The sequence below is a fragment of the Candidatus Dactylopiibacterium carminicum genome (assembly GCF_014736495.1).
GTDB classification, from domain to species: Bacteria; Pseudomonadota; Gammaproteobacteria; order Burkholderiales; family Rhodocyclaceae; genus Uliginosibacterium; species Uliginosibacterium carminicum.
Genome location: NZ_MDUX01000021.1, coordinates 1 through 56,574 on the forward strand (window position 1 = coordinate 1; position 56,574 = coordinate 56,574).

A 56,574-nucleotide genomic window follows, 5' to 3' on the forward strand; every position below is an offset into this window, starting at 1 on the left:
TGAAAAACAGTATTTCATGAAGCTCGGGGCTGTCTAGGAAACCCGGGGCGATTCATTGCGCCTGGATGCCCACGCTCTTGAAGCTGAAGTTGCGCTTCTTGCCGGCGTCGTAGATGGACTGGGCGTCGTCGTAGAGCACCAGCAGGGAATTGGTGCGCGGATCGACCATCTGTGTGACGAGCTTGAGCCATTCCGGGCGGAAGTCGTGGCCTTCGTCGATGAGCACGGCTTCGTATTGCCCGCCGGGAATCTGGCCGCGCGTGGTAGCGTCGATCACTGCCTGCACCTGCGCGGCGTAGTAGGCGTCGGCGTCCTCACCCTTGACCGGCATGTCGACGTGGTAGGCCTTGAGCTGGGCGTAGCACCAACTGTGGAAGGAGCTCACATTGACCTTTTCCGCCACGCCGCGCGCCTTCATCCAGGCTTTGAGCCGGGCCGCCAGTGAGCGGTTGTAGCAGAGCACGAGGATGGGCTTGGTGGCGGCGTGGGCGAGGTGCTCGGCGCGGTAGCCGAGGATCAGGGTCTTGCCGGAGCCGGCCACACCGTGGATCACGCGGTGGCCGTCGCCCAGGCTGCGCGCGAGCTGCTCCTGCTGCAGGTCCATGACTTTCATGATGTCCGGCAGCTGGACGGGGTCGGCTTCGATCTCGTTCTCGAACAATCCGCCTTGCGTACCGGTTGCGATGCGCACTTCGGGAAAGAGCTGCCAGCGGATGCGGTCGATCTGCGGCAGGCTGAGGATGCACTGGAAGCGCACGCGGAACATCTGCCACAGGCGCTCCTGGAAGGCTTCGGCGTCGACCGATTCGAGCATCTCGTCCTGGCAGATGACGAGGTTTTCCGGGATCACCTCGCCAAGCTGGCCCTCGATGAACTGCTTGCGCGTCATGTGGCTGAACACCACGCCGTATGCCCAGGGTAGCCGCAGCTTGCCTTGCTCACGACCACTGGTGAATACGAGCTGCGGATCTCGCTCCAGTACCCGGGCGACGGCCTGCGCATAGTGGCGGGCTTGCTCCTTGAGGTTCGGGACGTGTTTGACGCCAGTGTCGGTCAGGATGGTGGCGTCGGTCTTCGTCATGGCCTGCAGGGTGCCGGGCTTCCAGTCTTTCACCTCAAGGATGAGGATGCCGCGTCGCGGATGCAGGATGATGAAATCGGGGTGATCGTTGCGGTGATTGCCCAGTGGTACGTCGTACCAGCAGAGGTAATCGTCTTCGAGCTTGGCTTCGAGGCGTTGGGCAACGCGTCGCTCGCCCGGCTGCATGCGGCCGGTGCAGGTGCTGTAGGCTGGGATGAGCGTTGCCATGCGGTTGTGCTTCTCCAGGAGTGGGTACTGCGCTGGGAGTGCTGCTCACGTCATATCGCTACGGGATTGTAAGGGGATGAAAGGTGGTTATGGCGGGATGCGCGTTGGATTTGGATCAAGGATGAGGGGATTTGCGGGACAGGTTTGTCCCGCAGGCGTCGAGGTTCGAAGGGGGTGTGCGGCGCATGCGATGAATCCGCGCCGCGTTTGCCGGGAGCCGCCTTGCACGGCCCCGGCCTGTGGGGCGGGCAGGTTCAGTCTTCGCCGAACACCTGTTGCCACAGTGCGCGCACGGGAATGCGCCAGGCGTCCAGGCTGTCGTCGGGAACACGGCTTTTTTGTTGGTTGAGGCGCAGGCCGTGCTGGGCGTGGCGCAGGGCGCGGTAGCTGTCGGCGCTCTGCTTGGCGAGGTCTGCGGGGATCAGCCCGGCCTGGGCGGCCATCCCGAGCAATGCGATGTTGCCTTTGTTGGCGCACAGCTCGGGATGTTGCCGGGCGTGGGCGAGCACGAGGTATTGCACGATGAATTCGACGTCGATGAGGCCGCCGGCATCGTGCTTGAGTTCGAACCCCGGGCCTTTGTTGGCGAAGGCGTCCCGCATCTTGTGGCGCATGGCGAGCACGTCGGCGCGCAGTTTGTTCGGGTCGCGCGGCAGACGCAGGAGCTGATCGCGCAGGGCTTCGAACTTTTCGCCGACTTCTCTGTTGCCGGCGCAGAAGCGGGCGCGGGTGAGCGCCTGGTGTTCCCAGACCCAGGCATTTTCGCGCTGGTACTGTTCGAAGGCTGCGAGCGAGGTGACCATCAGGCCGGATTCGCCGTTGGGGCGTAGCCGCGTGTCGGTCTCGAAGAGGTGGCCGGCGGCGGTGTGGCTGTCGAGCCAGCTGTTGATGCGTGCGCCGAGGCGGGCATATACGGTCTGGCATTCGGGATCGGGGTCGTCGTGGATGAAGACGAGATCGAGGTCCGAGGCGTAGCCCAGTTCTTTGCCGCCGAGCTTGCCGTAGCCCAGGATGGCGAAGCGGTGCTCGGGGGCGTGGCGGCGTGCGCGCTGCCAGTTGAGCCTGAGCGTTTCTTCCAGGATCACGTCGGCCAGCGCGGAGAGGTGATCGGAGAGGTGCTCGACGGTGAGCAGGCCGGCCAGATCCTGGTTGAGCAGGCGGAAAACCTGGGCGTGATGCTGTTCGCGCATCACGTCCATCTGCCGTTCCACGTCGCCGTTGAGGCCATCCATGGTGGCGGCGAGTTCGCGGGCGAAGGCGGGCCAGTCGTGTTCGGTGGCGAGCAGGCGGTTGTCGAGCAGTTCGTCGAGCAGCAGCGGGTGGCGCGTGAGGTAGGTGGCGGCCCAGCTGGAGGCAGAGAGCAGCTCGATCACGCGTGCCAGCGATTTCGGGTACTCCATGAGCAGCGCGAGGTAGGCCGGGCGGCGGCCGATGCCTTCGATCAGCGCGATCATGCGTGCCAGCGTGTCGTCCGGATTGGGGCGTGCGGCGGCGTGTTCGAGCACCTGCGGCATGATGGTGTCCAGCCGTTGCCGCGTCTGTGTGCCCATGCTGCGCAGCCGCGCGCCCTGGGTGAAGGCGGTGAGCCGGGTGCAGCTTTCCTCGGCATCGCGATAGCCCAGTTCGGCGAGGCTGGCTGGCTCAAGGCGCTGCTCACTGGCGGCGCGCCAGAGCGGCTCCAGCGGATGGTCGTCGTTCGCGTGTTCGCCGAAGACTTCCGAGAAGTGCTTGCTGACGAGCTGGCGATGCGTGGCGAGGTCGACGGCCAGCGCGGCGTAGTCCGCATAGCCCATGGCGTGGGCGAGCGCTTCGCGGTCGGCCGGGTTTTCAGGAATGTCGTGCGTCTGCGCGTCGTCGAGGTACTGGATGCGATGTTCGAGGCGGCGCAGGAAATCGTAGGCCGCATTGAGCAGGTCGACGGTATCCGGTGATATCTGGCCGCGCTCGGCCAGCGCCTTGAGCACGACCAGCGTGGGGCGCAGTTGCAGGCCGCGATCGCCGCCGCCCCGGATGAGCTGGAACACCTGGGCGATGAATTCGATCTCGCGGATGCCGCCGGGGCCGAGCTTGACGTTGTCGGCCATGTCGCGCCGCGCCACCTCGCGGCGGATCTGCGCGTGCAGGCTGCGCATGGCGTCGATGGCGCCGAAGTCGAGATATTTGCGGAAGATGAAGGGCCGGGCGATGTTCTTCAGTTCGGCGTGCTTCTCGCCCGTGAGCGGGCGGGCCTTGATCCAGGCGTAGCGTTCCCATTCGCGGCCCTGGGTGACGAAGTAGTTCTCCAGCATGTCGAAGCTCGCCACCAGCGGGCCGGAGTCGCCATTCGGGCGCAGGCGCATGTCGACGCGGAAGACGTAGCCCTCGGCGGTGTGCTCTGAGATCGCGCCGATGAGCTGGCGGCCCAGGCGCGTGAAAAAGTCGAAATTGCTGATGCTGCGTGCGCCATCGGTGTCGCCGTCTTCGGGGTAAGCGAAGATCAGATCGATGTCGGAAGAGACGTTGAGCTCGCCACCGCCAAGCTTGCCCATGCCGAGCACGATGAGTGCTTGGGCCGTGCCGTCGGCACCACGCGGCTGGCCGTAACGTGTTGCAAGCTGGGTGTGCAGCAGGGCCTGCGCGGTACGGATGGCTTCCTCTGCGATCAGCGTCATGGTGGTGGTGACTTCTCCCAGCGGGGCCAGCCCGGCCAGATCGCGCACCATGGCGTGAGAGGCGGCCCAGCTCTTCAACTGGCGCAGGCGCGGGCCGAGTGTCTGCTCGTCCAGTGCTGTCTCGGCGAGGAAAGCCTGCAGATCCTCGCGCGTGAGGGCGCGATCGAGTGTGGGGGCAAGGCGTTCGGCGAGCCAGGGGCGGGCCTGGCAGAGGCGGTTGAAATGGCGGCTGTAGGCGGCGGCTTGGGCGATCAGGTCGGCTGCGGTCATGGCGGCTTTCGGGCGCGGTGGTGTGCGGGATCTGTAAGAGACTGCTCATAGTCTTACTGCGAGGCTGTGATCCGGGCTCATGCGCTGCTCGGCTGCCCACGGCTGGCTACGGCGGCGCGCAGCTGTGCTTTTTGCTGCCTACGCCCCCATTGACGGTTTCTCGCGACAGACTTTGAATAGTTTCTAACGGCCCGGGGATTGTCCACGCTCGTTGAGCATCTGGAAAGTCTTGTGCCCACGGGACGGCCGGAAACCATGCTTTCCGGCAGGCGGGGTAGAATCCCGCGCGTGTTCCTGCGCTGTGCATCTTTCTGGATTGCACGGCGGTTCCGGCTCTGCCGGATCGGGATTTCGAGACTGTTATCGTCCTTGCCTGTTTCTGTCGCTTCGCATTGCCCCGGATGCCCGCTTTCCTTTCTTCCTGCCGCCTGGCTTTGCGCTTCTGCTCCCGCCTGCCTCTGCATCTGACGGTGCTAAGCTGGCGCTTGCTGCTGCTGTCCTTCTTCCTTGGCGCATTGGCTTTGCTGGCGGCGCGCTATGTGCTGGCGCCGCAGGTCGCCGCGCAGCGCGAGCGCATCGAGCAGGTGCTCAGCACCGAGCTCGGCCGGCCTGTGCGCATCGCCGCGCTGCAGGCGAGCTGGCGCGGGGTGCGTCCGGAGTTGCGCATCCACGGCGTGCGGGTGCTGGATGAGGAGCAGCGCACGGCGCTCGAGTTGCCCGAGGTGGATGCGGCGATCGCGTGGTCTTCACTGTGGCGCTGGCGTCCGGTGCTGGCACGGCTGGAGCTGGTGCGGCCGGAACTGGAGGTCCGCCGCGAGGCCGATGGCCGCATATTCGTCGCCGGCTTGTCGTTGAGCGATGAGGGGGAGGGAGACGGTTCTGCGGTCACGGATTTCGTGCTGGAGCAGAAACGCATCGTGATCCGTGATGCGCGCGTGAGCTGGCACGATGCCTTGCGCAATGCACCCGCGCTGACGCTGGAGAAGCTCAATTTCCGGCTCGAAAACAATGGCGACCGACACCGCTTCGCGCTGCTGGCGAGCCCACCGGCTGCGTATTCGGCCAATCTGGACCTGCGTGGCGATCTCTACGGCCGGCATCTGGCGGATTGGGCACAGTGGTCCGGCCAGTTCTATCTGTCGCTTGATGAGGCGGATCTGGCTGTCTGGCAGCAATGGGTGGATTACCCGCTGGCTTTGCCGCGTGGGCGCGGTGGTCTGCGTGCGTGGCTGGAGTTCGATGGTGCACGTGTGGCCAAGGCGGATGTCGATGTGGCGCTGGCTGGTGTGGCCCTGCGCCTTACGCCGGACCTGCCGATGCTGGAGCTGGCAAGTCTGCAGGGGCGCCTGAGTGCTGCACGCAGTGGCGACGAGTTCGACTTCTCGGCCAGCCGGCTGTCGCTGGCTACCCGCGAAGGGCTGCGCCTGGGGCCTACGGATGTGCGCCTGCGGTATGCCGAGGCCAGCGATACCCAGGCGGCACACGGGGAGTTTTCGTCGGATGCGCTGGATGTGCGTGTGCTGGCGCAGCTCGCCGGGTATCTGCCCTTGCCCGAGGATGCCGCGCGCCGGCTGACGGAGGCCGAGCCTGGTGGCGTGGTCGATTCGCTGGCATTGACCTGGGAAGGCGCGGCGGGGCGTCCGGCGCATTTCACGCTGGAGGCACGCTTTCGCGATCTCCGTCTGTCGCCCTCAGGCAGCCTGCCCGGATTTTCGGGGCTTTCGGGGCTTGTCACCGGCAACGAGCGTGAAGGGGAATTCCGTGTGGAGGGGCGCAAGGCGGCATTGCATGCACCGCATGCCTTGCACGAGGCGGATCTCCCGCTTGACAGCCTGAACCTGCAAGGCGGCTGGGGCCATGAGACGGCCAAGGTCGGTGAAGGAGAGCGGCTGACCGTGCGGGTCGATAGTTTCGAGTTCACCAACCCGGATCTGGGCGGGGATTTTTCCGGGCTGTGGCAGGCGGGCGCTGGCGATCCAGGTTATCTGGAGGTCTCCGGCGAGGCACGGAACGCTCAACTGGCCAGTGCCTGGCGCTACATTCCGGCGTCGTCGCCACACGATGTGGTCGCCTGGCTGCGCGACAACCTGCGTGGCGGGCAAGCGCAACGCATGACGCTGGCGATCAAGGGGGCGCCGGCGGATTTCCCCTTCCACAACAAGCCGGGCGTGTTCCGGCTGAAGGCCGATTTCGCCAACGGCGTGATCGTGAACTTCGCGCCTGGCTGGCCTGGTATGGAGGCACTGCAGGGCAGCTTCGAGATCGATCGCCAACGCATGACCATCCTTGCGCATCGGGGCCGTTACCTGGGAGCACAGGCGGCTGACGTCAAGGTGGAGATCCCGGATCTGATGGCCGACGGTGAGCAGGTGCTGACCGTGGACGGGGCTGCAGCAGGGCCGACGCAGGACTTTCTGCGTTATTTCAGCGCCAGCACTCTGGCCGAGCATATCGGTGATTTCACGCGCAATGCGCGTGCCCAAGGGGAGGGCCGGCTGTCGTTGCATCTCACGGTGCCGCTGCACGACTCGCACCACACCCGGGTCAAGGGGGATTACCGCTTTACCGGCAACAATCTGCGCCTGGTGTCCTCGTTGCCTGATTTCGCCAATGCGGGCGGTACGCTGGCATTCGATGAACATGGCATTTCTCTGCCTGGCGTGCAGGCACAGTTCCTCGGGCGCCGGGTGAGCGTGACCGGCCTTACCGAAGCCAATGGCACCGTGGCCTTGCAGGCCGAGGGCGGTGCCACCATCGCGGCATTGCGCCAATTGTTGCCATCCCCGCTGTGGGACAGGCTGGCTGGCGAAGCTGCGGCTACGGCTCAACTGCGTATTGGTGGCGAACGTATCGGGCTGCAGGTGCGCTCCCGCCTGGTGGGCGTGCGCAGCGACCTGCCGACGCCGCTGGCCAAGGGCGTGACGGAGGAGTGGCCGTTTGCGCTGGATTGGGAGGAAAGCGGCGCGAAGGGTGAAAACCAGCGCTGGCAGCTGAGCCTGGGCGAACGTTTGAACATGGATTGGCAGGAGCGCTGCGCCACCGGTGGCTGCCAGATTCTGCGCGGCGCGCTGGCCAGTGGCACGTCCCTGAAGATGCCTGAGCGCGGCTGGAGCCTGAACGGCAGCTTTGGCATGCTGGATACGGACGTCTGGCGTCCGGTGGTGGAAGATCTGCAGTCCAGCTTCTCCGGCTCTGGAGGTGGAGATGGCGGGCTCCTGCAAGTGGGCCTGCGCGCGCAGACGTTGCAATCCGGAGGCCATCGTTTCGAGCGCGTCGATCTGAGCGGGCAGCGGCAGGCGGGCGTATGGCAACTGCAGTTGCAGGGGCCGGATCTGGCCGGGCGCATGGCATGGTATGAGGCCGGCGCAGGTCGGCTGGAGGCGCGTCTCTCGCGTCTGTCCCTGCAGCCTCTGCCCAAGGGATTCGTTCCGCTGGCCGACCAGAATTCGCAGGCCCGCGAGGAATTGCCGGCGCTGGACGTGCAGGCTGACAGCTTCCGTCTGCACAGCATGGAGCTGGGGCGCCTGTCCTTGCGTGCGGAAAGTGTGCGGGGTGGCTGGGCCTTGCGTGAGCTGCGTGTGCAGGCGCCGGACATGCTGCTCGCCGGTAGTGGCACCTGGCAGCGCTGGGGCACGGACCCGGGTACCAGTCTGGCTTTCGAACTGAACAGCGAGGATGCCGGTTCGATGCTGGCACGCCTGGGATTCCCCGACACGGTACGCGGCGGCCGCCTGCGTTTTACCGGCAGGGTCGGCTGGCGTGGTTTGCCCAGCGAACTGGATTACGCCACGCTGGATGGCGAGACTCACCTGGAGGCAAGCCAGGGCCAGTTCCTGCAGATGCAGCCGGGCACCACCGGGCGACTGCTGGGCATCATGAGCCTGCAATCGCTGCCGCGTCGGTTGACGCTGGATTTCCGCGATATCTTTTCGGAAGGGTTTGCCTTCGACAGCATCCGGGGCGATACGAGCCTGGATGACGGCGTTCTGTCCACCAAGAATCTTGAGATCAGAGGCCCGGCCGCCCGGGTGTTCCTCTCGGGCAAGACGGATCTCGGACACGAACAGCACGATCTGCTGGTCCGGGTGCAGCCGACCCTGTCAGAATCCGTGGCAGTGGGTGTGCTGGTCGGTCAGGCCGCGCTGGGCGTCTTCAACCCGGCCATCGGCGCCGCTGCCTATTTTGCACAGAAGATCCTGCAGGATCCTGTCGAGAAGATTTTCAGTTACGACTACACCGTCAGCGGCAGCTGGGCCGATCCCCACGTGGAGCGGAAGATGCCGGCCAATGTGCAGGCAGACCCGGCCGCCAAACAAGAGGAGGTTCATCCGTGACAAACACCATTCGCGTTGCGGCCATCCAGTTGATTGCCGGCCCGGACGTGGAGACCAATCTTGCTCATGCCGGCGGCCTGATTGCCGAGGCTGCGGAGCAGGGGGCACAGCTGGTGCTGTTGCCCGAGTATTTCGCATTGATCCATATCGACGAGCGCGCCAAGCTCGGTATCCGTGAGCCCTTCGGGCATGGCACGCTGCAGCAGTTCCTTTCCACGCATGCAGCGCGTCACAGGATCTGGCTGATTGGTGGCACGGTGCCCCTGGAAGCTTCGGACGACAGCCATGTACGCAACAGCACGCTGGTATATGACCCGGAGGGTCGATGCGTGGCACGCTACGACAAGATCCACCTGTTCAGCTTCCAGCGCGGCGAGGAAAGTTATGACGAATCCCGGGTGATCGAGCCTGGAGGGGAGATTGTCTGCTTCGATGGCCCCTGTGGACGTGTGGGGCTTTCGGTCTGCTATGACCTGCGTTTCCCCGAACTTTTCCGTCGCATGGGGCCCGTAGACCTGATCGTGCTGCCCGCGGCCTTCACCGAAACCACCGGTCGGGCTCACTGGGAAGTGCTGCTGCGTGCCCGTGCCATCGAAAACCAATGCTATGTGCTGGCTTGCGGCCAGGGGGGCGAACATCCCTCGGGGCGCCGAACCTGGGGGCACAGCATGCTCATCGACCCCTGGGGTGAAGTGGTCGGTCGTCTCGGTACCGGCCCTGGCCTGGTGTTGGGTGAGATCGATCCGGCCCGCATCGCCGCCGTGCGTGAAAGCCTGCCTGCACTGCAACACCGCATCCTGACCTGAATCTTCCGGAATTTCCTGATGAACACTGTTTCCAGCCCCGCCGCACTCGATCTCGCCCGCCAGCTGCTGCTCGCGCCCTACGATCTTTCCGAGACACACCTTGCACGCAATCTTGGCCGAATTCTCAAGCATGACATCGACTACGCCGACCTCTACTTCCAGTACCAGCGTGCCGAGAGCTGGAGCCTGGAAGAAGGCATCGTCAAGGCCGGCAGTTTCAACATCGAGCAGGGCGTGGGTGTGCGTGCCGTGTCAGGCGAGAAGACGGCTTTCGCCTATTCCGATGCCATCAGCCAGAACGCACTGAAAGAAACTGCGCGCACGGTACGCGCGATTGCCGCCCAGGGCCAGCGCCGCCGTGTGGGGGTGCAGGCCGCGCCCGCGCGCACGCCTTTGTATGCCGTGCAGGATCCCTTGCCCTCGTTGGGCGATGCGGCCAAGGTGGCGCTGTTGGAACGCCTGGAACAGTTCGCACGCGAGGAAGACCCATGCGTGGTACAGGCCATGGCGCATCTGGCCGCAACCTGGGATGTGGTGCTGGTGGCACGCAGCGACGGCCATCTGGCTGCGGACGTGCGCCCGCTGGTGCGCGTTTCGCTGACCGTGATCCTGGAAGAGAATGGCCGCCGCGAACAGGGCAGCTCGGGCGGTGGTGGCCGCAGCGACTACGCCATGTTCGACGACAGTCTGCTGCGGGAATACCCACGCCGTGTCGTTTCACAGGCCCGCACGAACCTTGCCGCGCAACCGGCGCCGGCTGGCACCATGACCGTGGTGATCGGCAGTGGCTGGCCTGGCATCCTGCTGCATGAGGCTATCGGCCATGGACTGGAAGGTGATTTCAACCGCAAGGGCAGCTCCGCATTCTCCGGGCGCATCGGCCAGCGCGTGGCCGCGCCTGGCGTCACGGTGGTCGATGACGGCACCCTGCCGGGCCGGCGCGGCTCACTGACCATCGACGACGAAGGCAACCCCGGTGCCCGTACGCCACTGATCGAGGATGGCATCCTCGTTGGCTACATGCAGGACATGCTCAATGCCAGGCTGATGGGCGTGGCGCCCACGGGCAATGGTCGCCGCGAGTCCTATGCGCATCTGCCGATGCCGCGCATGACCAACACCGTGATGCAGGCTGGCGACAAGGATCCGCAGGAGATCATTGCTTCGGTGAAGAAGGGGCTGTACGCCAGCAACTTCGGCGGCGGGCAGGTCGACATCACCAGTGGCAAATTCGTGTTCTCGGCAGCCGAGGCCTGGCTGATCGAGAATGGCAAGCTCACGCACCCGGTGAAGGGCGCCACGCTGATTGGTAACGGGCCGGATGTACTGACCCGTGTGGCCATGATAGGCAACGATCTGGCACTGGATCCCGGTGTGGGCACCTGTGGCAAGGAAGGGCAGAGCGTACCGGTGGGGGTAGGGCAGCCCACGCTGCGCCTCGACGGGCTGACGGTGGGCAGCACGCGCGGCTGATCTCCTGTTGTGTCTGCCCCTTCGGGCAGGTTCGGAGGGCACGGGCGGGATGTGCTTGGCGCTGCGTTCAAGCGGCGCCAGAATCGCGCCTCCATTACAAAACCGAGGGGAATTCCATGCAGCTCAACCAGGGCGTGAATCCGTATGCCGTCCCGACTGCCACCGTGCGGGACGAGGCCGGTAGCGACGAACGGGATACTGAATTCAGGCTGCGGCTTTTTTCGTCCGAGGGGCGGATCGGACGGGTACGTTATCTGGGGTATTCAATCGGCCTGAGCCTGTTGCTCTACGCTGTCGGCGCAGCCTTGGCCGCAGCAGCGCTGGGCGTGCTTGGCACGAGTGCCGGGATGATCCTGGCAGGGGTTCTGGTCGCTGTGGCCTACATTCTGTTGTTTGTCATACAGATCATGCTCACCATCAAGCGCTCGCATGATTTCAACAGCAGTGGCTGGCTGTCATTGTTGCTGTTCGTGCCCGTGGCGAATCTGATCTTCCTGTTCATCCCGGGAACCAAGGGAATCAACCAGTTCGGCCCGCGTACCGCGCCGAATGGCAAATTGGCAATCATCCTGGCCTGCCTGCTGCCATTGGTTTTCGTGATCGGTATCCTGGCTGCCGTGGCGATTCCGGCCTATCAGCAATACACCCTGCGTGCGCAGGCTGCGGGTTACGAGCAGGTGGACTGACTTTTCTGAAGCAGCTTTTCAGAATGGAAGCCGGCGTTTCGACGCCGGCTTCTGCTTTTCAGGCGACGCCTTCGGTCCGGGATCGGCCTTGACCGGTTTGCGTGGCAGATTCAGCTCGGGGTTGGCGAAGCGGACCTTGCCTTCCAGCACACAGCCGCGCATACCCGGTGCGCAGCGGGCACCGCGTACGTGCTGACAGATGCCTTCGACATCATGTGAACAGCTCCAGGCGCCACTCACGGCAACTCCTCGCTCTTTCGCGGCAGGCGCAGAATGCGTTCGCCAAAACCGAGCAGATACTCGCCATCGGCGCCGGCAAGCAGGAACTTCAGCGGGCGCAGGCTACCGGTGGGGCGTTTCTGCCAGCTGTGTCCGCCATCGCTGGAAATCAGCAGCAACCCGTTGCGGGTTGGTACGTAGAGTGCGTCATCGATCTGCAAGGGGGCCCGCAGGTTCTGATCGGTACCACTGGTTACGGCTTGCCAGTTTTCACCCGCATCTTCGCTGCGCAGGATGATGCCACCGCCGCCGAATACCAGCAGTGCGTTGCCTTGCGGGCTGGATATGAAATGCCGCAGGGCCTGCGCGCTGCCGGTGGCGTGGCTCTGCCAGCTTGCGCCGAGGTTGTCCGAATGGAGCAGGATGCCGCGCTCCCCGCTGGCCCACAGACGTTTGCGCGGGCTGTCGTAATACAGGCCGTACAAGCTCACCGGCGATGGAACGGATGATGGGATGGATACGCGCTGCCAGTGCTGTCCGCCATCCGTCGAGCGCAGGATGACGCCACCGCCACCCACGGCGACGAAGTGCTTCTGCGGCAGTGCAACGAGTTCGAACAGATGCAGGCTGGCCTCCACACCAGTGTCATGCCAGCTCACGCCGTCATCGGTCGACCGCCAGAGGCCGCCGGGGGCTCCCACGGCAAGCAATACACCGTCCGCACTGATGACTTTCTGGAAATTGCCGCGCTCGGCGTTGCCCAGCGCCAGGGCGCGTTGCCAGTGCAGGCCGTCATCCGTGCTGCGCAGGATGTTGCCGGGCGGGCCGACGGCAATCAGCGTGCCGGCTGCCGTGCGGGTGAGATCTAGCAGATATTCGTGACGCTGCAGCCCGGCGTCCACGGCCTGCCAGTGCTCACCGCCATCTTCCGAGCGCATGATCCAGCCCTCGGCGCCCACACCGACAAATGTACGCGCGTCATTCATTGCTACTGTCGCATGCACATAGGGCATGAGTGCCGGGCTGAGTGTTTCCCAGTTTGCTGCGCCGGGGCTCCCCAGTCGCAGCAGGCCACCCCCTCCGTATTGCAGTACACGGCCATCACGACACGCGATGAGCCCTTCGATCTGGGCCACACCTGGCGAAGGCAGGGCTTGCCAACGCTGTCCGCCATCCTGGCTGGCATGCAGGCTACCTGCGTTGTCGGCGAGCAGCCATTGCCCGTTTCCAAGTGCCGTGCCGGCGACGAGGTAGGGGCGAGCCGACCCGGGAAGACGTGCGCTCTGCCAGCGGGCACCGCGATCAGTGGAGCGCAGGAGGGTGCCGCGCGCTCCCCAGGCGAGCAGCACGCTTTGGTCTGCGTTGGTCGCCAGCCCGGTGAGGTATTCGCCAGCGGGGTGCTGGCTGCGGCGCCAGTGGCGGCCGCCATCGCTGCTGCGCAGGATCTTGCCGTCGGCGTCGAGGGCGAAAACGATGCGGCCACCCGGCAGGGCCTGGAGCCGGATGATGTTGGCCTGTGTGGGAACGGGCAGGGGCTGCCAGTCATCGGCATTGCGCGCGCTGCGCAGCAACAGGCCACTTTCGCCGGCCGCAAGTACGCTGCCATCGGGAAGGGCAAGCAGGCTGCCAAGCGCGGCGCGGGTCGGCAGGGCTACGCCGGTCCAGTGTTGCGCATCGGCTTCTGCGCGCAGCAGTGCGCCTTGCTCGCCGGCAGCCAGCCAGCTGCGGCTGCGGGATTCGAAGGCCACGGCCCGCAATGCGTGCGGTTGGCCGGAGGGGAGACTCTGCCAGTGCGCGCCGCCATCGTTGGAGTAAAGCAGCGATGCTTGCTGACCGGCAGCCAATAGCAAGCTCTCATTGGCGTTCGCGGCGAAGCTGGTGGCAGCGAAGCCCGCTGTGGCTTCATCCAACGGCAGCCGGGCGGCTCGCCAGGCGTGGCAGTCCGCTTCAGCGCGCAGGATCGTGCTGTCGGAGCCACCGATGAACTGCCCGCTGCGGCCGCTCCAGCTGGCGAGCAGATTGGGGTTGAGGATAGGCTGGGCCTGCGCGGCCAGGAGCGCGGGGCACAGCAGCAGCGCCATCAGGCCCGTTCGCAGGGAGAGGCGCGCGCTTGCCCTCATCACATTTATTGCCGGCCGACCTCAGGCATCACGATGTTAACCTCGAGCACTTCGTAATTGCCTTTTTTCTCGAGCTGCACCTTGATGTCGTCGGTATTGACCTTGACGTACTTGGAGATGACGTCGATCAGCTCCTTCTGCAGCGCCGGCAGGAAGTCCGGCGCTGGTTGGTTGTCGGAGCGCTGGTGAGCGATCACCAGGGTCAGGCGTTCCTTGGCCAGCTGGGCCGACTTGGGCTGGTTGCTGCCGAAGATCTTCTCAAGCCAGGACATGGTCAGGCCCCCCCGAAGATACGCTTGAGGATGCCGGGCTTCTCGTAGGAGACGAAGCGCATTTCGCGCGTTTCGCCGAGGAAGCGGGCCACCAGGTCCTCATAGGCTTCGGCGGCATCGGATTCCTTGTTGTGGATCACCGGGCTGCCGGCGTTGGAGGCCTGCAGCACGGTTTCGGATTCGGGGATCACGCCCAGCAGCGGCACGCGCAACAGCTCCTGCACGTCCTTGTAGGAAAGCATTTCACCTTCGTCGACGCGCTTGGCGGAGTAGCGGGTGATCACCAGGTGTTCCTTGACGGCTTCCTGGCCCTCCTTGGCACGGCGGCTCTTGCTTTGCAGGATGCCGAGGATGCGGTCCGAGTCACGGATCGAGGAGACTTCGGGGTTGGTGACGATCAGTGCTTCGTCGGCGAAGGTCAACGCCATCACGGCGCCACGTTCGATGCCGGCGGGCGAATCGCAGACGACGTAATCGAAGCCCATCTGCTTGAGATCGTTGAGGACCTTCTCGACCCCTTCTTCCGTCAGTGCATCCTTGTCGCGCGTCTGCGAGGCGGGCAGCACGAAGAGGTTCTCGCAGTGCTTGTCCTTGATCAGCGCCTGATGGAGATTGGCTTCGCCCTGGATGACGTTGACCAGGTCATACACCACGCGGCGCTCGCAGCCCATGATGAGGTCCAGGTTGCGCAGGCCGACGTCGAAGTCGATCACTGCGGTCTTGAAGCCGCGCAGCGCGAGGCCGCTGGCAAAACTCGCGCTGGAAGTGGTCTTGCCCACGCCTCCCTTGCCGGAGGTGACGACGACGATACGGGTCACGGTATGTTTCTCCTGTTGGATTCTGTTTGTGTCAATCGGTTATCAGCGTTTCGAGCAGTAGCGAGGCCTGTTCGCCTTCGCCCTGCAGTCGGGCCTGGACGGCACGCCCGGCGAGTGCCTGCGGGATGCCTTGTTCGAAAGTACGGTATACGCCGGCCACGGCGATCAATTCGGGGCCGAAATTGCTGCTGAAGATGCGCGCGCTGCGTTCGCCGCTGGCGCCTGCCAGCGCACGGCCGCGCAGCGGGCCATAACAATGGACGTTGCCATCTGCAATGACCTCGGCGCCATTGCTGACCGCGCCCAGCACGATGAGGTCCGAGCCGCGGGCATAGATCTGCTGACCAGAGCGGATGGTGCGGTCGATCACCATCGGGCTGCCGCGGGAAGGCGCCGGCGCTGCCACCGGCTCGGGGGCGGGAGGCGTTTCTGTGGCCGGCGTGACGGGTAGCTGCGGTTCCTTGTCCAGTCCGTCCAGGATCGCCAGTCCGGCCTTGCGGGCGCCTGCGTGCAGCGCCTCGGGAGCGCCGCGCAGGGCTACGGGCTGCAGGCCGTAGCGGCGCAGCAGGCTTTGCAGACCGGGCCAGTCGATACGCGTCGGGAATTGCGTGACCTGGGTGACGTCGATCACCGCGGGTTCGCCCGCGAAGAATTCCCCTATGCCGCCCAGCATCACCTGCAGGGCGTCGGCCAGGCGGACATTGTCGATCTCGCGCAGCACGGCGCTCATGGCATGCAGGCTGCCAGCCTTGAATTCGATGGGTTTGGCCATGGACAGGCGAAAGGAGAGGCGGGTTTGATAAAGGGGCCGAGTCTACTTTTTGGGGCGCGCCGGAGCAAGCCGCCTGCGCTCACGGACGGCCCAATTGATGCAGAAAGATGCCTACATGCTCGAAGCCTTGCTCGACGAGCGATTCGAGCACGGGTGCGAGGTTCTGCAACAACAGGATCAGCACGATGAAGCCCACCGTGGAAGTGATGGGGAATCCAACCGCAAAAATGTTGAGTTGCGGCGCGCTGCGGGTGAGCACAGCCAGCGCGATATTGGTGATCAGCAGGGCGGCCACCACCGGCAGCGCGATCATTACCCCGCTGGCGAAGGCCACACTGACCATTCGCACCAGCACCAGCCAGGCATCGGCATGCATGGGCGACGCGCCGATGGGGATGAATTCGAAGCTGCGGACCACCACCTCGATGAGCATCAGGTGGCCGTTGAGGGCGAGAAAGAAGAGGGAGGCGATCAGCGTGAGAATTTCCGAGAGCACGGCGGTCTGCCCGGAGTTGTTCGGATCGAAGAATACCGCGAAGGAGAGACCCATCTGCAGGCCGATCATTTCACCGGCGGTATCCACGGCTGCCATTACCACACGGATGGCCAGGCCCATGGAGAGCCCGATCAATACCTGTTGGCCCATGATCAGCAATGCCTGCCAGGAGCCGGCGGGAATCGCGGGCGGAGGAGGGAGGGACGCCGCCACGGCCACGCCGATGATCACGCCCATGCCGATGCGGATGTTGCGGGGGATGGCGCGGTTGTTGAAGATCGGTGCGCTGCCGATCAGCCCCAGCACCCGCATCATCGGGAACAGCCAGGCGGTGATGAAGGCATCGAGCTGGGTGCTGGTGATCTGCAGCATCAGCCGATCAGCGTCGGAATGGCTTCGTAGAGCCGGCGGATGTAGTCGGTCATGGTGGTGATCATCCAGGGGCCGGCGAACAGCAGCATCACGAACATTGCCAGCAGCTTGGGCACGAACGAAAGCGTCATTTCGTTGATCTGCGTGGCAGCCTGCAGGATGCTTACGATCAGGCCGGTGACCAGCGCCGCTATCAGCATGGGCGCGGCCACGAACAGGCCGGCCTCCAGGGCGCCGCGGCCGATCTCGAGTACGGTGGTGGGAGTCATGCGGATTCTCCGGGAAACAGGGCTAGCCGAAACTCATCACCAGCGAGGAGATGAGCAGGTTCCAGCCGTCGACGAGCACAAAAAGCATCAGCTTGAAGGGTAGCGAGACGATCACTGGCGACATCATCATCATGCCCATGGACATCAGTACCGAGGCGACGACCATGTCGATCACCAGGAAGGGGATGTAGATGATGAAGCCAATCTGGAAAGCGGTTTTCAACTCGCTGGTGACGAAGGCGGGCACGATTACGCGCATGGGCAGATCTTCGGCGCGATCCACCGGCTCGGTCTTCGACAGGCGGGTGAACATGCTCAGATCCGGCTCGCGCACCTGCTTGAGCATGAAGGCCTTGAGCGGCACGCTGGCACGGGTGATGGCCTCATCGAACTGGATTTGGTCCTGCTGCAGCGGTACCCAGGCTTCGCGATAGACCTGGTCCAGCACCGGGGACATGATGAAGAAGCTCAGGAACAGTGCCATGCCTACCAGTACCTGGGCAGGCGGCGAGGTCTGCGTGCCCAGCGCATGGCGCAGCAGGGAGAAGACGATGATGATGCGCGTGAAGCTCGTCATCATCAGCACCACGGCTGGAATGAAGCTGAGTGCCGTGAGCATCAGCAGGGTCTGCACCGACAGGCTGTAGGTGGTGCCCCCACCTGTGGTTGGCGTGGCGGTCAGCGCGGGAACTGCCTGCGCCAGGGCAAGGCCCGGCATCAGCAGCAGGGCGATCAGGACGAAGAGCCTGAAGCGGCGATCATTGATCACGGCGGCGCTCCATCAGCTGGCGCAGCTTTGCGGCGAAATCCGGCGTGGCAGGCGTGCCTTCTGGAACGGAGGGCAAGGCAGACAGAGGCAGACGATGCAGCGGCGAGATACGTCCCGGGGCCACGCCCAGTACCAGTACCTCCTCGCCGACAGCGACCAGCACCACACGCTCGCGTGGCCCGACCGGCGTCGCGCTCAGCACACGCAGCGCGCCAGCCTTGGCGGCCTGCGCGCCCTGCAATCGGCGCAGCAGATGGAGAGCACCGAACAACAGTGCCAGCGTGACGCCCAACCCCAACAGCATCTGGCCGATGCCGGCCACGGCTGAGGGCGGCCCTTCGCTGGCCAGCGCGGCGCTTTGGAACAGACAGGCTGACAGGAGGACGAGGATTCTCACGGCAAGCTCACAGGACAGGGGATGATGTGAGCTTAGGCGCGACAGCCCGGAAAGCAGGCGCGGAAAAGCGCAACAAAAAGGCGGCAAATCCTGCCGCCCCTGGATATGGCCTGCAGTTGCGGTATCAGACGTGGTACTGGGCGACCGCCTTGCGCATGCGCTCGACGTTGTCCAGCAGCTTGTGCGAAGCCGACTCGGTGCCATGCGCGGCGGACAGGTTGTCGTCGGTAAGGTGGGCGAGCTGTTCCACGCTGCGCGACATCAGCAGCATGGCTTCATTCTGTTCGCCGGCGGCGTGCGAGATGTCCGCGACCTGCTGCGCCGTGGTCGTCATCTGTTCACGGATGGCGAGCAAGGCTTCGTGGGAGCGATGGACGAGATCGACACTGGCGTTGACCTGCCCGGCGCTGTCACGCATGCCGGAAACGGCATTGTGGGTATCGATCTGGATGTGCATGATCATCTGATCGATTTCCTGCGTGGCCTTGGCGGTGCGCTCGGCGAGCTTGCGTACCTCGTCGGCCACCACGGCGAAGCCGCGACCTTGCTCGCCGGCACGGGCGGCTTCGATGGCGGCGTTCAGCGCAAGCAGGTTGGTCTGGTCCGCGATTTCCTTGATGGTGGCTGCAACCTGGCCGATTTCGTCGGTACGGCTGCCCAGCTGCTCGACGGTTTCGGCCGAACGGCCGACGCTGCTCGCCAGCGTCTGAATCGATTCGGTGGCTTTTTCCGACAGGCTCGCGCCTTCCCGGGCCTGATCCCCCGCGTGCTGGGCCAGATCATGCGTGGCATCGGCATGCTGGGCGACTTCCCCGATGGAAACCGTCATCTCCTCCACGCCCGCCGCAGCCGACGCCGTGGCGTTGCTTTGGGTGTCAGCCGCAGAAACCAGCGTTTCCACGCTGTGATTGAGGCTGCTGGTGGCGTCGGATACTTCGCGCGTGGCGTCCTGCACGATCTGCAGCGTGGCACGCATGGCCGAGAGCAGGGTGTCGACACGTGTGGAGATCGAGCCGACCAGATCGGCCCGGGCATTGTTCAGATCACCACAAAGATCGCCACTGCTGAGGGCGTGTTCGGCGAAGTCGCGGATAGCACGCAGACGCGCATTGTTGCGCGGCAGGTGCCAGAAGAGGACGTAGAGACCCAGCGGCAGAAGCAACAGCGTGCCCAGCTGCAGCACTTGCCCCGGCCAGCTGGTGGCCAGTGGGGTGGAGATCAGGGTGATCAGGCTGATGAGCAGTGTCAGCACAACAAAGACGGCCAGGGCTGTCTGGAAGGAGAACAGGGTTTCGAACCAGGCGGAATGATTGGGCATGATGCGCCCATCCTGCACGCGGATGCGCTTGTCACCGGCGCGCAGCCTTGCGTAGGCCTGTTCGGCGGCTTTTACCTGCTGACGTGTGGGAGGCGTGCGCACCGACTGGTAGCCGACGATCTTGCCTTCTTCGCGCACGGGAGACGCATTGGCAATGACCCAGTAGAAGCCACCATCCTTGCGGCGGTTCTTGACCAATCCCTTCCAGGGACGCCCGGCCTTCAGGTTGACCCACATGTCCGCGAAAGCTGCCGGTGGCATGTCCGGGTGGCGGATCAGGTTGTGTGGTTCGCCGACCATTTCTTCGGGAGCGAAGCCGCTGATGTCTGCGAAGGCCTTGTTGGCGTGGGTGATGCGTCCCTTGAGGTCGGTGCGGGAATAGATGAAGGTGTCCGCAGGGACGAGGGTTTCGCGCTGGGTGACTGGCTGATTGATGCGCATGGTTTGGGCTGTACGGCAGGAAGGGAAAGAGCGATTCCTTTTGGGTGCTTACGACTTGCTGCGCCGCAACTTTATGCCGGGAGGGAAATAAAGCCGGGCAATGCGTAAAACCGTGACTTTGGTCACATTTTTACGACTTAAGTACTAAAACCTTGTTGACGAGCAGGGCGTCAGACCATGCCGGAGTGCCCACTCCGGCATGGCTTCTGCTGTTTCAGAGCCCGGAATAGGACGTCAGAAAAGACTGGGCGCGCGGGTGTTGCGGGCCGCTGAAGAAGGTCCTGGGGTCGTCACTTTCTTCAACGATGTTGCCGTGGTCGAAGAAGATCACGCGATCGGCCACGTCGCGGGCGAAACCCATTTCGTGCGTGACGATCAGCATGGTCATGCCGCTTTTGGCCAGATCCCGCATCACCTGCAGTACTTCGTTGACCATTTCCGGATCCAGGGCGGAAGTGGGTTCGTCGAACAGCATGATCTTGGGCTGCATCGCCAGCGCGCGTGCAATGGCCACGCGCTGCTGCTGGCCGCCTGAAAGCTGGGCCGGGTACTTGTGTGCATGAGCCGCCAGACCGACGCGCTGCAGAAGCTCCAGCGCCACCTGCTCGGCCTTCTCGCGATTCCAGTGGCGCACGCGGCGCGGCGCGAGCGTGATGTTGTCGAGCACAGTCTTGTGCGCGAACAGGTTGAAGCTCTGGAACACCATGCCGACTTCGGCGCGGACGGCGTCGATGCTCTTGAGGTCGTCATCCAGTGTGATGCCGTCGACAATGATGTGGCCGGAGTCCTGCCGTTCAAGGCGGTTGATGGTGCGCAGCAGGGTGGATTTGCCCGAGCCGGAGGGGCCGATGATGCAGACGACCTCGCCTTCGCGGAAGGTGACCGAGACACCGTTCAGCGCGGTGAAACTGCCCCAGGCCTTGCGGACATTTTCGATGCGGATGATCTGTTTGCCGGTGCGTGTGCTCATGCTTTTCCCCGCGAAAGTTTGCGTTCCAGGGCCGCGGCAAACTGGGTGAAGGTGGTGGTGAGAATCAGGTAGATGACAGCCACGGTGATGAACACCGGTACAGGCTAAAAGCTTTCGGCCTGCACCCGGCTGCTGACCATGGAGAGTTCCACGACGCCGATGGCGTAGGCCAGAGAGGAGTCCTTGAGCAGTGCGACCATGTTGTTGGCCAGTGGCGGCAGTGAGATACGCACGGCCTGGGGCAACACCACATCCCAGAAGGTGAAGAGTGGATTCAGGCCCAGCGAGCGGGCTGCCTCGATCTGACCGTGTGGCACGGCGTTGATGCCGGCGCGGATCACCTCCGCGTTGTAGGCGCCGACGTTGAGCGAGAGCGCGATCACGGCAGTCCAGAATTCCGAGATCTGCAGCGGGATGTTGAGATCCTGAAGCAGTGCGGGAACGGCGAGAAAGAAGAACAGGATCTGCAGCAGCAGCGGTGTGCCGCGGATCACCCAGACGTAGAAGTCTGCCAGCCAGCGCAGCGGCGCCACGTGCGAGCGCTTGCCCATGGCGGTGACCACACCGAGCACCAGACCGATGACTGCGGAGACCAGCGTGAGCTTGATGGTGGTCAGTGCGCCATCGGAGAACTGTTCGGCGGCGGGGCCGATCGGGGCTGGCAGCATGGCCAGCGGCATGGACATCAGACCGAGAATCAGTGCCAGGCCGAGCATGGCGCCGATGAGCGTCAGCGAGTCGCGGTCTTGGAGAATATTTTTCATTGTATTCAAGAACGGAAAAGGCACACCTCATGCGAGATGTGCCCCGGTGGATGGAGGCGTTGCCGCTGGATCAATTCAGGCAGGTCACGTCTTCCTTGAAATACTTCTCCGAGATGCGTTTGAGCGTGCCGTCAGAGTTCAGATCCTTGAGGGTCTGGTTCAGCTGGCCCAGCAGCTCGGGATTGCCCTTGCGCAGGATCATGGCCACGCGTTCGACGAACAGCAATTCCCCGGACTTAAGCTTGTTGCCGGATTTTTGTACGGCGGTCTGGGCCACGAAGCGGTCGGTGACCCAGGCGTCGATACGGCCACCGAGCAGTGCCTGCTGGGCGTCGGTATCCTTCGGATAGGTCTTCACTTCCTTGGCGCCGCTGACCTTGCGCGCGGCATCGGCGTAGGTGGTGGCCAGCTGCACACCCAGTGTCTTGCCTTGCAGTTCGGCAGCCTTCAGCGGGCCTCCAGGCTTGGCGACGATCTGACCACCTGAGCAATAGTGCGGCAGGGTGAAGTCCACGGATTTCTGGCGCTCTTCGGTGATGCCGTGGCTGGCGATGGCGACATCGAAGCGATCCTGAGCGATGGCTGCAACCTGGGCATCGAAGCCCAGCGTGCGCCAGTCGAGCTTGAGATTGAGCTTCTTGGCGATGGCTTCCATGACGTCAACTTCATAGCCAGTGAGCTTGCCACCCTGGAAATAGTTGAACGGAGGATAGGCGCCTTCGGTGGCGGCGATCAGCGTGCCGGTCTGCTTGATGGTCGCCCAGTCACGGGCTTGCAAGGTGGGTGCTGCACAGACCAGGCCAAGGGCCAGGGCAATGGCAGAAATGGAGCGCATGGAGCGGTTTCTCCTGAATGAACGGTTTTGCCCCTCTGGGCGAGGGGTGTAATGGTAGCCGGGAGTGGCCAGTGTTTGAACAGCTGTTTTTACGCGAGCACCCCGTCAGCGATGCATCCGTGGCGGGAGAGGCCCGTGCCAGCTGCCATAAGCAAGCCAGGTGCCAGCAGCATGCAGGCACTGAATCCGGGCTGGCAGCGCGGTTTTCGGCATTCGGACGGCATTGTCTGGTGCCGTCAGGCACCAATTTGGGGAGCCTTTGGGCGCTTTCCTGCGCCACGATCTGGTGCGGGAACCCCGCTGTATCGGGGGATGCGTCGGCGACTTTCGATCAGGAACGCAGTTTGCGGACGCGTTCCGAGGGGGTGATGATGTCGGTGAGGCGGATACCGAACTTGTCGTTGACCACCACGACTTCGCCTTGCGCGATCAGGGTGCCGTTGACCAGTACGTCCATCGGTTCGCCGGCGAGTGCATCCAGTTCCACGACGGAGCCATGGGCCAGCTGCAGCAGATTGCGGATCGAGATGCGCGTACGTCCCAGCTCCACCGTGAGCTGCACGGGGATGTCGAGGATCAGCTCGTAATCATTCATGCTGCTGGGCTTGGCGCCCGTGCCATCGAAGCTGGGAAACAGATCGGTGGCGGGTTGGGCCTCGGCAGCCATCGCGGCATCGGCGGCGGCCTGTTCCTGCATCGCGGCCGCCCAGTCGTCGCCAACGTCTTCCTGGGATTCTTCGTTGGGCAGATCGGTGTCAGTCATGGTCCTCTCCTTTGACGCCGAGTTTGCTGGCGATCAGGTTGATTTCGGTATCCTCGGGATGGATGAACTGCTCCACGCGCAGGGCATAGCGTCCGCCCTGTATGCCGTATTTGCATTCGAGGATGTTGACGCCATCGATGTGGGCGTTGATGTTTTCCGGGATGTCCAGCGGAATGATGTCGCCGACCTTAAGATTGGCAACCTGGCGCAGCGAGACCCGGGTGGAGCCCAGATCGGCCGTGAGCTTGACATCCACACCGCTGAGCTGACGCTACATGAGACTGACCCAGCGCTTGTCCTGGGTGATGTGGTCTGACTGCATCGAACTGTAGAGGATGTCGCGGATCGGCTCCACCATCGAGTAGGGGAAGCAGATGTGCATCTCGGCCTGCGCACCGCCGAATTCGAGTGTGAATGAGGTGGCCACGACGATTTCGCTGGGCGTGGCGATGTTGGCAAACTGCGAGTTCATCTCGCTGCGGATGTACTCGAACTGGATCTGGAACACAGGTGACCAGGCTCGCTCGTATTCGGCGAACACCACACGCAGCAGCCCCTGGATGATGCGTTGTTCGGTGGCCGTGAAGTCGCGCCCTTCGACACGGGTGTGGAAGCGCCCGTCGCCACCGAACATGTTGTCGACGACGAGAAACACCAGATTCGGATCGAAGACGATTAGGCCGGTGCCACGCAGGGGTTTGGCCAGGACCAGGTTGAGGTTGGTAGGAACGACGAGGTTACGCACGAACTCGCTGTACTTCTGTACTCGGATCGGGCCGACCGATACCTCGGCATTGCGGTGCATGTAGTTGAAGAGGCCGATGCGCAGATAGCGCGCGTAACGCTCGTGGATCAGCTCCAGCGTGGGCATGCGCCCGCGCACGATGCGTTCCTGCGTGGCGATGTTGTACGGGCGGATGCCCGAACCGTCGTCAGCATTCTGCTCAGGTTCGTCCAGTTCGCCGGTCACGCCTTTGAGCAGCGCGTCGACTTCTTCCTGGGAGAGAAAATCCTGTGCCATGTCAGCCTCTTTTGCTCAGCCTTGCCTCACTGCACGATGAACTGGGTGAAGAACACCGAAATCACCGGCGCAGCGGTTGCCGTGGGCGTCACGCGTTTGCTGTCGGCAGGCGGTGCATAGCCGAGGATCTCATTGATGATGTCACGCAAGTCCTCGGAAAGCGCATGGCGCCCATCTGGCGTGGTGATTTCGGAAGCCTTCTTGGATGCCAGGTAGGCCAGTACTTCGTGGCGCACCTGGGGCATCAGCAGCTTGATCGTGTCGCCCGTCTTGATGTCGGATACACGCAAGGTGGCCACGATCTGCAGGTATTGCTCGACGCCTTCCGGTTGCAGGTTCACCGTAAATGGCTCCAGGGGCACGAAGACGGGTGGGCTCTTCGGATCGAACGTGACCTGTGCGGGAAGCGGTGCCGAGGCGGCTACCGGTTCTGCAGCTTCGCCCTTGTTCTGGTTGTGCCGGGTCAGCAGCAGCAACGCCCCCACGCCCACCACGGCAAGCAGGAGCAGGATGATGGCGATCAGGATGAAGAGCTTGAGCCGGCTCTTGGGTGGCGCGGCTGGGGCTTCGGCGGCAGGTTTTGGAGCTTCCTTGGTGGCCATGTTGAATAGTCCTGTGGGCTTTTCTGTTCGATTGTCCTGCTTTAGAGCAGGCTCCCAAGTTTCGATTAACGGCGCTTGGGCGGCCCAAATGAAGGCTTAGGCGAAGATATCGATCATGCCACGCCCGCTGCGCACCGCGCTCTGGCTCAGCAGGGAAGCAGGGACGGACATGTCGCCATCACCGCCGCGTCCGCCACCTGCGTTGCCGCGCTGGGTGTTTTCGCTGCCGCCGGCGTGTTCGCTCTGGCCTGAGCCCACGTTTGCTTGCCCGAGCTGGATGCCTGCCTGGGCCAGGATTTCACGCAGCCTTGGCATGGCGTCCTGCAGGGTTTCACGGGCCAGGGCGTTGGCTGCCACGAAACTGGCCTGAGCCTGATCTCCCTGCAGATTGATGGATACCTGAATCTTGCCAAGCTGTGGCGGGGTCAGCGTCAGCTCGGCCAGTCCGTTGTCGTGGCTGGCGGACCATACCACTTTCTGACCGAGCTCTTCAGTCCAGCCTCGGCTGCCCACGGGGGTCTGCACCACGTGCTGCGTGGGGGTCTCGCGGGCGGCCTCCGCGGCTTTGTTCTGGACACCATGTTGCGCCATTGCTTGGCTGAGGTTCTCGGCAAAACTGTCTGCGCCGTTCACTGCAGTTTTGGCAACGTCGGCGCCCGCGGTTTCGATCTCGCCGGTGGCAGCCTGTACCTGGGGTGTGGTCTGCGTGGCGGCCTGGCCGCGGCTGCTGCGCAGCCCCGTGTCGGTCAGGGCCAGCTCTTCACCTTCGGCGCCCTCCGTGTTCTCGGTGATTCCGGCGGCCAGTTCCGGTCGCGGTGCGGCGGCAGGGATTGCCGGCGTGCTGGCGAGCGTTGCCGTCTGCTGATTGCCGCCGTCGGTCAGTAGATTGATCGTATCGATCTCGGCTTCGGTCTCCGTGGTGTCCTGCTCCGCACGAGGTTTGGTCTCGCTGGTGGGCTGGGCCTGCTCCGCGTTGTTCGCCGGGGCCTTGGCTGAAGCCTTGTCCTGCTTGCTCTGACTGGCCTGATTGCCGGTGGTCGCAGGTTTGCGGGCCTCCAGTGCCTTGACGAAGGCATCACCTTCGGTGTCGCCTGCATTGGCGGGCCGGGCCGACAGAGCTGCCTGGATCTGGGAGACGGGATTGACGTTGGCGCTGGCCATGACTGCTTACCTCGGAGGGATGACTCTGGGCAGCATTCAGCAAAGGCTGTGCCAGCACCTTGCCGATGCATTCGCAAGTACGCCTTACTGCCGCGCCAGGCGGGTTTTGGCGATAATTGCGGCCACCATGATCGATATCGTCCTGCATCAACCTGAGATTCCGCCCAACACGGGCAACATCATCCGTTTGTGCGCCAATACGCGCGCACGTCTGCACCTGGTCGAACCCTTGGGGTTCGAGCTGACGGACAAGACACTGGCACGCGCCGGCATGGATTACGCCGAACTGGCAATCGTGACGCGCTATCCGGATTGGGCCAGCTGCAAAGCTGCGCTGGCAGGGCGGCGCTTCTTCGCGCTGACCACCAAGGGCAGCGTGCGCTACGACAGCGTGACCTTCCAGCCTGGCGATGTGGTGGTTTTCGGTGCTGAGTCCTGTGGATTGCCACCTGCCGTGCTCGCAGAATTCCCGGATTCCGTACGCCTGCGTCTGCCCATGCCGCCCGGCGTGCGCAGCGTAAATCTGTCCAACACCGTGGCGGTGGTGGCCTATGAAGCTTGGCGCCAGATGGGTTTCCCCGGCGGGGTGTGATGATGGATTGTTTTGGCTGGCACAATGGCAGCCCCCGTTTCTGATTGATCAAAGTCATCGGCGACGGGATCGCCGGGGAATCGTCGGGTCGGGCTGCGGTCAACTTGATTAGAATTTCACCGGGGTCCGCGCAGGTGGCGCGAGAGCCTCCCTCTACTAGCTGACAAACACAAGGAACCATGGAAAAGAAATGTCGGATCGCCCTTTTCGGCGAATGCATGATCGAGTTGCGTGGAGAGATGTTCGGCACCATGCAGCAGACCTTCGGGGGCGATACCCTGAACACGGCGGTCTATCTGGCGCGTCTGGGCGCGGATAGCGGCATCCAGGTGTCCTACGCGACCCAGTTGGGTACCGACGCGTTCAGCGAACGCATGGTTTCCGCCTGGGAAAAGGAGGGCATCGATACCTGCATGGTGCGTCGAGTCGAAGGCAAGATGCCCGGTCTCTACACCATCCAGGTCGATGACACCGGCGAGCGCACCTTCTATTACTGGCGCGACATGAGTGCCGCCAAGGACTTCTTTGTCGGTCAGGACAACAGCAGTCTGCTCGAGCAGCATATCGACGAACTGGATGTGCTCTATTTCAGCGGTATCAGCTTGGCCGTGCTGCCGGACTCCGGGCGTGAAACGCTGTTCCGTCTGGCGGAACGCCTGCGTGCGCGGGGCGGCAAGGTGTTTTTCGACAACAACTACCGTCCGCGCGTATGGCGGGGAGACTCACGTACCCAGGAATGGTACGACCGTGCCTTCGCCTGCGCCGATCTGACCCTGATCACCCTGGAAGACAACGCTGCGCTCTACGGCCTCGACGAGGAGTCCGCGCTGGCGCACGCCTACTCGTTGCCCTGCGAAGAAGTGGTGATCAAGCGTGGCGCCGATCCCACGATCATCCGCCTGCGTGGTCAGGAACCGCTGCTTGTGCCGACCTTCCGTGTCGACAAGGTGGTGGATACTACCGGGGCAGGGGATTCCTTTGCCGGGGGCTATCTGGCTGCCCGCCTGGCGGGTCGTCCACCTGAGGTGGCCGGTCGTTATGGCAACAAGCTTGCCTCCATCGTGGTGCAGTATCCGGGAGCCATCATTCCCATGACGGCGATGCCCGTTTTCTTCTTCGGTTGAGCATCATCAGGCTGGCAGGCGCTGCCTGTCAGCCTGCCTGACTTAGGGTTTACATAGGCTTAAGTTGTCAGGCAACTAGGCCTAATCTGTCGCAGATTCTTCGAATTTGTCAGGCGTATTGACCCTCGGTCGAGTGGCCATCGCCCGACTTCCATGACCCAGGAAGGAGCAAGAACGTGGCTGCACTCAACCGTACTACCCTCGCCGGCATCACTCCGAATGCGGAATACCAGCCCGATGCCTCCGCTGGCAAGCCGCCGGTACGCATCCTGCAGATCGGCGATGGTAATTTCCTGCGTGCCTTCGTCGACTGGCTGGTCGATGTCACCAATGGCGCCGGTCTGTTCAACGGTCGCGTGACCATCGCCCAACCGCTCGCGCGCGGCATCGCGGATCTGCTCAACGCTCAAGACGGCCTCTACACCGTGATCCTGCGTGGCGTGCAGGGTGGCAAGACGGTGGAAAGCCGCCGCATCGTCAGCTGCATCGAAAACAGCCTGAATCCGTATTCCCAATGGCAGGAAATGCTGGCCCTGGCCGCAAATCCCAGCCTGCGCTTCGTGGTTTCCAACACCACCGAAGCCGGTATTGCCGACGTGGCCGAAGCGCAGGGTGACCAATGCCCCGATAGCTTCCCTGCCAAGGTCGTGGCCCTGCTGTGGGCGCGTTACCAGGCGCTGGGCGGTACGGCTGCCTCCGGTCTGGTGTTCCTGCCCTGTGAGCTGATCGAAGCCAACGGCAGCAAGCTGCGCAGCATCGTGCTGCAGTACGCCAAGCGCTGGAACCTGCCGGAAGCTTTCGCGGCCTGGGTCGAAGCCCACAACCATTTCTGCAATACACTGGTCGACCGTATCGTGCCGGGCTATCCCGCCGCCGAAGCGGAAAAGCTGTGTGCCGACCTGGGCTATACCGACAAGCTGCTGGTCACCGCCGAGCCTTTCCTGCTCTGGGTGATCGAAGGCCCGGCCCATCTAGCCGAAGAGTTCCCGCTGCACAAGGCTGGTCTGGACGTGGTGTGGACAGACGATCTGCAGCCCTACCGTACGCGCAAGGTGCGCATCCTCAACGGCGCGCATACCGCTTCCTCGCTGGCTTCCTATTGTGCCGGCCTGGATACTGTGCAGCAGATGACTGAGGATCCGGTGGTGTCCACCTACCTCAAGCGCGTGATGTTCGAAGAGATCGTGCCTTTCGTGCCGCTGCCCGATGCAGAGCGTCGTGCCTATGCCGATTCCATCATGGAGCGTTTCGCCAATCCGCACATCCGCCACGAATTGATCTCCATCGCGCTGAACTCCGTGTCCAAGTGGCAGGTGCGTGTGTTGCCGACCGTGAAGGATTACGTGGCCAAGCATGGCAAAGCGCCTGCCGGGTTGGCGTTCTCGCTGGCTGCGCTGCTGAATTTCTATCACGGCCAGTTCGGCGCCGATGGCGAGTACACCGGTCAGCGCGAAGCTGGCAGCTACCCGATTCGTGACAACCCCGAGGTGCTGGCGGCGCTGAGCGAAGCCTGGCGTGGCTGGCAGGAAGGTGATGATCTGGCCGCACGCGTGCGTGGCATCCTGGCCGATGCCCGTCTGTGGGGCGAGGATCTCAACCTGGTGGCCGGGCTGGCTGATCAGGTCGTGCGTGCCCTGGCAGGCATCAAGGCGCAAGGCGTGAAGGCCACAATGGCCGCGCTCTGATCTCTCAAGACAGTCGCCGAGCCGCTCCGGGATCTTCAGCCCCCACGGGGCGGCTTGAGCCGAACAGGCCAAGCGGGGGCTCGTTCACCACCCAGCCAGACTTCAAGCAAGGAATCATCATGGACGCCTCCATTGCCATCCGCCTGCATACCAACGACGATGTGGTCATTGCCACGCGCCAGTTGATGCCAGGCAACACCATTCCCGGTGAAACCTGCACCGTGCGCGATCTCATCCCCCCCGGCCACAAGGTGGCAGCACATGACATCGCGGCCGGTGCGCCGGTACGCCGCTACAACCAGATCATCGGTTTTGCCAAGGAAGCTATCGCGGCCGGCGCGCATGTGCACGTGAAGAACCTCACCGTGGGTGAGTTCGAGCGGGACTATGCGATCGGCACGGCCAAGTACGAGCCCGCAAAGGTGGCGGAGCCTGCAAGCTTCATGGGCTACAAGCGCCCGAACGGCAAGGTGGGAACCCGCAACTACATCGGCGTGGTGGCATCGGTGAACTGTTCGGCCACGGTGGTGCGCGCAATCGCCAACCATTTCAACCGCGAAAGATTGGCAGCCTTCCCGCACGTGGATGGCGTCGTGCCGATGCCCCACCCGCTGGGTTGCGGCATGAACAGTGCAGGCGAGGGCATGCTGGCCCTCAGGCGCACCATGGTGGGCTATGCCCAGCATCCGAACTTCGCAGGCATCCTCTTCGTCGGCCTGTGTTGCGAGATGAACCAGGTCCAGCCGCTGATCGAAGAAATCGGCGCCTACGAACCTGGCATGCTGGACAGCGTCAACATCCAGGATCTCGGTGGGACTTCCAAGGCCATCGCGAAGGGGATCGAACTGGTGGAAGCGATGCTGCCCAAGGCCAATTCCTACGTGCGTTCGCCCGCCCCGATCAGTCATCTGATCGTCGGCCTGAACTGTGGTGGCTCGGATGGTTACTCCGGCATCACGGCCAATCCGGCACTGGGTGGCGCGGTCGACCTGCTGGTGGCGCATGGTGCAACCGCCGTGCTGGCCGAGACACCGGAAATCTATGGTGCCGAGCACCTGCTCACGCGCCGTGCGGCAACTCCTGAAATTGCCGAGAAGCTCATCGGCCGCATCGCCTGGTGGAAGCATTACACCAGCGTGAATGGTGGCGAGATGGACAACAACCCCTCCGTGGGTAACAAGGCTGGTGGCCTGACCACCATCCTCGAGAAATCACTCGGCGCGGTCGCCAAGGGCGGTACCACCACCCTCAATGGCGTATTCGAATATGCCGAGCTGATCACGGCGAAGGGCTTCGTGTACATGGACACGCCCGGATATGACCCAGTCTCCGTGACCGGACTGGCCGCGGGCGGTGCGCAGATCGTCTGTTTCACCACCGGACGTGGTTCGGCCTTTGGCTGTGCCGGCGTGCCCACGCTCAAGCTGGCGACCAACAACGCTCTGTGGGAACGTCAGCGCGAGGATATGGACATCAACTGCGGTGATCTGCTCGATGGCGTGTCGATGCAGGAGATCAGCCGGCGCATCTTCGATTCCATCATCCTTCACGCCTCTGGCGAGAAATGCCGCAGTGAGGTCGCCGGCTACGGCAACGACGAATTCCTGCCCTGGCAGATCGGCGCGGTGATGTAAGCATTCTCTCCTCTGTGTCTTGAAGGCCGGTCAGCAATGACCGGCCCTTTTTTTGCCGCCGGGCCGCCCCAAGGCAAGTACCCCTTCGGGGCAGCACCGCCGCGTTAGCGGCAAGCGCGGGGGCCTTTTTTGGCTACGGCTCCATGGTCCGAATAAGGCCGCCCATGCGAGCCTGCGTGCCCACCGGCACGAGCAGACTCAATTGTCGAAGAGCGCGTCGATATCCGCCTGTAATTCATCGTTGCTGACGACGGCAAGCGGTGCCGTGATCAGGCCGGCGGCGAGCAGGTCTTCGTAGCGTTTCACCAGGTTGCGCCCGTTGGCCTTGCAGTAGTACAGCGCTTCGTCCGCGCGGCTGAGAATTTCTGCGGGCGTCAGGCTGGGGTCGATCTGTACGTAGCCCACCGAGCAGGTCACCTGGCCGACTTGCGGGAAATCATGGGTTTCGACGGCCAGCCTGAAGCGCTCGAACACCGCGGCGGCACTGCACTTGCTGACGAAGCGCAGCATCACCACGAACTCCTCACCGCCAAACCGGAACAGGCGGTCGCTGGTGCGGAAATTCCGCTTGAGCAGATCGGCCACCCGGATCAGCACTTCATCGCCGAAGAGATGGCCGAAGTTGTCGTTGATGCGCTTGAAACGATCGATGTCCACAACGCCAAGCCAGCAACTGGGGATCTTGTCCGGATCCGTCTCGAATTCCTCTTCCTCGCGCTGCTGCGCGGCTTCGGCCATCGAGATGAAACGGTCGAAGTTTTCGTCGAAGGTCTTGCGGTTGTGCAGACGTGTAAGCGTATCCAGTTCGGCATAGTCCAGCAGGCCGATGTGTTCCGCATAGATCCCGAGCAGTTCGTGCACGCAATCGTTCAGCCCGTCGCTGGGCAGAGCATCGCAATGCACTTCGGCAATCGCCACCGGCATGCCCTGCGGCCCCACGGCGAAGGCGAGGATGTAGCCGGCGCCCTCTACATCCCGCATCGCCACGCCACCTTCCGCGTGTGCGGCCTCTTCCAGCAAGGGGGCCGCGGTCAGCAGCGTTTCGTCCAGATCGAAATGGTCCAGGTTCGTGGTGGCGGATTCCCCGCCTGCCACGGCCCATGCCAATGGCGTGGCGACGTAGTTGTCCTGGGTGGCACGGAAACCATGCAACAGGGCAAAACGTGCATCCAGGATTTCCAGGCAGGTCACCACCAATGATTCGGCAATGATCAGGCGATCCCGCGAAGCTTCGAGAGACTGGAGTTTTTTTGAGCAGGCGCAGCAAGGCGACTTCAGTTTTCATGGCGGGCAGCGGGCAGCTACATCCAGTTCGGTTGTCCCTGTAACGGAGTCGGGGCAGCTTTCTTGAGATTGGCTACCCGCGCGAATCACTTTGCGAAGAATGCCGTAGCAAGGCGTCGCGCGGGCAGCGATCAGGCGCGCATCTGACGATGCTCAGAACTCTTCGTGTTCACCGAGGTAGCGCCATTGACCCACAGGCAGCTTGCTCAGCGGAATACGCCCGATGCGGATGCGCTTGAGGCCCACCACCTTCAGGCCGACCAGCTCGCACATGCGACGGATCTGGCGCTTGCGGCCTTCGTGCAGCACGAAGCGCAGCTGATCCTCGTTCTGCCAGCTGACCTTGGCCGGCAGCAGCTCCATGCCATCCAGTTCCAGGCCGTGATTCAGCAGCTTCAGGCCGTCCGGGCGCATCTGACCTTCCACGCGCACAAGGTATTCCTTTTCCACCTCGCTGTATTCGCCGATCAGTTGCTTGGCGATGCGTCCGTCCTGGGTCAGCACCAGCAGGCCCGTGGAGTCGATGTCCAGCCGTCCTGCCGGCGCCAGCTTGCGCACGATGCGCCCCTCGAAACGGCGGTGGGTCGGATCCTCGCTCCAGTGGTTGTCTGGCGTGATCAACACGGCAGCAGGCTCGTGGCCGTCCTCGGCCTGGCCCGAAACGTAGCCGATGGGTTTGTTGATCAGGATGGTGACGCGACGCATCTGCATTTCCTCGGCCACCACGTCCAGCGCAATTTTCTGATCCGTTGTGACCTTGGTGCCCAGTTCGCACACCACTTCGCCATCCACCTTCACCCAGCCACGCTCGATGTATTCATCGGCTTCGCGGCGCGAGCAAAGGCCCAGTTCGGACATACGCTTGGAGAGGCGCATCGAGCCGGGCGCATCCTCATGCACCACAGGCTCGGCTCTGTGTGCAGGCGGCGCCGGCTGACGCAGACCTGGCTTGGCACGGCTGAAGGACTTGCCGCGCGGCGCCGCTGCATCATCAGCAAAGCGCGGACGATCCGTGAAATCACGAGCAGGGCGTCCGTCTCCCGATCGCGGCGCCGGTCGGCGATCCTCGCGGAAGCCACGCTCCTCGTCGCGGCGGAAATTAGTCCGCTCGCGTTGTGCGTAGGGCTGGCGGCGTTCTCCGTCGCGGCGATCCGCTGCCGGGCGTGCATCATCCCGATAGGGAGGACGCTCACCGGGAGCACGGCGCGGCGCGCGTTCGCCTTCTGCGCGGGGTTTGAAACCGCGGGTGTCGTCACGATCACGGGCAGGGCGTTCGCCGAAGCCACGTCTTTCCTCGCCTTCGCGACGTGGACAACGCTCTTCGCCAAAGCCCCGCGCTTCGCGTTCGCGCGGCGGACGCTCGCCAAAACTGCGGTTCTCGCGCGGCGGGCGCTCACCCCGGGAGCCGCGATCTCCGCGGGCATCGTCCTCACGGCGGAAGGCGGGGCGTTCGCCACGTTCCGGGCGCCCCTCGAAATCGCGGCGTGGGCGTTCGCTGCGTTCTCCGGCATTCCAGCCACCCTCCCGGCGACCTTCCCGCCGGCCGTCAGCCGGGCGGGCCTCGCGCTCGCGAGGCGGGCGATCACCGAAGCTGCGGCCCTCGCGCGGCGGGCGTTCGCCGCGGAAACCACGGTCACCACGGCCGTCATCTTCGCGGCGGAAGGCTGGGCGTTCGTCACGTGCTGGGCGTCCCTCGAAATCGCGGCGTGGGCGTTCGCTGCGTTCTCCGGCGTTCCAGCCTTCGCGGCGGCCTTCTCGTTGGCCATCTTCCCGCCGCGCATCGAAACGCGGACGGCGCGTATCCGGTGCGCCATCCGGACGCGGGGCTGCGCGGCCGAAACCGCGCTTGCGATCATCGCCTTCGCCATCGCGACGGAAACCCGAGCGCTCTCCATCCCTGCCACGGCCTTCTCCGGCGCGCGCGCGCGAAGGTTCGGCAGGCGGCTGCGGACGAGCGGGCGGACGCGATTTGTTGGCTCCACGCAGCGGCGGGCGGCGGCGCTCACTGTTGGCGGGCGTGCTGTCGCTCTTGGTGGGAAGGGAGAGTTTGGGGCGCTTGGTCTCGGCCATGATGGAATTCTTCTTTGAAAACGATGGGTGCATTCAGCGTAGCCCGGATGAGGGGCTTTGACCGGAATGCGGAAACCTAGTTGCCGGATTTCTCCGGGCCGGGGATCTGGTGGGGGTCAGGGTTGATAACCCAGCAGGGCCAGGTGTTTCGGGCGCAGATAGCACCAGTCGGTAGGTTCCAGCTCTGGCAGGGAGCCGTCCTCCAGCGAGAGCTGGCCCACGGCAAAGCGGTGCAGTCGTTCCACATGGTTGCCGGCGGCGGCGATCATGCGTTTGACGAGGTGGTACTTGCCGTGATCGATCACCAGTTCCAGTTCCCGTTCGCCGGTCTTCCTGGCGGACAGCGCGGCGATGGGTTCGGGTTCGTCGATCAGCTGGACGCCTGCGAGCAGGGCTTCGATCTGGGCGTCTTCCACAGGCTGCGCGGTGATGGCGCGGTAGCCCTTGGTGACCTGCTTCTTGGCGTGTGCGATGGCGTGGATGAACTGGCCATCATCGGAGAACAGCAGCAGCCCGGTGGTATCCACGTCCAGCCGGCCCACGCTTTGCACGCCGCGCGCCACCAGCGGCTCGGGCAGCAGGTGATAGACACTCTCGTGATGCTTGGGCTTCTGCGAGCATTCGTAGCCTTCCGGCTTGCACAGTGCCACGTAGACCTTCTCGGTGTATTCCCACTCCCATTCGCCGATCTCGAATACCAGCCCATTTTCGTCGAGTTCGATGAACGGATCGGTGACGACTTCACCCTTGATCTTCACTTCGCCGTCGCGCACGAGTTTGCGGCATTCCTTGTGCGAGCCGAAGCCCTGGGACTGGAGGATTTTGTCGAGTTGCATGGCGGCGTTCAGCGATGGCCGGAGGCGGGGTCGCGATGATCCCCGAAAACGGGCCGCTTGGGGAGGACCTTGGTCAAACCGGGCGGGATTGGGTGCCCAGCGCCTGATTGATCAGGGCGGTGTAGCGCTGAAGCGAGACCGGATTGTAGAAATGCGGCCGTTCGCGCATGCCACTGGCCAGTTCGGTGGGCGAGAGGTCAGCGAGCCTGCGCAGCTCGTGTACGAAGTGCGAATGATCGAAGAAGCCCGCATCCAGGGCGCTGAGTGCGGTGCTGCTGGCCGGATCCAGCGCCAGCTTGCGCGCCACGCGCTGCAGGCGGGCGACGCGGGCGAAGTACTTCGGCGCAACACCATAGGTGCCCGTGAAGCGGCGTTCGAACTGGCGCAGGCTCAGGCCGGCGTCCTGCGCGAGATCCGAAATGCGGCGTTCAGGGCCGAGGTAGAGCAGATCCATGAGCAGGTCGAAATCGGCCGAGCGCGTTTTCTGCAGGCGGCGCTCCAGGAACCCGGCGAGTGCGACGATGGCGGATCCTGGATCGCTGGCCTCCGCAAGCCGTTCGCCTAGGCTGGCGCTGCAGGAGCCCCAGAGCGCCCGAGAAGGCGTGATGCGATCCTGCAGATCTGCAAAGCAGGTATCGCCGAAGTGGCGCAATCGCCCGGGGCGGAAACTCACCACGAAAAGGCGGGAGGGCTCGCTGGCGGAAAGATCGAGTACCTGGTGGCGGTTGCACAGGATGGCAGGCTCGTCGAGCAGATGCTGCTGGCCACTGTGGATCTCGGTGAGCTGCAGCGTTCCGCCGCAGGGGATCAGCGCCAATGCGCCATTGCCGGGCAGGATGCGCGGCAGCAGCCCGGCATGCGGGATGTGCAGGTACTGGAAATTGTCGACATGCGTGGCGAGGCTGGCCGGCGGCAGGCTGCGCCGCAGGACCAGATGGGCGTCATGATGCGTGTCGATCAGATGCATGGGTTCAGTTTAGCGTAGCGCCCCGCACGGCAAGTGGCTTTTTGCATACGTGCGGGCGCGGGCCGCCCGGGCTCAGAAGCTGTTTATGATCTTACTGCGAGGCCGTGACCGGGGCTCATGCGCTGCTCGGCAGCCCACGGCTGGCCTTGCACAGCCAGCCGGCTGCGGCAGCGCAGAGCTGCGCTCTGCTTTTTGCTCCCTACGCCCCCGCTGACGACCTCTTGCTACAGATTCTAAACCGCTTCTCAGCCGGGCAGGTCGACCAGATACATCGCGGGTTCGCCCTCGAAGTCCGAGGTGAACAGCACCTGGGTTTCGTCCGGTGTGAAGCCTGGGTGCGGATGCGTGACCTAGCGGTTGGCGCGGTATTCGCGCCAGGACGAGTTGTGCGCGCACAGCGGCCGGCTGGTGCGTGCCTTCAGGTCGAAGAGGTGGATGAAGGGGTCGCGCGCGCGTTCGAAGCCGCGGGTGTCCGCCATGTCCTGCGGTGTGCCCGAGCCGTCGGCCACGGCCAGCGTGCCCTTGACGTTGCTCATGATGTGCGAGCAGGCAGGCATGGGCATGATCACTTCGTTCTCCATCGTCACCGGATCGGCGCTACAGATCCAGCGGTCGTGGCCGTCGCGGTTGAGGTAGGAGACGTACATCAGCTTCGAGCCATCCGGCACCCAGAACTCGTGCGTGCAGCGTTCGCCGGGCTCCTGGCGCTTGACCGGGCGGATGTTGCTGCCATCCTCGTTCATCAGCCACATGCGCGTTTCCACGAGGTCCAGCGGGCCCTCGTGGCAGAAGGCCACGGTATGGTCGTCGAAGGGGCGGTAGATCGGATGCCCGGTCCAGAGCGCCTGTTGCAGCAGTACGTCGCCCTGGCCGCTTTCGATGTCGATGCGCACCAGTGCGCAGAAGGGATTGCGCAGATACTGCTCGCGGAATTCCTGCCAGGTCGCCAGTGCCATCAGTTCGTTGCTGGCCACTTCGATGCCGACGAGCTTGGTGCAGTCGGAATTGGCCGTCCAGGTGCCGTAGCCGGTGTAGCCGTCGGCGACGCGGTAGACGCTTTCCTCGGCAAGCGTGTCCAGGCGCAGGCGACGTAGTTCACGGCCGCCCTTCACGTAGTAGAGATATTGATCGTCGGGGGAGAGGAAGCAGCCGAAGGTGTTGTCACCCGCGCCTTCCGTCAACTGGGTGGCCAGGCCGGTCTGGCGGTCGAGCAGGTAGCAGTTCCAGTCGTTGTCAAACCAGCCGCCGAAAAGCAGATGGCGACCATCGTTGGTGAAGCACTTCTGGTAGAAGTAGTTGCGGTGACAGGTCACGTCCGGCGGGGTGAGCCGGGTGACGCGCGCGCCGGTGTCCGGATCGGCGAAGGTGTGAAATTGCAGTTGCTGTGTGCTGCCTTTGGCCACGGTGGTTTCCTTTGATACGGTTTCGCCTTCAAACGTATAACTGCGTTGGATCGCTTTGCCGTGCGACAGCACTGTCTGCAGCGCTCCGCCTTGTTCTACGCTTGAATGCAAAACCGTCTGAAACGGTTGATGCGGGTGGGGCGGCGGTGTGCGCCGCCCCGGTGATGCAGATGATTACTTCGCGTAGAACCACTGCTGCGGCAGCGAGGGGCCGGGGGTGGGCCAGGTCCAGCCTGCGGGCATGGATTCGTACACGTTGGTGAGGTTGGCGCGACGGATTGCGTTGTCACGCGGCGGGCGTACCACGCCGAGCACCTCGAACTCGTCGGCCGCGATGCTCAGGATCTCGCGGAACAGGGTGTCGGCCTCGGCGCTGGTCTTGGCTGCGCGCCATTGCTTGTAGAGATCCAGGCGCTTCTTCATCGAGGTACTGGGCTCTTCACCCTGCTTGCCATCCGAGAGGTACCAGCGGGTCCACATCACGCTCTGACGCGCTTCGGGGTGGAAGGTGAGGTAGGGGCGCGGATTCATCGTGGCGTCCAGACCGCCGGGGGCGACATCGACGTTGAGGTCGTAGTCGTTGGCGTTGGCCCGGTCGAAGGTGAGCGAGCGTTCGGCGGCACGGATCACCAGCTCGATGCCGATCTTCTCCCATTGCTTGCGGGTGATCTCCAGCACTTCAACCTGTTGTGCGAGCTGGATCGCGACGATGGCGGTGATCACCACACGGCCGCCGTCCGGATAGGTTCGGTAGCCGTTGGCGTCACGCTTGGTCAGACCCAGGCGGTCGAGGATCTCGTTGGCCTGCTTGAGGTCGTACTTGAGGTACTGGGTGCCCAGCTTTTCGTTGTACCACTTGGATTCCTTGAACGGCCCGGTCTGCCAGGGCACACCCTGACCCATGTAGACGATCTCGTTGATCTCCTGGCGGTCCAGACCGACCGATAGTGCGATGCGGAAATCCTTGTTGCGGATCAGTTTGCGCAGCTTTTCGTTCGGTGTGGACTGGTTCAGGTAGAGGCCGGCGGAGTTGGCGTTCAGCGATTGCAGCTGCATCAGCGCGTAGTTGCCCTTCTTCATGTTTTCGGCCAGTACCGGGCGGTTCTGGATCGGGAAGATGTGGCGGTGCTGGAAGTCGAGCTGACCATTGATCGTGGCGAGGAGGATGGTTTCCACCTCGGAGATGACCGCCAGTTGCAGGCGATCGATGTAGGGCAGTTGCTGGCCAGCGGTGTCCACCTGCCAGAAGTAGGGGTTGCGTCGCAGCACCACCTGAGTGGCGTTGCCGCTGTAGGGCTGATCGATCACCCAGGGGTCCAGCGTGGGCTTCTCGGAGTTGCCCCAGCGTGTGGGCACTTCCACGTCACCACAGCGCACGCGCATCAGCGTGCCCCAGTCGCGTGTGTTGGTCTGTGCGATGAGGTCGCTGACCTTCGGGTTGTATTTGGGGTGGAACTGCGAGCAGTACTTTTTCTGCCACAGCACTGGATACTGCCCGAGCGGCGTTGCCAGGGTTTCCGGAAAACTCACATAAGAGCCAGCGAAGCGGAAACGCACGGTGTAGTCGTCGATCTTGGTGACGTCCGCAAGCTTGCCGCCCACCGCGAGCACTTCGGGCGGGTTGGCTAGAAAGCCCTTGTGACCGGCGATGTCATTGACGGAGAAGAGGATGTCGTCTGCCGTGAAGGGGGTGCCGTCAGACCAGCGCATACCCTGGCGCAGCTTGAAGACGTACTCGCTGGCATCTGCGTTCACGGTCCAGCTCTCGGCCACGTTCGGCTGTACCGAGTTGAAGTCCATGGACCAGCGCGTCAGGCCCTGGTTGCCGACCAGGCGCAGGATGGCGTGATAGTCCGCATTGCCGCGCAGGGCGGAGCGCAGCACGCCGCCATACTGGCCATTACGGGTGATGGGTTTGATGACTTCGGGCTTGGCGGGCAGGCGTTGCTCGACAGCCGGTAGATTCCCGGCCTTAACCTGAGCATCGAGTTCAGGTGCTTGCTTGTAGGCGGCCCAGCCTGCCGCGGGCAGGCTCGCGCCGAGCAGCAGGGCCAGGCGCAGGACGGTGGGTCGGGTGAACATGGGTTGCCTCCTCGTGTTTTAGTTGCGGAGGCAAGTTTCCGGGGCCGGCTCGGAGGTGTCTTGTACGTTTACGACACTTTTGATCTAGGGGTTTACCGCAGTGTTGATGGCTTCCGGCCGGTCTGCCGTGCTCATTGCCCGCGCATGAAGAGCTTGTCCAGATCGGTCATGCTGAGTTGGGTCCAGGTCGGGCGGCCGTGGTTGCATTGGTCTGCGCGCTCGGTGGCTTCCATGTCGCGCAGCAGCGCGTTCATCTCGGGAAGTGTCAACTGGCGATTGGCGCGCACGGCGCCGTGACAGGCCATGGTGGCCAGAAGCTCGTTACGCCGCGCGGCAATCACCTCGCTGGCCGGGAAATCCCGCAGCTCCGCGAGCAGCGCGCGCAACAGCTCGGCCACGTTGGCACGGCCGAGCAGGGCGGGCACGCTGCGCGCAGCCAGCTCGTTCGGTCCGGCAGCAGCCACGTCGAACCCCATGCGGGTCAGCGTGTCGGCATGTTCCTCGGCGGTCGCCAGTTCGATCTTGCTGGCATTGAATACCGCCGGGATTAGCAGGCGCTGCACGCCGGGATTACCGTCCAGCACATGCTTGAGCTGTTCATACAGGATGCGTTCGTGCGCCGCGTGCATGTCCACCAGCACCAGACCATGGGCATTCTGTGCCAGCACGTAGACGCCGTGGATCTGGCCGACGGCGTAGCCCAGCGGCGCGGAGGCGTTGTCGGGCGTCTGCGGCAGCGCGGGGCCGGACGTGCGCGGGGCCAGCTGCTCGAGCGCGGCAGGGTTGAACGGTGCCCGGTTTCCGACCGGGAAACTGGTCGGGCGGAAATCCGCACGTGTTTCCACGTTGTCCGCGTGCCAGCTGGAGAGCTGCCGTGGCAGGCCGGGTTCTTCCACGGCCAGGCGGATCTGTTCGGTCGGGCCGCTGTAGCCCGCGGGGTCCGCAGGAGAATGCATCAGGCTCGCGGCCTGCACCGGTGCGGCGAGGGCGCGGGTCAGACCGTGGAACACGAATTGATGGATGGCGCGGCCTTCGCGGAAACGCACTTCGGTCTTGGCTGGATGCACATTCACATCGACACCGGCCGGGTCCAGGTCGAGGAACAGCACGAAGGCCGGATGCCGCGCACCGTGCAGGATGTCGGCATAGGCTTCGCGCAGGGCATGCTGGATCAGCTTGTCGCGCACGAAGCGGCCATTCACGTAGAAGAACTGGGCGTCGCGGTTGGCACGTGCATAGGCGGGCAGCGCCGCGAAGCCCGTCAGGCTCAGGCTGCCGCTTTCGGCCTGCACGGTACGGCAATTGGCCATGAAATCGTCGCCCAGGATCTCGCGCACGCGGCGCTCCGCGTCACCTGCTGCCAGCCGCAGCGAGACGCGCCCATTGTGTGCGAGCTGAAAGCCGACATCGGGCCTCGCCAACGCGATGCGGTGGAAAACGTCATCGCAATGGCCGAATTCGGTGGATTCCGACTTGAGGAATTTTCGTCGCGCCGGGGTGTTGTAATAAAGATCCTCGACTTCGACCACGGTGCCGCCATTCAGCGCGGCCGGTGCCGGTTCGCGTTCCCGCTCCGTGACTCGCCATGCATGCGCAGCTCCGGTAGCTCGGCTGGTGATCTTCGTGCGTGCCACCGAGGCGATGGCTGCCAGCGCTTCGCCCCGGAACCCCATGGTGCCGACGGCCTCGAGATCCTCCAGTGAAGCGATCTTGCTGGTGGCATGACGCTCCAGCGCCAGGGCAAGGTCATCCCGGTCGATGCCGCAGCCATCGTCGGTGATGCGCAACTGTTTCACGCCACCCTGGGCAAGCGCGACCTCGATGGCTCGGCTGCCGGCATCCAGGCTGTTCTCCAGGAGTTCCTTGAGCACAGAGGCCGGGCGCTCGACGACCTCGCCGGCGGCGATCTGGTTGATCAGGACTTCAGGCAGCTTGTGGATGGCGGGCATGCGGCAGGCAGGGCGGCAAAAGCCGCATTATCCCGGAAAAGAAACACGGCCGCGCACAGGCTGTGCCGGTGCGTGTTATCCCGCGTCTTCGCTGGCAGCAACCCGGCGCCAGTATTCCTCGGGAACGCCCACGCGCTGCATCACCGCGCTGCGCCGCATATGCAACAGCCCGGCAATGCCGGTGTAATCGTCAGGCAGGGCAGGGTCATCCCAGCCATTGGCGGCATGGCGCGCGAGATCGCAGGCCAGGATCACGGTGCGTACCCGGGGATTGTCCGCATGCTGTTCGTTCATCAGCGTGACCAGCAACTGCGGCAGATGCCAGTTCTGCACCAGCGCGAGCTGCACATCACGGATGTTCACGCCGAGCACCGCAGTCTGCGCGACCGCGCTGCGCGTGCCAGGATTGGCTTGCTTGATCTGCTCGATCTTCTGCATGAAGTCTGGCGCGAAGCACCAGAACAGGATCTCGGCTGCTTCATGAAGCAAGGCAGCGACCGTCACTTTGTCGACATCGATGTCGTGGCGCTGCAAGGCGAAATCCCGTGCCCAGCGTGCGGCGTTGCGTGCCCGGCTGACGACGCGCAGCAGGCCGATGAGATCCTTTGGATGCTCGGACAGCGCATCCTCCACCGTGGGTAACTGGCCAAAGTAGCCGAAGAAACGTGACAGGCCCATCATCATGATGGCGCGGTCGATGGTGGTGATGTCGTGGTTCTGGCGTTCGCTGCGGGTGCTCTCCAGCAACACCAGCAGACGCAGCGCGAGCATCGGATCCTGCAGGACTTCCGTGGCGAGCACCCGGCCGCTGAGCTGATCCTGATTGCGCTGCAGCGCGGCGAGCGAGCGCATGCTGCGGCGCAGGACGGGGATCTCCCGGCTGGCGAAGTATTCGATGTAGCTGTCGATGGATTCCAGCGGCTGCTCGAGCATGGGAAGGACTGGGCCCAAGTTGGCGTGCCGCAATTAACGGCTCGGCACTCGGGGGACTTGAGCTTTCGTGGCAGTAGCATCACCACTCGTCGGTTCGAGGGCATTGCTTGCGCCAGATCGAAAGTCGTACTTGCCGGTTTGCCTTGGATGTGTGACACAGTTCACACTATTGAACATTTCGCGTCTCCCGAAAGTAGAAAGGGCTATGGGTTTCAAGGCTTTCCGCATAGATCGTGACGATAAGGCTCAAGGCGGTGTGCGCGCCGGCTTCGTCACGATGGACGAAGGAGAACTGGATGCCGGGGATGTACTCATCCGCGTGGTTTGCTCCTCCGTCAACTACAAGGATGCCCTTGCGGCCACTGGGCGCGAACGCATCGTGCGCCGTCTGCCTTGCGTGGGGGGCGTCGATCTGGCAGGCACCGTGGTGCGTAGCGCTGCACCGCGTTTCCAGCCTGGTGATGCGGTGATCGCCACCAGCTACGAAATCGGCGTTGCGCATCATGGCGGTTACGCCGAACTGGCGTTGATGCCCGGCGGCTGGGTGTTGCCATGCCCTGCAGGCCTGGATCTGAGCGAAGCGATGGCCGTGGGCACGGCGGGCCTGACGGCGGCGCTGGCGATCACCCGCATGGAGGACGCAGGACTCAAGCCCGAACGTGGCCCGGTGCTTGTCACCGGCGCGTCGGGTGGGGTCGGCAGCTTGGCCATCGACATGCTTGCCGGTCGTGGCTACGAAGTCGTGGCACTGACGGGCAAGGCCGAAACTTCGGATTGGCTGCGTAGTCTGGGCGCAACGAGGGTGATGTTGCGCGATGAGCTGGCGCTGGACACCGTACGCCCGCTGGACAAAGCCGTCTGGGCTGGCGCAATCGACAATCTTGGCGGTGCGGTGCTTTCCTGGCTGCTGGCCTCCACCAAGCCGACCGGCGTGGTGGCGAGTGTCGGGCTGGCAGCGGATACCGTGCTCAACACCACGGTGATGCCCTTCGTGTTGCGTGGCGTGAGCCTGCTGGGAATAGACTCGGTCTATGCTGGATTCGGTGTCCGCGAGAAAGCCTGGGCGCGTATCGCGGCGGATCTGCGGCCGCGCCATCTGGCAAGCATTGCGCGCGAAGTGAACTTTGAGGCGCTGCCGGAAGTGTTCGAATCCCTGGTGGCGGGCGGCTCCCGGGGGCGTACGGTGGTGCGTATTGCGAGCGAACGACAGAATAAGGACGAGACATGAGTGAAGTGGTTGCGCAGTTGCCGCGCGTGCTGATCGTTGACGATTCGCGCATGGTGCGGGCCTCGCTGAGCAAACAGATCCGTGACAAGTTCGACGTGCGTGAGGAATCCGACGGCGAGGCCGGTTGGCAGACGCTGCTGCTGGATCCGACCATCGAAGTGGTGATCTCGGACATCGGTATGCCACGCCTGGACGGTTTCGGCCTGCTCGCGCGCATTCGGGGCTCGCGCTTGTCACGCGTGAATTCGCTGCCGGTGCTGATCATTTCCGGCGAGGACGAGAACGAGGCGCGCATGAAGGCCCAGGGCATGGGCGCCACCGATTTCATCACCAAGGGCACGCCACGCGTCGAGCTGGTGGCCCGCATCGAAGCACTCGCCAAGCGGGCGCAGACCCGCCGTGAACTGGAGGAAAGCCGCGAGCAGCTGGTGCGGCGCAACCGTGGCGACGTCAGCGTGATGGTGGTGCAGGTCGATCACTACGATCAGATCTGCGAGCGCTTCGGCCACAGCGTCGGCCAACTGGTGCACCGCAAGCTTTCCAAGCTGCTGTCGGCCAAAGTGCGCAAGGAAGACACCATCGCCCACCTGGCCGAAGGCCAGTTCGCGGTGATCTCGCCTTCTGCCGATCTCGATGCCTGCGGTGCCTTCGCACTGCGCCTGCGCCGGGCCATCGAAACCATCGTGATGACCTACAAGGAACATCGCATCCGCATCAGCCTCACCATCGGTCTGACCAGTGCTCATGGTGACCCCAACCTCACGTTGGAAGAGCTGCTGCAACTGGCGGTTTCACGCGTGGCGGAAGGAACTCTGCTGGGTGGCAACCGGGTGGTATCCGAATCCGGCGAGGTGAATCAGGACAACATCGGCCGCTTCAGTCGCCTGGCTGTCAGTGTGGATCATGCGCTGACGCAGATCCGTAGCGGTTCGCGCGATGAGGCGCGCAAGCGTCTGCGTGAGCTCGCGCAGACCTTGATGCCGCTGCTCGAACTTATGGAGCAGGACTTCGATGTTTCGCTGAATCTGCTGATGCTGGCCGAGAAAGCGCAGATCACCGCGCTGGACCTGCATACCGCAACCACCGTGACGGCCAGCATGGAGACCTCGATGGCGACAGCCCTCACCGCCACGGCGACCAATCCGCCGACTGAGTGGCGTGGCTGATTGACCACAATCCGGGCCTGGATGGCCGCCCGTGAAATGGCGGTGCCGCTGGCAGGGCGACATTCCGCGCTAGAATCCGCCATCCCCGCAGCCTGCCGCAAGCCATGCCCTATCAACATGTCTGTGCTGTCGATCTGGGATCGAACAGCTTCCGCCTGCTCATCGGACGCGTTCTGGGAGATCAGATCTATCCCCTGGACGGTTTGAAGGAGCCAGTGCGTCTGGCCGCCGGTCTCGGGCCTGACAAAATCCTCGACCAGGCTTCTCAGGCGCGCGCGCTCGAAGCCTTGCGGCGCTTTAACGAGCGCCTGCGTGGCGTGGCGCCTGACGCTGTCCGTGCCGTGGCCACGAACACCCTGCGCGTGGCCAAGAATTCCGCCGAGTTTCTGCTGGAAGCAGAGAAAGCATTGGGTTTCCCCATCGAGGTGATCGCCGGGCGCGAGGAAGCGCGGCTGATCTATGTCGGCGTGGCGCATTCATTGCCGGATCCCACACGCCAGCAACTGGTGGTCGACATCGGTGGCGGCTCCACGGAATTCATCATTGGCCGCAATTTCGAGCCGCAGCATCTGGAATCCCTCTACATGGGCTGTGTGAGCCACAGCCTGCGCTACTTTCCCGAGGGCCGCATCACGCGTGCCGCGCTGAAGGAAGCGGAACTTGCCGCCCAGCAGCAAATCGAGGCGATCTCCTACGCCTATCGCAGCACCGGTTGGGATCAGACCGTGGGTTCCTCGGGCAGCGCCAAGGCAATCTGCGACGTGCTTGAGCTCAACGGTTTTTCGCGCAGCGGCATTACGCGCGATGCGCTCGAACGCCTGCGCAATGTGATGCTCAAGGCGGGCAGCATCGACAAACTGGAGCTGGAAGGTCTCAAGGCGGATCGCATCCCGGTGTTTGCCGGTGGTTTTTCGATCATGTCGGCGGTATTCCGCGAGTTCGATCTGGAGGAAATGGTGTTCTCGGAAGGTGCGCTACGCCTCGGCGTGCTCTATGACCAGCTCGGGCGCTACCATCGCAAGGATCTGCGCGATGCCACGGTTGCGACGTTCACCGAGCGTTATCGCGTGGATATGGCGCAGGCGCAGCGCGTACGCGAAACGGCCTGCCGCCTGTTCGATGGCATGTTCCCCGGCGAGCAGCCTGAAGCCGTCCATGAAGCCCGCCGTTTCCTCGAGTGGACCGCTCAGTTGCATGAGATCGGCCTGTCCGTCGCGCATGTGGGCTATCACAAGCACACCGCCTACATTCTGGCCAATGCCGACATGCCGGGCTTTTCGCGCATGGACCAGAACAGGATGGCGCGGCTGGCACTGGCGCATCGCGGCAAGCTGGAGCGTGTGCAGGCCCTGGATCGTGCCAGCATCGACTGGGCAGCGATTCTCTGCCTGCGCCTGGCCGTAGTCGTACATCGCGCGCGCATGGTGCGCGCCGAGCCGCCGATCTCCGTGACCCGCGAAGCCCTTGGCAACAGCACCGTCATCCTGGGGCACGAGTGGTTGCATGATTCGCCGCTGACGGCTGCCGCGTTACGCGAGGAGCCCGATCAATGGGCGCGTGTCGGGCGGGTGCTCAAGATCCGTACCCAGCGCAGGCAGCGCGAGGAAGAGCGGGTCTGAGCGTGGTGGGCAGGGCGAGGCTTCCACAGGTGGCTCCTCCAACTCTGCGCATGACGCAAGGATGTGCTCATCTGGCCGGAGACTGGAGCCTTGCCGCACTGCGCCCCCGTCTGCCAGTGTTGCGCAGGCTGCTGTCGGTACATGGCCTGCAGGCGGCTGGCTGGGATCTTTCCGCCGTCACCCGCATGGACAGCTTCGGCGCGTTACTGCTGTGGCGCGCCTGGGGCATGCACGAGCCGGCTTCCGTGCTGCTGCCGCCGGCCTTGCAGGCCGTGATGCAGCGCGTGCGGCTGGCACCGCCAGTGCAGTCAGCGCCACCTGTGCGTGACTGGCGGGTGGCGTTGCGGGCACTGGGGCGGCCCGGCCTGTTGATTGCCTCGCACGCGAAGGGCTTTCTGCTGATGTTGGGCAGCGTGGTGCTGGAAGCCGCGCGCCTGGTATATCGCCCGCGTGCGATCCCCTGGCGCGAATTCTCTGCGGCGTTCTACCAGATCGGCGTACGGGCCTTGCCCATCGCTGCGCTGGTCGGTTTTCTCATCGGAATCGTGCTGGCCTATCTCTCGGCACTGCAGCTGCGTAACTTCGGTGCCGATGCTCTGATCATCAACATTCTCGGCATCGGCATCCTGCGCGAGCTGGGACCGGTGCTGGTTTCCATCCTCGTGGCAGGGCGTTCGGGCTCGGCGATCACGGCTCAACTGGGTGTCATGCGTGTTACCGAAGAGCTGGATGCGCTGGCGGTGATGGGCGTGTCGGCGCATCAGCGGCTGATTCTGCCCAAGGTGCTGGCCATGGCGCTGGTGATGCCCTTGCTGGTGCTGTGGACCTCTGCTGCGGCGCTGGGCGGTGGCATGGTCGCCACGCAACTGCAACTGGAGATCGGCTGGCAGCATTTCGTGGTGAGCCTGGCCCAGGTGGTGCCAGTACAGAATCTGGTGATCGGTTTCATCAAGGGCAGCGTGTTCGGTGTTGCCATCGCGCTGGTTGCCTGCCATTTCGGGCTGCGCATTCAGCCCAATACCGAAAGCCTGTCGCGCAATACCACCGCCGCTGTGGTGGCCGCCATCACCTCGGTGATCCTGCTGGACGCCTTGCTGGCTGTCATGACGCGGGGTATCGGAGTGCCGTTGCGATGAGTCCGGTCGTCAGCCTGTGTGATATCAGCACCCGGTTGGGTGGCCAGTGGGTGCATCGTGGCCTGACGCTCGACGTGGCGCAGGGCGAGTTGATGGCGCTGGTCGGTGGCTCTGGCGCGGGCAAGACCACCTTGCTACGCCAGATCACCGGCCTGCAGCGGCCGACTTCGGGGGCGATCGAGCTGTTCGGCGAACCCTTGTACGCGGGCCGGCGTTCCCAGCGGTTCGCGCGTCTGCGTCGCCTGGGCATGCTGTTCCAACAAGGGGCACTGTTCTCGGCGCTCACGGTGTTCGACAACATCGCGTTCCCGCTGCGGGAATTCGGCGGGTTGCATGAAGCGGAGATCCGCGTACTGGTGCTTGCCAAGCTGGGCCAGGTCGGTCTGGCAGCGCAGCACGCCACCTTGATGCCGGCGCAGCTTTCGGGAGGCATGGTCAAACGTGTGGCGTTGGCCCGCGCGCTGGCGCTGGAGCCGGAGTTGCTGCTGCTGGATGAGCCCACCGCGGGGCTGGATCCCGAGCGCAGTGCGGCCTTTGTTGCGCTGATCCGCCAACTGCACGCCGAGCTGGGTTTCACCGTGGTGTTCGTCACACACGATCTGGATACCCTCAGCGCGCTGGCCACGCGCGTTGCGGTGCTTGCCGAACGCCGTATACTCGCCAGCGGAACCCTGGACGAAGTGCATGCCACCGAGCACCCCTTCATCCAGAAATTCTTTCGCTATCACACCACCATCGACGAGACCCCTGCCGAGTAGTATGGAAAATCGCGCGCATGCCCTGATCGTCGGACTGTTTACCCTGTTGCTGGGCACTGCCGCCGTGGCGTCGTTCTGGTGGTTTTCCGGCGGCGCGCAAGATACGCGCAGCTACCTGATCGTCACCACAAAGGGGGTGGCCGGGCTCAATCCGCAGGCCGCCGTGCGGTATCGTGGCGTACGCGTGGGCAAGGTGGTGAAGGTCGATCTCAGCGACGCACTGGAAGTCAATGTGCTGATTCGCGTGGATTCCGCTGTGCCGGTCACGCGTGGCACGCGTGCCCGTATCGCCTCTCAGGGGCTGACCGGACAGGGCTATGTGGCGCTGGACGATGACGGCCTGGACCCCACGCCCGCGCGGCCACTGGCACCCGGGCTGCCGCCCGTCATCGCGATGCAGGAGGCGAGCGCCATCTCGTTCAACGAGGGCACACAGGAGCTGTTGAGCCGTCTGCGGCGAAGTACCGAGCGGCTGGATCAGGTGCTCAGCGAAGAGAACGTGACGCGTCTGAATCAGACCCTGGTGTCTCTTTCCGCCAGTGCGGCGAGCCTGGAGCAGGCGATGCGCCAGACGGCGGCTCTGGCTACAGATCTGCGCCGTTTTTCGTCTGCCGAGAATGCCGAGCACCTGACGGCCAGCCTGCAGGAAATCCAGCACATGAGCAGCCAGCTTGGGCCGGCAGTCACGGATTTTCGCCGTGCGCTCGGCCGTGTGGAAGCAGCGGGCGCGCGCATCGACCGGGTTGGCGAAACCTTGCAGGCGGGGCTCACCGGCGAAACCCTGCCGCGCGTGAACCAGCTCGTGGGCGAGTTGCAGGCAAGCACGCAGCAATTGACTCGCGTGCTCGACGATGTCGAGCGCAATCCGCAGATCCTGCTGGGAGGCCGTACCCGCGAGCTCGGGCCCGGTGAAGTGAAACAATGAAGCGATTTCTGCTGCCGCTGTGCCTGATGCTGGCCGGCTGTGCCCTTTCGAAACCCGCTGCGCCCCTGCGCGAGCATGATCTCGGGCCGATGTTCGAGACGCCGGCTGGCCGGGCGCCAGTCGTGCTGCGCAAACTCAGCGTCAGCGCGGCGCCGCAATTGTCCGGTCTGTCCATGCATTACCGCGAGGCTGCGCATCCGACACGGCTCGGGAGCTACGTGCAACATCGCTGGGTGACGCCGCCGCCCAACCTGGTCCGCCAGGCGATGCTCCGGCTGTTGCCGCAGGAGCCGGGCGAGCGTTGCAGCCTGATGGTGCTGCTGAACGAGTTCAATGTGGATATCGATGCTGGAGGCGCGGCCCGGGCCGTACTGGCGTCAGAGCTGAAGCTCAGTCGGGATGGTCAGGAAATCCTGCGCCGGCCGGCTGATCTGCGTGTGCCCATGCCGCGGCCGGCGCCGGGCGAGGGGGCCCTGGCGTTGCGTGAGGCCACGATCCGGCTCAGCCAGTGCATTGCCGACTGGCTGACGCAAGCGCAGGTCCGCGAGCGCTGTGCGGACTGAACGGCGGCAGGCATGTGGTTCGATACCCACCTGCACCTGGATGCTCCCGAATTCGAGACTGATCGCGCGGCGGTGATCGCAGCTGCACGTGCGGCCGGTGTCGAGGCCGCGCTGCTGCTGGGGGTGGAGCGTGCCAACTGGGCCTGCCTGCCGGCGATGCGTGAAGCCTGGCCGGGCTGCTGGATCGCTTACGGAATCCATCCGCTCTATGTCGCTCGCGCCCAGGAAAGCGACATCGAGGCGCTGCGCGCGCAACTGGCCGCGGGCGAGGCCGTGGCGATCGGTGAAATCGGCTTGGATGGCTACATTGCCGACCCGGACTGGGAGCGGCAGGAATGGTTCTTCGCCGCACAGCTCAAGCTTGCACGCGAGTTCGATCTGCCCGTGGTGCTGCATATCCGCCGCGCGCAAGACCGGGTGCTCAAATACTTGCGGCGCCATCGCGTGCGCGGTGGTTTCGCCCATGCCTTCAATGGCAGCCGGCAGCAGGCCGATGCTTTCATAGGGCTGGGTTTCAAGCTGGGCTTTGGTGGCGCCATGACCTATTCAGGCTCCACGCGCATCCGGGCGCTGGCCACGACGTTGCCGCTGGATGCCCTGGTGCTGGAGTCCGACGGGCCGGACATCCCGCCTGCCTGGGCACCCGACCGGCGCAATGATCCGGCCAATGTCGCGCGTTTCGCCGAGGTGTTGGCCGGGTTGCGCGGCATCCCGCCCATCGAGTTGGCAGTTGCCTGCGAAGCCAATGTAAAGCACATCCTGGGGGCTTGAACTTTCTGCCGGCGGCACGTATCCATGCCAGTGGCGTGTCCGCCCCGCAGAGCCGTGGATCACCGGCCAGGCACGCATCTCCCAACCTGACAGAGAGGAAAGCATCATGACCAAGCCCCAGGCGCGCGCCGCCATTCAGCAGGAAATCATTGCCCTCTATGACGAGTACACCCATGCGCCCTTGCCGCGGCGGGTGTTCATGAAGCGCCTCACCGCGATCACCGGCAGTACCGTGGCGGCCAGTGCGGTGTTGCCGTTCCTTGAGAACAACTACGCGCAGGCGGCGGTCATCGCGCCGGATGATGCGCGCATTCATGCGGAGACCGTGAGCTTTCCCGGGCCGGACGGAGATTTCAGCGCCTATCTCACCGCGCCCAAGGCTGCTAGCGGCAAACTGCCGGGGGTGATCGTGATCCACGAGAACCGCGGCCTGAATCCGCATATCCAGGACATCACCCGCCGCCTGGCGCTGGATGGTTATCTTGCTCTGGGTGTCGACTATCTGAGCGCGCTGGGAGGCTCGCCGGCAGATGAGGACAAGGCGCGTGAGCTGATCGGCAAGCTCGATGCCGGCACGACCGGCGCGATCTCCGTCGCCGCGCTCAAATTCCTCAAGCACCATGCGCGCAGCACTGGCAAGGTGGGGGTGGTCGGTTTTTGCTGGGGCGGCGCGGCAGTGAACCAGCTCGCCGTGCTGGCGCCGGATCTCGATGCCGGCGTGGCCTATTACGGCATGCAGGCGAGGGTCGAGGATGTGCCGAAGATCCGGGCTCCGCTGCAGTTGCACTATGCGGCGCTGGACGATCGCATCAATGCCGGCATTCCTGCCTATGAGGCGGCGCTCAAGGCGGCGAACAAAACCTATTAGCTTTACATGTACGAAGGCGTGAATCACGCCTTCAACAACGATACCAATGGTGCGCGTTACGATGGAACGGCGGCGAAGCTCTCCTGGCAGCGCACGCTGGAATTCTTCACCAAGCATCTGAGCTGATCGGCTCGGTGTACGCGGGCTGGAGCGGACTTGGCGGCAAAACCGCTCCTCTGGCGCTCTGAGCCAGACGCGTTGCCTGCGTCCACCATCAGGCCGCAGCAGTCCCTTCTCCCTTGAGGGGAGAAGGTGGCCGTCAGGCCGGATGAGGGTGGTGAGACGCGCCCGATCAGCGGGCGGCCCCGCCAGCGGCGTTCCCCCTCGGCCCTGCGCGCCACCCTATCCCCCGTAGGGGCTAGGGAAAAGGCGGGTACGACGAGGCGAGGCCAGGTGGTGCTTTTTCGCAGGCGGGTGCTTGCCTCCCTTACAATGCGCCGGCTTCGTTCCGGACCTTGCCATGCCTGTTTCCCCTTTGCGCGTATTGAGCCTCATCCCGCCGATGACGCAGCTCAACACGCCTTACCCCTCCACCGCTTACATCACCGGCTTCCTGCGCCAGGAAGGCGTGGTGGCGGAGCAGGCCGATCTGGCCATCGAGCTGGTGCTGCGCCTGTTCTCGAAGACAGGGCTGACGCGGGTGCACGAGCGGGCGCTGCAATTACCCAAGCGCGAGCGCAGCGCACAGGTGGTGCATTTCCTGGCGAACTTCGAGGCCTATTCGGGCAGCGTGGATGCCGTGATCCGCTTCCTGCAGGGGCGGGATGCCACCCTGGCATACCGTATCTGCGGCGGTTCCTTTCTGCCTGAGGGGGCACGTTTCGGTGCCCTGGGCGAATATCTGGTCGGCGAGGATGAGGATCCGCTGGGGTGGGCCTTCGGTTCGCTTGGCCTGCAGGATCGTGCGCGCCATCTGGCCACGCTGTATCTCAACGATTTGGCCGATGTGCTGCGCGATGCTGTGGATTCACGCTTCGAGTTCGTGCGCTATGCCGAATCCATAGCCCAGTCCGCGCCGAGCTTCGATCCGCTGGCCCGTGCGCTGGCCGAACCCTTCAACCTGATCGATGAAACCTTGCAGGCGCTCACGTGTGAAGTACTGGCACGGCATGCTCCGCAGGTGGTGCTGGTGAGCGTGCCGTTTCCTGGTTCGGTATATGGCGCGTTCCGCATCGCGCAGGCGATCAAGGCGACGCATCCGGATCTTCCCGTGGTGTTGGGCGGGGGTTATGTGAACACCGAATTGCGCGATCTGGCCGAGCCGCGTGTGTTCGATTACTTCGACTTCGTGACGCTGGACGATGGCGAACGGCCTCTACTGGCGCTGCTGGAACACCTGGGTGGCGCGCGCTTGCGCGAGCGTCTGGTACGCACTTTCGTGCGCGAGGCCGGTCGGGTGCGCTACGTTCATTTCCCGGAACCGGATGTGCCTTTCGACAGAGTCGGCGCACCCACCTGGGATGGGCTGCCCATCGATCGCTACCTGTCGGTGCTGGACATGCTCAACCCCATGCATCGGCTGTGGTCTGACGGTCGCTGGAACAAGCTCACCGTGGCGCATGGCTGCTACTGGAAGAAGTGCAGCTTCTGCGATGTGAGCCTGGATTACATTTCGCGCTACGAAACCGCAAATGCTGCGATCCTGGTCGATCGCATCGAAGCCATCGTGGCCGAGACCGGGCAGAGTGGCTTCCATTTCGTTGATGAGGCCGCGCCGCCGAAAGCGCTGCGGGCGATGGCCGAGGAGCTGCTGCTGCGCAATCTGTCGATCACCTGGTGGGGCAATGTCCGCTTCGAGAAGTCTTTCACGCCAGAGCTTTGCGGGTTGCTGGCTGCTAGCGGCTGCATCGCCATCTCGGGTGGGCTGGAGGTTGCTTCGGATCGTCTGCTCAAGCTGATGAAGAAAGGCGTGTCGGTGGAGCAGGTGGCACGTGTCACGCATGCTTTCAGCCAGGCCGGCATCCTGGTGCATGCTTACCTGATGTACGGTTTTCCCACCCAGACAGAGCAGGATACGGTGGATGCACTCGAATACGTGCGCCAGCTATTCGCCGAGGGCTGCATCCAGTCAGGTTTCTTTCATCGCTTCGCTTGCACGGTGCACTCACCTGTTGGCCAGCATCCGGAGGAATATGGCATTGAGCTGGTGAAGCACGGCCGCGGCAGCTTCGGCAACAATGACGTGCCCTTCATCGATCCGACCGGTGTCGATCACGCCATGCTGGGCCGGGCGCTTTCCAAGGCGATCTACAACTTCATGCACGGCATCGGCCTGGATCAGGACGTGCGCCAGTGGTTCGAGGAATGCCGCGTGCCACGGCCGCAGGTATCGAAGCGCTTCATCGAGCGGGCACTGGCCGCGCGGGGCACAGCCTGAAGCGCGGTGCTTCAGGCTGCGTGGCGCGAGTTACATCATTCCCAGCGTCTTTGGCAGCCACAGCGACAGCGGCGGCCAGTAGGTGACGAGCGCTAGGAAGCCCAGCATCGTGAGCAGCCAGGGCCAGACCGCGATGGTGAGCTCGGTGATGCCCATCTTAGTGATGCCCGAGGCGACATACAGATTCAGGCCGACTGGCGGGTGACACATGCCGACCTCCATGTTCACCACAATCAGGATGCCGAAATGGATCGGATCTATACCGAGCTTGGCGGCTACCGGAAACAGGATGGGCGCCATGATCAGCACGATGGATGAGGGCTCCATGAAATTGCCGGCCATCAGCAGCAGGATGTTGACCGCGAGCAGGAAAGCGATCGGCCCCAGCCCCAGATCCAGCAGCCAGTCCGTGAGTTGCTGGGGCACCTGCTGATCCGTCAGGATGAAACTGAACATCACCGCGTTGGTGATGATGTAGAGCAACATCGCACTCATGTTCGCAGAGGACAGCAGCACCTGCGGTACGTCGCGCAGCTTCAGATCCCGATAGACAAATACCGCCACGATGAAGGCATAGACGGCACTCATAGCCGCGGCTTCGGTCGGCGTGAAGATGCCGGTATAGTGCCACCCATCACCACGATGATCAGCAGCAGGCCCCAGATGCTGTTCCAGTAGGCACGCCAGACTTCGAGTGCTTCCCATAGCAGCTCGAATCGGAAGGTTGGTGCGATTTTCGTGTGATTGCCGCAGGCCTGGATCAACGTGAGCCAGGCGAGCATCAGGGCGACTGGAATGAGGCTGGCATAGAGGAGGGGAATGTCGCCCAGAGCGCGGATAAGCAGAACACTCGCCAGCAGCGGGACGCCGATCACGATCAGGGCGATGTATACGATGCGGGTGACCCACTTGTTCTTGGTGCTCCAGGGGACCAGCGCCAGCCAGAAGACAAACGCCAGGAACCAGGCAAGCCCGCCTTCCGCCGGCATCTGGGTGGCGAGCAGGGTACCGAGAATGGCTGGTGGTGCAACGGTGAATACCAGCGCGTAGAACACCCCGAAGAGACTGCCTATGGTGGCCTGCAGACCCGTTCGCCCGGGAAACGCCATGACGCGCGGCAGATCCAGCTTGCGTGCCCGCCACCAGGTGGTCAGCCCCAGCAGGAATGCCAGCACTATCCCCGGGATCACCCCTGCGATGAACAGTGCACCGACCGAAGCATTGGTGGCCACCGCGTACATCACCATCACGATGCTCGGCGGGATCAAAATTCCGAGGGCACCGGAAGTGGTGATCACGCCCGCGCCGAAACGGTTCGGAAAACCGGCCTTCACCATCGCCGGTAGCAGGATGGCGCCGATGGCGACCACCGTGGCCGGGCTGGAGCCGGAAACTGCCGCGAACAGTGCGCAGGCGATCACGCCGGCCAGCCCCAGGCCGCCATGCCAGTGGCCGACCAGCGATGTGGCGAAGCTGATCATGCGTTTGGCGACGCCGCCATGAGTCAGGAAATTCCCGGCGAGGATGAAGAACGGGATGGCAATGATCTCGAATTTCTCGATGCCAGTGAAAAGCTTCATGGCGACCGACTCGATGGGAACCTGGGTCATCGTGTAAAGGAAGGTCAGCACCGTCAGGCCCAGGGAGATTGAAATGGGCATGCCGGTGAGCATCAGGGCCAGCAGCAGCCCGAAGATAATGGCGGCGTTCATGTGCGGGCTCCTTCGTGTTCGCCTGTATGCTCGTCTTCATCCATTCCGGCCACGGCTGCGTGGTCGTGATGCGGCAGCTCCCCTGTCTGCCGGAAGATCCAGGCTACTTGCAGGAAGCGGAAGCACATCAGCGCGGAACCCAGCGGGACGGCGAGGTAGACAGCCCAGGTCGGCCATTCGAGATCTGGCGTGACAGGACCTTCGGGGACGAATTCCGTACTGCCGATCCAGTGATTGAAGGCTGCATGCAGGCCGTTGCCCCATACGAAGCGGGAGCCGAGCATGCAGATGACTCCGGTGCAGAAAGCGCCCGCCAGAAGCCCGAAGAGAACGAAACGCCCTCGCATCCGGGGTTGCATGGCGTTGATGGCAACGTCGACACCGACGTGGATGCCGGTGCGGACGCCATAGGCTGCGCCGAACTTCGCCATCCAGACGAACAGGATGATGGTCAGCTCTTGGGCCCAGCCCAGATGGAGGCCCAGCAGCCAGTCCTGTACTATCGGAATCTCGACGCCAGCCAGATAACGATGGACGACGGCAATGAAGGTGATGGTGGTGGCTGCTCCGATCAGGAAGATGATCAGCCACTCTTCGAGACGATCAAGGATTTTCATGGCGCCCCCGGAATACCGGTCAATGAACAGGCAGCCAGGCTGGCCGATCAATTGGCCTGCTATCTGGCTGCCACGTTTGTCTGCAATGAGTGTTCAGAGCTTGTTGGGGTCGAACCCGGTTTCCTTGTAGACCGACTGGATTATGTCGGCGCCGATGCGGCTTTCAACCTCCTTATGGGTTTTCAGCATGACTTTCTTGAGCGCGGAGCGCTCGGCGGGTGTCAGCGCGACCACCTGAGTCCGGCCCGAGGCTTTCACGGCTTCTGTGGCGTCATCGTTTTCCTTCTGTGCGATGGCGTTCGCGTAGCGCGTGGCCTTGTATCTTTAAGCCTCGGACCGGCTCGGGTAGCCCAAGCGGCCTCTGGGA

46 protein-coding genes and 3 pseudogenes are annotated in these 56,574 nt (G+C 63.7%); 18 read left to right on the forward strand and 31 right to left on the reverse strand.

Going from position 1 to position 56,574, the window contains the following annotated elements:
* Positions 1-52: 52 nt before the first annotated feature.
* Positions 53-1,309, reverse strand: coding sequence for a nuclease-related domain-containing DEAD/DEAH box helicase (locus BGI27_RS08055; RefSeq protein WP_095524366.1), 1,257 nt, complete (start codon positions 1,307-1,309; stop codon positions 53-55).
* A gap of 254 nt (positions 1,310-1,563) precedes the next feature.
* Positions 1,564-4,230, reverse strand: coding sequence for a bifunctional [glutamate--ammonia ligase]-adenylyl-L-tyrosine phosphorylase/[glutamate--ammonia-ligase] adenylyltransferase (gene glnE / locus BGI27_RS08060; protein ID WP_095524367.1), 2,667 nt, complete (start codon positions 4,228-4,230; stop codon positions 1,564-1,566).
* 401 nt (positions 4,231-4,631) lie between these two features.
* Between glnE and BGI27_RS08065 the strand changes: the two genes are divergently transcribed.
* From BGI27_RS08065 to BGI27_RS08080, 4 genes are all read left to right on the forward strand, one after another.
* Entirely contained in the window at positions 4,632-8,564 is a 3,933-nt protein-coding gene (locus BGI27_RS08065; protein WP_095524368.1) for a YhdP family protein, read from the forward strand.
* Positions 8,561-9,370 (forward strand): carbon-nitrogen hydrolase family protein, encoded by an 810-nt coding sequence (locus tag BGI27_RS08070; RefSeq protein ID WP_095524369.1) that lies wholly within the window; start codon positions 8,561-8,563, stop codon positions 9,368-9,370. Before BGI27_RS08065 ends, BGI27_RS08070 begins: the two co-directional genes overlap by 4 nt.
* 18 nt (positions 9,371-9,388) lie before the next feature.
* Positions 9,389-10,843 carry a metalloprotease TldD gene (gene tldD, locus BGI27_RS08075; RefSeq protein ID WP_095524370.1) on the forward strand — a complete coding sequence of 485 codons (1,455 nt, stop codon included), beginning with the start codon at positions 9,389-9,391 and terminating at the stop codon, positions 10,841-10,843.
* Between the two features lie 116 nt (positions 10,844-10,959).
* Positions 10,960-11,529 carry a DUF805 domain-containing protein gene (locus BGI27_RS08080; RefSeq protein ID WP_095524371.1) on the forward strand — a complete coding sequence of 190 codons (570 nt, stop codon included), beginning with the start codon at positions 10,960-10,962 and terminating at the stop codon, positions 11,527-11,529.
* A gap of 18 nt (positions 11,530-11,547) precedes the next feature.
* On the opposite strand, the gene BGI27_RS08085 is transcribed toward BGI27_RS08080, so the two are convergent.
* The 17 genes and pseudogenes from BGI27_RS08085 to BGI27_RS08165 all read right to left on the reverse strand — a co-directional run bounded on the left by BGI27_RS08085 (position 11,548) and on the right by BGI27_RS08165 (position 25,908).
* Entirely contained in the window at positions 11,548-11,769 is a 222-nt protein-coding gene (locus BGI27_RS08085) for a hypothetical protein (protein ID WP_095524372.1), read from the reverse strand.
* Complete coding sequence (locus BGI27_RS08090) at positions 11,766-13,868, reverse strand: WD40/YVTN/BNR-like repeat-containing protein (RefSeq protein ID WP_095524373.1); 2,103 nt, start codon at positions 13,866-13,868, stop codon at positions 11,766-11,768. Before BGI27_RS08090 ends, BGI27_RS08085 begins: the two co-directional genes overlap by 4 nt.
* A 5-nt stretch (positions 13,869-13,873) precedes the next feature.
* Positions 13,874-14,140, reverse strand: a complete 267-nt coding sequence (gene minE / locus BGI27_RS08095; protein ID WP_095524374.1) for a cell division topological specificity factor MinE — start codon at positions 14,138-14,140, stop codon at positions 13,874-13,876.
* Between the two features lie 2 nt (positions 14,141-14,142).
* A complete protein-coding gene (minD, locus tag BGI27_RS08100) occupies positions 14,143-14,958 on the reverse strand; it encodes a septum site-determining protein MinD (protein ID WP_095524375.1) in 816 nt (271 codons plus the stop codon).
* A gap of 31 nt (positions 14,959-14,989) precedes the next feature.
* Entirely contained in the window at positions 14,990-15,730 is a 741-nt protein-coding gene (minC, locus tag BGI27_RS08105) for a septum site-determining protein MinC (protein ID WP_095524376.1), read from the reverse strand.
* A gap of 79 nt (positions 15,731-15,809) precedes the next feature.
* Positions 15,810-16,598, reverse strand: coding sequence for a flagellar biosynthetic protein FliR (gene fliR, locus BGI27_RS08110; RefSeq protein WP_095524377.1), 789 nt, complete (start codon positions 16,596-16,598; stop codon positions 15,810-15,812).
* Complete coding sequence (gene fliQ / locus BGI27_RS08115; RefSeq protein WP_095524378.1) at positions 16,598-16,867, reverse strand: flagellar biosynthesis protein FliQ; 270 nt, start codon at positions 16,865-16,867, stop codon at positions 16,598-16,600. The genes fliR and fliQ overlap by 1 nt, the downstream gene beginning before the upstream one ends.
* 22 nt (positions 16,868-16,889) lie before the next feature.
* Positions 16,890-17,585: a flagellar type III secretion system pore protein FliP gene (gene fliP, locus BGI27_RS08120; protein ID WP_095524405.1), complete on the reverse strand. Its 696-nt coding sequence runs from the start codon at positions 17,583-17,585 to the stop codon at positions 16,890-16,892.
* Positions 17,586-17,625: 40 nt separating this feature from the next.
* Positions 17,626-18,033 (reverse strand): flagellar biosynthetic protein FliO, encoded by a 408-nt coding sequence (fliO, locus tag BGI27_RS08125; protein ID WP_223871689.1) that lies wholly within the window; start codon positions 18,031-18,033, stop codon positions 17,626-17,628.
* A 124-nt stretch (positions 18,034-18,157) separates the two neighbouring features.
* Positions 18,158-19,792, reverse strand: a complete 1,635-nt coding sequence (locus tag BGI27_RS08130; protein ID WP_095524379.1) for a methyl-accepting chemotaxis protein — start codon at positions 19,790-19,792, stop codon at positions 18,158-18,160.
* Positions 19,793-20,006: 214 nt separating this feature from the next.
* Positions 20,007-20,738 carry an amino acid ABC transporter ATP-binding protein gene (locus BGI27_RS08135; protein ID WP_141239736.1) on the reverse strand — a complete coding sequence of 244 codons (732 nt, stop codon included), beginning with the start codon at positions 20,736-20,738 and terminating at the stop codon, positions 20,007-20,009.
* Between the two features lie 128 nt (positions 20,739-20,866).
* Complete coding sequence (locus tag BGI27_RS08140; protein ID WP_223871690.1) at positions 20,867-21,526, reverse strand: amino acid ABC transporter permease; 660 nt, start codon at positions 21,524-21,526, stop codon at positions 20,867-20,869.
* 70 nt (positions 21,527-21,596) lie between these two features.
* Complete coding sequence (locus BGI27_RS08145; protein WP_095524381.1) at positions 21,597-22,361, reverse strand: ABC transporter substrate-binding protein; 765 nt, start codon at positions 22,359-22,361, stop codon at positions 21,597-21,599.
* 331 nt (positions 22,362-22,692) lie between these two features.
* Positions 22,693-23,124 (reverse strand): flagellar motor switch protein FliN, encoded by a 432-nt coding sequence (fliN, locus tag BGI27_RS08150; protein WP_095524382.1) that lies wholly within the window; start codon positions 23,122-23,124, stop codon positions 22,693-22,695.
* A pseudogene (fliM, locus tag BGI27_RS08155) lies at positions 23,117-24,145 on the reverse strand (flagellar motor switch protein FliM). Before fliM ends, fliN begins: the two are co-directional and overlap by 8 nt.
* A gap of 26 nt (positions 24,146-24,171) precedes the next feature.
* Positions 24,172-24,747, reverse strand: coding sequence for a flagellar basal body-associated FliL family protein (locus tag BGI27_RS08160; RefSeq protein WP_095524383.1), 576 nt, complete (start codon positions 24,745-24,747; stop codon positions 24,172-24,174).
* A 96-nt stretch (positions 24,748-24,843) separates the two neighbouring features.
* Positions 24,844-25,908: a flagellar hook-length control protein FliK gene (locus tag BGI27_RS08165; protein WP_095524384.1), complete on the reverse strand. Its 1,065-nt coding sequence runs from the start codon at positions 25,906-25,908 to the stop codon at positions 24,844-24,846.
* Positions 25,909-26,035: 127 nt separating this feature from the next.
* Here BGI27_RS08165 and BGI27_RS08170 point away from each other — a divergent pair, with 127 nt between their 5' ends.
* From BGI27_RS08170 to BGI27_RS08185, 4 genes are all read left to right on the forward strand, one after another.
* Complete coding sequence (locus tag BGI27_RS08170; RefSeq protein ID WP_095524385.1) at positions 26,036-26,500, forward strand: tRNA (cytidine(34)-2'-O)-methyltransferase; 465 nt, start codon at positions 26,036-26,038, stop codon at positions 26,498-26,500.
* Positions 26,501-26,679: 179 nt separating this feature from the next.
* On the forward strand, positions 26,680-27,624 hold the full coding sequence (locus tag BGI27_RS08175) for a sugar kinase (RefSeq protein ID WP_095524386.1): 945 nt from the start codon (positions 26,680-26,682) through the stop codon (positions 27,622-27,624).
* A 176-nt stretch (positions 27,625-27,800) separates the two neighbouring features.
* Positions 27,801-29,309, forward strand: coding sequence for a tagaturonate reductase (locus tag BGI27_RS08180; RefSeq protein WP_095524387.1), 1,509 nt, complete (start codon positions 27,801-27,803; stop codon positions 29,307-29,309).
* Between the two features lie 119 nt (positions 29,310-29,428).
* Positions 29,429-30,943 carry a UxaA family hydrolase gene (locus BGI27_RS08185; RefSeq protein ID WP_095524388.1) on the forward strand — a complete coding sequence of 505 codons (1,515 nt, stop codon included), beginning with the start codon at positions 29,429-29,431 and terminating at the stop codon, positions 30,941-30,943.
* A gap of 198 nt (positions 30,944-31,141) precedes the next feature.
* Here BGI27_RS08185 and BGI27_RS08190 read toward each other — a convergent pair whose 3' ends face one another.
* The 8 genes and pseudogenes from BGI27_RS08190 to BGI27_RS08225 all read right to left on the reverse strand — a co-directional run bounded on the left by BGI27_RS08190 (position 31,142) and on the right by BGI27_RS08225 (position 42,467).
* Positions 31,142-32,134, reverse strand: a complete 993-nt coding sequence (locus BGI27_RS08190) for a GGDEF domain-containing protein (protein WP_141239735.1) — start codon at positions 32,132-32,134, stop codon at positions 31,142-31,144.
* Positions 32,135-32,380: 246 nt separating this feature from the next.
* The gene (locus BGI27_RS08195) at positions 32,381-34,297 is read right to left on the reverse strand and encodes a pseudouridine synthase (RefSeq protein WP_095524390.1); all 1,917 of its coding nucleotides are present in this window, start codon (positions 34,295-34,297) and stop codon (positions 32,381-32,383) included.
* Between the two features lie 116 nt (positions 34,298-34,413).
* Complete coding sequence (locus BGI27_RS08200; protein WP_095524391.1) at positions 34,414-35,133, reverse strand: pseudouridine synthase; 720 nt, start codon at positions 35,131-35,133, stop codon at positions 34,414-34,416.
* A gap of 73 nt (positions 35,134-35,206) precedes the next feature.
* On the reverse strand, positions 35,207-36,100 hold the full coding sequence (locus BGI27_RS08205) for an AraC family transcriptional regulator (RefSeq protein ID WP_095524392.1): 894 nt from the start codon (positions 36,098-36,100) through the stop codon (positions 35,207-35,209).
* Between the two features lie 245 nt (positions 36,101-36,345).
* Positions 36,346-37,575: pseudogene (locus tag BGI27_RS08210) on the reverse strand (oligogalacturonate lyase family protein).
* A gap of 102 nt (positions 37,576-37,677) precedes the next feature.
* On the reverse strand, positions 37,678-39,585 hold the full coding sequence (locus BGI27_RS08215; RefSeq protein ID WP_095524393.1) for an ABC transporter substrate-binding protein: 1,908 nt from the start codon (positions 39,583-39,585) through the stop codon (positions 37,678-37,680).
* A 131-nt stretch (positions 39,586-39,716) separates the two neighbouring features.
* The gene (gene mutL / locus BGI27_RS08220) at positions 39,717-41,534 is read right to left on the reverse strand and encodes a DNA mismatch repair endonuclease MutL (RefSeq protein WP_095524394.1); all 1,818 of its coding nucleotides are present in this window, start codon (positions 41,532-41,534) and stop codon (positions 39,717-39,719) included.
* Positions 41,535-41,609: 75 nt separating this feature from the next.
* A complete protein-coding gene (locus tag BGI27_RS08225) occupies positions 41,610-42,467 on the reverse strand; it encodes an HDOD domain-containing protein (RefSeq protein ID WP_095524395.1) in 858 nt (285 codons plus the stop codon).
* A 205-nt stretch (positions 42,468-42,672) separates the two neighbouring features.
* On the opposite strand from BGI27_RS08225, the gene BGI27_RS08230 reads away from it, so the two are divergent.
* The 10 genes and pseudogenes from BGI27_RS08230 to BGI27_RS08275 all read left to right on the forward strand — a co-directional run bounded on the left by BGI27_RS08230 (position 42,673) and on the right by BGI27_RS08275 (position 53,878).
* Entirely contained in the window at positions 42,673-43,695 is a 1,023-nt protein-coding gene (locus BGI27_RS08230; RefSeq protein ID WP_095524396.1) for an oxidoreductase, read from the forward strand.
* Entirely contained in the window at positions 43,692-44,861 is a 1,170-nt protein-coding gene (locus BGI27_RS08235) for a GGDEF domain-containing response regulator (RefSeq protein WP_095524397.1), read from the forward strand. The genes BGI27_RS08230 and BGI27_RS08235 overlap by 4 nt, the downstream gene beginning before the upstream one ends.
* Positions 44,862-44,965: 104 nt before the next feature.
* Positions 44,966-46,480, forward strand: a complete 1,515-nt coding sequence (ppx, locus tag BGI27_RS08240; RefSeq protein WP_095524398.1) for an exopolyphosphatase — start codon at positions 44,966-44,968, stop codon at positions 46,478-46,480.
* 29 nt (positions 46,481-46,509) lie between these two features.
* Positions 46,510-47,616 (forward strand): ABC transporter permease, encoded by a 1,107-nt coding sequence (locus BGI27_RS08245; RefSeq protein WP_317984285.1) that lies wholly within the window; start codon positions 46,510-46,512, stop codon positions 47,614-47,616.
* Entirely contained in the window at positions 47,613-48,374 is a 762-nt protein-coding gene (locus tag BGI27_RS08250; protein ID WP_095524400.1) for an ABC transporter ATP-binding protein, read from the forward strand. Before BGI27_RS08245 ends, BGI27_RS08250 begins: the two co-directional genes overlap by 4 nt.
* 1 nt (position 48,375) lies before the next feature.
* A complete protein-coding gene (locus tag BGI27_RS08255; protein ID WP_095529952.1) occupies positions 48,376-49,299 on the forward strand; it encodes an MlaD family protein in 924 nt (307 codons plus the stop codon).
* Complete coding sequence (locus tag BGI27_RS08260) at positions 49,296-49,862, forward strand: ABC-type transport auxiliary lipoprotein family protein (protein ID WP_095524402.1); 567 nt, start codon at positions 49,296-49,298, stop codon at positions 49,860-49,862. Before BGI27_RS08255 ends, BGI27_RS08260 begins: the two co-directional genes overlap by 4 nt.
* A gap of 12 nt (positions 49,863-49,874) precedes the next feature.
* Entirely contained in the window at positions 49,875-50,633 is a 759-nt protein-coding gene (locus tag BGI27_RS08265; protein WP_095524403.1) for a TatD family hydrolase, read from the forward strand.
* Between the two features lie 106 nt (positions 50,634-50,739).
* A pseudogene (locus tag BGI27_RS08270) lies at positions 50,740-51,627 on the forward strand (dienelactone hydrolase family protein).
* 334 nt (positions 51,628-51,961) lie between these two features.
* A complete protein-coding gene (locus tag BGI27_RS08275; RefSeq protein ID WP_095524404.1) occupies positions 51,962-53,878 on the forward strand; it encodes a B12-binding domain-containing radical SAM protein in 1,917 nt (638 codons plus the stop codon).
* A 30-nt stretch (positions 53,879-53,908) separates the two neighbouring features.
* Here BGI27_RS08275 and BGI27_RS18010 read toward each other — a convergent pair whose 3' ends face one another.
* From BGI27_RS18010 to BGI27_RS08290, 4 genes are all read right to left on the reverse strand, one after another.
* Positions 53,909-54,466 carry a TRAP transporter large permease subunit gene (locus BGI27_RS18010; RefSeq protein WP_239591125.1) on the reverse strand — a complete coding sequence of 186 codons (558 nt, stop codon included), beginning with the start codon at positions 54,464-54,466 and terminating at the stop codon, positions 53,909-53,911.
* Complete coding sequence (locus BGI27_RS08280) at positions 54,463-55,590, reverse strand: TRAP transporter large permease (RefSeq protein ID WP_223871691.1); 1,128 nt, start codon at positions 55,588-55,590, stop codon at positions 54,463-54,465. The genes BGI27_RS18010 and BGI27_RS08280 overlap by 4 nt, the downstream gene beginning before the upstream one ends.
* A complete protein-coding gene (locus BGI27_RS08285; RefSeq protein WP_095524407.1) occupies positions 55,587-56,207 on the reverse strand; it encodes a TRAP transporter small permease in 621 nt (206 codons plus the stop codon). The genes BGI27_RS08280 and BGI27_RS08285 overlap by 4 nt, the downstream gene beginning before the upstream one ends.
* A gap of 93 nt (positions 56,208-56,300) precedes the next feature.
* Positions 56,301-56,465, reverse strand: coding sequence for a hypothetical protein (locus BGI27_RS08290; RefSeq protein ID WP_170942982.1), 165 nt, complete (start codon positions 56,463-56,465; stop codon positions 56,301-56,303).
* Positions 56,466-56,574 lie beyond the last annotated feature (109 nt).

What these genes read in the sequence shown, in the direction of transcription:
- tldD (WP_095524370.1), top strand. Translation starts at nt 9,389, where the DNA reads ATGAACACTGTTTCCAGCCCCGCCGCACTCGATCTCGCCCGCCAGCTG.
- BGI27_RS08090 (WP_095524373.1), bottom strand. Translation starts at nt 13,868, where the DNA reads ATGAGGGCAAGCGCGCGCCTCTCCCTGCGAACGGGCCTGATGGCGCTG.
- BGI27_RS08140 (WP_223871690.1), bottom strand. Translation starts at nt 21,526, where the DNA reads ATGAAAAATATTCTCCAAGACCGCGACTCGCTGACGCTCATCGGCGCC.
- glnE (WP_095524367.1), bottom strand. Translation starts at nt 4,230, where the DNA reads ATGACCGCAGCCGACCTGATCGCCCAAGCCGCCGCCTACAGCCGCCAT.
- BGI27_RS08225 (WP_095524395.1), bottom strand. Translation starts at nt 42,467, where the DNA reads ATGCTCGAGCAGCCGCTGGAATCCATCGACAGCTACATCGAATACTTC.
- BGI27_RS08130 (WP_095524379.1), bottom strand. Translation starts at nt 19,792, where the DNA reads ATGCGCATCAATCAGCCAGTCACCCAGCGCGAAACCCTCGTCCCTGCG.
- BGI27_RS08265 (WP_095524403.1), top strand. Translation starts at nt 49,875, where the DNA reads ATGTGGTTCGATACCCACCTGCACCTGGATGCTCCCGAATTCGAGACT.
- BGI27_RS08170 (WP_095524385.1), top strand. Translation starts at nt 26,036, where the DNA reads ATGATCGATATCGTCCTGCATCAACCTGAGATTCCGCCCAACACGGGC.
- BGI27_RS08065 (WP_095524368.1), top strand. Translation starts at nt 4,632, where the DNA reads ATGCCCGCTTTCCTTTCTTCCTGCCGCCTGGCTTTGCGCTTCTGCTCC.
- BGI27_RS08260 (WP_095524402.1), top strand. Translation starts at nt 49,296, where the DNA reads ATGAAGCGATTTCTGCTGCCGCTGTGCCTGATGCTGGCCGGCTGTGCC.
- minC (WP_095524376.1), bottom strand. Translation starts at nt 15,730, where the DNA reads ATGGCCAAACCCATCGAATTCAAGGCTGGCAGCCTGCATGCCATGAGC.
- BGI27_RS08200 (WP_095524391.1), bottom strand. Translation starts at nt 35,133, where the DNA reads ATGCAACTCGACAAAATCCTCCAGTCCCAGGGCTTCGGCTCGCACAAG.
- BGI27_RS08165 (WP_095524384.1), bottom strand. Translation starts at nt 25,908, where the DNA reads ATGGCCAGCGCCAACGTCAATCCCGTCTCCCAGATCCAGGCAGCTCTG.
- BGI27_RS08280 (WP_223871691.1), bottom strand. Translation starts at nt 55,590, where the DNA reads ATGAACGCCGCCATTATCTTCGGGCTGCTGCTGGCCCTGATGCTCACC.
- BGI27_RS08160 (WP_095524383.1), bottom strand. Translation starts at nt 24,747, where the DNA reads ATGGCCACCAAGGAAGCTCCAAAACCTGCCGCCGAAGCCCCAGCCGCG.
- BGI27_RS08285 (WP_095524407.1), bottom strand. Translation starts at nt 56,207, where the DNA reads ATGAAAATCCTTGATCGTCTCGAAGAGTGGCTGATCATCTTCCTGATC.
- fliP (WP_095524405.1), bottom strand. Translation starts at nt 17,585, where the DNA reads ATGCCGGGCCTTGCCCTGGCGCAGGCAGTTCCCGCGCTGACCGCCACG.
- BGI27_RS08275 (WP_095524404.1), top strand. Translation starts at nt 51,962, where the DNA reads ATGCCTGTTTCCCCTTTGCGCGTATTGAGCCTCATCCCGCCGATGACG.
- BGI27_RS18010 (WP_239591125.1), bottom strand. Translation starts at nt 54,466, where the DNA reads ATGAGTGCCGTCTATGCCTTCATCGTGGCGGTATTTGTCTATCGGGAT.
- BGI27_RS08145 (WP_095524381.1), bottom strand. Translation starts at nt 22,361, where the DNA reads ATGCGCTCCATTTCTGCCATTGCCCTGGCCCTTGGCCTGGTCTGTGCA.
- BGI27_RS08195 (WP_095524390.1), bottom strand. Translation starts at nt 34,297, where the DNA reads ATGGCCGAGACCAAGCGCCCCAAACTCTCCCTTCCCACCAAGAGCGAC.
- minE (WP_095524374.1), bottom strand. Translation starts at nt 14,140, where the DNA reads ATGTCCTGGCTTGAGAAGATCTTCGGCAGCAACCAGCCCAAGTCGGCC.
- BGI27_RS08235 (WP_095524397.1), top strand. Translation starts at nt 43,692, where the DNA reads ATGAGTGAAGTGGTTGCGCAGTTGCCGCGCGTGCTGATCGTTGACGAT.
- fliR (WP_095524377.1), bottom strand. Translation starts at nt 16,598, where the DNA reads ATGCTGCAGATCACCAGCACCCAGCTCGATGCCTTCATCACCGCCTGG.
- mutL (WP_095524394.1), bottom strand. Translation starts at nt 41,534, where the DNA reads ATGCCCGCCATCCACAAGCTGCCTGAAGTCCTGATCAACCAGATCGCC.
- BGI27_RS08205 (WP_095524392.1), bottom strand. Translation starts at nt 36,100, where the DNA reads ATGCATCTGATCGACACGCATCATGACGCCCATCTGGTCCTGCGGCGC.
- ppx (WP_095524398.1), top strand. Translation starts at nt 44,966, where the DNA reads ATGCCCTATCAACATGTCTGTGCTGTCGATCTGGGATCGAACAGCTTC.
- BGI27_RS08255 (WP_095529952.1), top strand. Translation starts at nt 48,376, where the DNA reads ATGGAAAATCGCGCGCATGCCCTGATCGTCGGACTGTTTACCCTGTTG.
- BGI27_RS08080 (WP_095524371.1), top strand. Translation starts at nt 10,960, where the DNA reads ATGCAGCTCAACCAGGGCGTGAATCCGTATGCCGTCCCGACTGCCACC.
- BGI27_RS08185 (WP_095524388.1), top strand. Translation starts at nt 29,429, where the DNA reads ATGGACGCCTCCATTGCCATCCGCCTGCATACCAACGACGATGTGGTC.
- BGI27_RS08250 (WP_095524400.1), top strand. Translation starts at nt 47,613, where the DNA reads ATGAGTCCGGTCGTCAGCCTGTGTGATATCAGCACCCGGTTGGGTGGC.
- BGI27_RS08175 (WP_095524386.1), top strand. Translation starts at nt 26,680, where the DNA reads ATGGAAAAGAAATGTCGGATCGCCCTTTTCGGCGAATGCATGATCGAG.
- fliN (WP_095524382.1), bottom strand. Translation starts at nt 23,124, where the DNA reads ATGACTGACACCGATCTGCCCAACGAAGAATCCCAGGAAGACGTTGGC.
- BGI27_RS08055 (WP_095524366.1), bottom strand. Translation starts at nt 1,309, where the DNA reads ATGGCAACGCTCATCCCAGCCTACAGCACCTGCACCGGCCGCATGCAG.
- BGI27_RS08215 (WP_095524393.1), bottom strand. Translation starts at nt 39,585, where the DNA reads ATGTTCACCCGACCCACCGTCCTGCGCCTGGCCCTGCTGCTCGGCGCG.
- fliQ (WP_095524378.1), bottom strand. Translation starts at nt 16,867, where the DNA reads ATGACTCCCACCACCGTACTCGAGATCGGCCGCGGCGCCCTGGAGGCC.
- BGI27_RS08230 (WP_095524396.1), top strand. Translation starts at nt 42,673, where the DNA reads ATGGGTTTCAAGGCTTTCCGCATAGATCGTGACGATAAGGCTCAAGGC.